Genomic DNA, 55,695 nt, shown 5'->3' with positions numbered 1-55,695 from the left:
GCTGCGGATGTTGTCCACGGCGGCGGCGCAGTTCAGCGGCACCTCCTTGGAATCGACCTTGCTCAGGCCCTTGGCCACGCCGTCCGCCAGCTCGCGCACCTGCTTGGGCAGCTTCTTCGTGCCGTCGGGATTGCGCTCTTCGCCAAACCGGCCCGAGCCTGCGCCCGAGCTGCCATTGGGCGAGACCTTGATCTGGCCGGCATCGGCCTGGTCGACGGGCAGCTGCGAACCGTAGTGCGTGCGCCCTTCGGCATCCACCCATTTGTAGACGGGCTGCGCTGCCGCCGTGCACGCCCATGCAAGACCCAGCGCGACCCAGGCCGCGCGGCTCCCTGTTGTTGTCATTCTTGAAACCCCTGCGGTATCCGGGGCCGCGGCATGCGGCCCGCCAGTCGGTAACCAAGTGTAGCGCCGACAGGCATCGCCGCACCCCGCAGGAATGTCAAGTGCGGCTCAGGGCAGGTCCTTGCTGGGGTCGGGCGTGGCCGCATCACGCGGGCCGATGGTGCCCAGGCGGCTCTTGAGCGACTGGGGCTGGCCCGTGATCAGCGCCGCGTAGTTGGTGGTGTTGGACAGCACCTTCTTCACATAGTCGCGCGTCTCGGTGAAGGGCACGTTCTCGGCCCAGATGGCGGCGTCGAGCACCGGGCCGTTGCGCCAGTTGCGCGGGCGGCCGGGGCCGGCGTTGTAGCCGGCCGCAGCCAGCGCCATGGAGCCGTCGAAATCGTCCAGCGCCAGCTTCAGATAGGCGGTGCCTATGGTGATATTCACATCGCGGTCATTGATCATGGACGGGGAAAAGTCCGTCATGCCGATCTTGCGCGCCGTCCACCGGGCCGTGGCCGGCATGACCTGCATCAGGCCCGAGGCGCCTACGCCCGAGCGCGCATCCATGATGAAGCGGCTTTCCTGGCGGATCAGTCCATAGACATAGGCAGGGTCCAGCCCGATGGAGCGCGAGCGCGCCAGCACCGTGTCGTGGAAGGGCATGGGAAAGCGCTGGCTCCAGTCGGCAAAGCTGCGCGTGCGCTCGCTGGTGTTGATGCAGCGGTCCCAGACCTGCTGCTGGCAGGCCAGGTCGGCGGCAGCCAGCAGTTCGCGGTCGTTCATGCCGCCGGCCTGGTGCAGGTTGGTGGCGTAGTTCCATTCACGCACGCCTTCGCTGCGCAGGCCGTTCTGGATGGCGTAGAGGCCGCGCACCAGACTGGGGTTGGCGCGGGCGGCGGCCTTCTCCTGTGCCGTGGGCGGCGCAGGCGGCGGTGGGGCCGTCACGCGCTGGCCGATGTCCTCCAGCGCCAGCTGTTCGTAGAAACTGCCGGGGCCGGCCATGTCCTCCAGCAGCTGGCGCGCCTCGGAGCGCTCCTGCTCGCTGGGGCGGCCCGACAGCAGGGCGCGCGCCTTCCAGTAGGTCCATGTGTGTTCGGTGCGCTCAGGCCCCATGGCGTCGATGGCGCGGCGCACCGTGCGCCAGTCGCCTGCACGCAACGCGGCACGCACCTTCCAACCCAGCAGTTCGTCGCTGAGATCACCGTCCTTGCGCACCTTGCCGAAATAGGCCGCAGCCTCGGGCTGCAGCTTGAGCGCGGCCTGCTTGCCGATCACGCCCCAGGCCCAGTTGTTCTCTTCGGCCGTCAGCCGGGCACCCCAGCCGCCTTCCAGCTGGGTGGCCGCCGCCGCCGGGTCGCTGGACGCCATGCGGATCAGCGCCAGCAGCGCCAGTTCCTTGGGCACGGCACCGCGCACGCGCGTCTGCCCGGCAAGGTATTTCGCCGGCGAGGCGAACACCTGCGCCACCTGGGGCAGGGCCTCGGGCGCGACGATGGCCACGGCATCGCGCGTGGCCTTCTGGCGATTGGCCTCGGCCGACTGGCGTGCCTTGCGCCAGACTTCGGGCTCGCTGATCTGCTTGGCTGCGTACAGCTCGCCGGCAGCATAGGTGCAGCCGTCGTCGGCGTCGCGCTGGGCCCACCACAGGTCGCGCACCTGCTGGCCAAGATTGGCGGCAGGCTGGCCCTTGAGGTTGTCGATCAGCAGGGCATAGCAGTTGACGGAACGGTCATCGCGCATGCGAAACGCCCCGTGCACCTGATCGAACATGCCCCAGTCGCGCCGCTGCCCCAGCAGCAGCAGCCAGTCATTGCGCAGCCGGTCTTCCTGGTAGGTGCCGGGCCAGCGCTTGAAAAACCCCAGAATCTCGTCGGCACTGGCTTCTTCCAGCCGGGCCTTGAGTTCCCAATAGGCGGCCCAAGGTTCGAGCACATGGCCACGCGCAGAAGGCAGCAGCTGCGTGAGCTTGGCCTTGTCGCCCTTGCGAAAGGCCTGCTGCATTTCCAGCAGGACGTCGTCGCCACGGTTTTGCGCCAGCGCAGGCGTGGCTGCGGTGGTCCAGAGGGAAGCCGCCAGAAGCGGTGTCAAAATCTTCAGCCAGTGCATGGAGGAAATTATCTGATGGACAAAGCAGCCCTGCGCCGCAGCTTGATAGACCAGCGCCTCAACCTTCCCGACCGATTGCAGCGCGCCGACGCGCTGCAGCAGGTCATGCGCTTTTGGCTGATACAGCGGCCCGACAGCATCATCGGCGCCTATTGGCCGATCAAGGGGGAGTTCGACCCGCTGCCAGCGCTTCACCGGTGGAAGGAAGATGGCGAGCTACAGGGTACCCCACAAAGACGCCGCATCGGATTGCCGGTGATCGACAAGCAGCGTAAGACACTCAGCTTTCACGCCTGGTACCCGGGCTGTCCCATGGAAGAGGACGCCTATGGCATCCCCAAGCCCAAGGACACCGAAACCCTCACCCCCACCCTGCTGTTCGTGCCCTGCGTGGGCTACGCGGCCGGTGGCTACCGCCTGGGCTATGGCGGCGGTTTCTACGACCGCACCCTGGCCGAGCTGCAGCCCAGGCCCTTCACCGTGGGCCTGGGCTACGGCTGCGGCTATGTGGACGAGTTCGAGCCCGAGCCGCATGACCTGCCGCTGGACGCCATCTTGAACGACCACGGAGTCGTCTGGCCGGTGTAGAACAAGCACCCCCTGAGGCGCTGCGCGCATTCCCCCTCTCTGCCCGCTTCGCGGGGGAGGGGGACGACACCCTCACTGCGGGGCGGCCCTTGCTCGGTGTCCCTCGCTTTTGGCCGCGCCGGTTTCTAGCGCTGTGCTTCTTTAGTTTGCTGTCTCGCGCTGCGCCTGCCATTGATGCCAGCCGCGGGCTCGCAGGTCGCAGGCGGGGCAGGTTCCGCAGCCGTAGCCCCAGTCGTGCAGCGTCTCGCGCGTGCCCTGGTAGCAGGTGTGGGTGTCGCGCTGGATGAGGTCCACCAGGGTGTCGCCCCCCAGGTCGTGGGCCATTTGCCAGGTCTGGGCCTTGTCTATCCACATGAGCGGGGTTTCGATGCGCAGGCGCCGCTCCAGGCCCAGGTTCAGGGCGAGCTGCATGGCCTTCATGGTGTCGTCACGGCAGTCGGGGTAGCCGGAGTAGTCGGTTTCGCAGACGCCGGTGACGATGACCGACAGGCCGCGACGGTAGGCCAGCGCGCCGGCCAGGGTCAGGAACAGCAGGTTGCGGCCGGGCACGAAGGTGTTGGGCAGGCCGTCGGCCTGCATGGCGAAGGCCACGTCCTCGGTCAGGGAGGAGCCGCCGATCTGCTGCAGCACGTCCAGCGAGAGGACATGGTCGTCACCCAGGCGCGGTGCCCATTCGGGAAAGTCCCTGGCCAGCCGCTCGCGCACCTGCTGGCGGACCTGCATTTCCACGCTGTGGCGCTGGCCGTAGTCGAAACCCAGGGTCTCGACGCGCTCGTACAGCGACAGTGCCTGCGCCAGGCAGGTGGTCGAATCCTGGCCGCCGGAAAACAGGACCAGCGCAGCCGTGTGGCGCCCCGCTGGCGCCTGGGGGGAAGAGCTATCGTTTTGCATGGCACGCATTAGAGCGCGCCCAGGCAGCGCCCGGCTCCTACATGGGTTTTCCTGCCATGCTTGCTAAGCTGTAGGGCCTATCGCGGAGGTTGCGGCCATGCTCACGCTCTATATCGGCAACAAGAATTACTCATCCTGGTCCATGCGCCCCTGGGTGCTGATGCGCCAGGCCGGCATTGCTTTCGAAGAAGTCATGCTGCGCTTTGACAGCTTCGACGAGCAGTCCGCCTTCAAGCAGCGCGCCCGCGCGCTGTCTCCCTCGGGCCGCGTGCCCGTGCTCATGGACGAAGGCATGGCCATCTGGGACAGCCTGGCCATCTGCGAGTACCTGGCCGAGAAATTCCCTGAAAAACACCTGTGGCCGACCCTGGCCCTGAACCGCGCCCGCGCGCGCAGCCTCTGTGCCGAGATGCACAGCGGCTTCGGCGCGCTGCGCTCGCTGTGCCCCATGAACATCGAGGCCCAGTTGCCCGAGGTCGGCGCGCGGCTGTGGGCCGAGCGCGCGGACCTGCGCGACGATGTCCAGCACCTGTCCGAGCTGTGGCAGCCGCTGCTGTCCACGGCCAGCGGCCCCATGCTGTATGACCAGTTCAGCATCGTCGATGCCTTTTTCGCGCCCGTGTGCATGCGCCTGACGACCTACGAGCTGCCGCTGGCCCCGGCCATCGACGCCTACGTGCGCCGCGTGCGCGCCTTGCCGGGCGTGCAGGACTGGGTGCAGGGCGCACTGGCCGAGCACGATTTCCGGCCGTTCGAGGAACCCTACCGCAGCGCGCCTGCGGCCGGCTGAGCGGCGCGCCAGCAAAAGTCGGAGCACTGCTGCGCTGGGGTGGGCGCGGCCTGCGCAATGCCGCGGTTGCGGAGGCAGTGCAGCGGCCATCCGGCTGGTGCTCCTTGAGTGTGTCTCCAGACAGAATCCGAAAGAAACCATGCGCTCGGCACTCCATCGGTGCGTGGAGGCAGCCCGCCATCATGTCACCGCCCAGGCCCTACCATTGCGGCATGAGCGAATTTCAGGTGTACATGGTGGGCGGCGCGGTGCGCGACCGTCTTTTGGGGCGGGCCGTGCATGACCGCGACTGGGTGGTGGTCGGCGCCACGCCCGAACAAATGTCCGCGCGCGGCTTTCTGCCTGTGGGGCGGGACTTCCCGGTCTTCCTCCATCCCGAGACGCACGAGGAATACGCGCTGGCGCGTACCGAGCGCAAGAGCGGCCTGGGGTACCGGGGTTTCGTCGTGCAGGCGGCGCCCGATGTCACGCTGGAGCAGGATCTGGCCCGGCGCGACCTGACCATCAACGCCATGGCCGCTCCTGCGGACTGGGATGGTGAAAGCGCCATCACCGATCCCTACCACGGCCAGGCCGATCTTCAGGCTCGGGTGCTGCGCCATGTGACCGGGGCCTTCCGCGAAGACCCGGTGCGCATCCTGCGCGTGGCGCGCTTCGCGGCACGTTTCCACGAATTCACGGTGGCGCCGGAAACCATGGCCCTGATGCGGGAGATGGTGGCCGCCGGCGAGGTGGATGCCCTGGTGCCCGAACGCGTCTGGCAGGAGATCAGCCGTGGCCTGATGGAGCGCCGTCCCTCGCGCATGTTCGAGCTGCTGCGCGAGTGCGGTGCGCTGTCCGTGCTGCTGCCCGAGCTGGAACGGCTGTGGGGCGTACCCCAGCGCGCCGAGTACCACCCCGAGGTCGATACCGGCGTGCACGCCATGATGGTGCTGGACATGGCCGCACAGCTCGACGCCCCCCTGCCCGTGCGATACGCCTGCCTGGTGCACGACCTGGGCAAGGGAACGACGCCGGCCGATGTGCTGCCGCGCCACATAGGCCATGAGCAGCGCAGCGCCCGGCTGGCCGAGAAAGTGGGCGAGCGTCTGCGCGTGCCCACGGACTGCCGCGAACTGGGCGACATGGTGGCGCGCGAGCACGGCAACATCCACCGCAGCGGCGAACTCAACGGCGCCGCCATCGTCCGCCTGCTGGAGCGCTGCGACGCCATCCGCAAGCCCGCGCGCTTCGAGCAGGCGCTCATGGCCTGTGAGTGCGATGCACGCGGAAGACTGGGTTTCGAAGACCGGCTCTATCCCCAGCGTGCCCGCCTGCGCGAAGCGCTGGCCGCAGCGCTGTCCGTCTCCACCTCTGACATCGCCGCCCAGGCCGCTGCGCGCGGCAAGCAGGGCAAGGCCATCGGCGAAGCCGTGCAGGCGGCGCGCGCACAGGCCGTGGCAGATTGGCTGGCGCAGGCGGCCTGAGCGCAAAGGCCGCTACACACGGGAATCAGGCTCGCGCCACGGGCAGGACCAGTCGCAGGCACACGGGCTGCTCGCCTCCTGCCGTCAACAAGGCCACGCTGCCGCCCAGCCGCTCGGCGATGCGCCGCACCAGGTACAGCCCCAGCCCGGCGCCGGGCCGGTGCTGGGCGTTGCGGCCACGGTAATACCTTTCGAACAACTGGTCCTGGTCCGCCTGGGCAATGGGCTCTGCCGGATTCGAGACCTGGATCTCCAGACCCTCGCCCTGCCTGGTCACGTCCAGGCGGACCGATTCGCCCTCGGGCGTGTGGCGGTCTGCATTGGCCAGCAGATTGCGCAGCGCGATGCGCAGCAGGCCGGCATCGGTGATCAATTGCTGCGTGCCCCCGCCCAGTTGGCAGACGATGCGGCCGGGCGCAAAGTCCAGGCACAAGCCATCCACCAGCGCATGCAGGTCGCAGGGCTGCAGGCGTGGCTCGGCATGGGGCTGGGGATCGGCCATGCGGTCGTCGGCCAGGCAGTCGTCCACCAGGGCCAGCAGGCGCTGGGCGGCTTCGCGGATGTTGCGGCTGCGTGCCAGCGTCTTGTCGGGCGGTGCCGCCAGGTTGCGCGCCAGTTGCTGCGCACTGGTCAGGATGATGGCCAGCGGCGTGCGCAGCTCGTGCGAGACCATGGCGACAAAGTCGCGCTGCTCCTGGCGCACCCTGCGCTCCAGCGCCAGCGCCTCGCTGAGTTCGCTTTCGCGCAACTGTCGCTGCCGCAGTTCCGCCTCCAGCCGGACCTGCTCGCGCTCTCGAATGCGGCGCCTGCGCTCGTATCCGCCGATGATCCAGCCACTGAGCAGCAGCATGTGCGCCATGGTGCCCAGCGCGGACGCATGCGTGGACACAAGCGCGGTCAGCGCGTTCATGGGCAGCCAGCCCAGGTTGCGCAGGAAAGAGATCAGCACGCCGGCATAGAAGATGCCGAACGCCAGCATGAAGAACCGTGCCGGGGCGTGGCCGCGCCGCCACAGCCAAAGGGCGAATGCGAGAAAGCCCACGGTCAGCGGCAGGGTCATGGCCTGCACCGGGACCATGCCCGCCGAGTAGTGCCCCGACACCACCAACAGCATGCAGCACAGGCTGAACAGCCACAGCAGCGGCACGATCTGGCGCACCAGCCGCGGATACAGCGATGCCAGCTCCAACTGCCTGCAGGCCAGTTGCATGGAGATCGCCAGGGCGCCGGCAATGCCGCATCCCAGCAGGCGGTCGCTCCAGAAACCCGGCAGGCCCGTCAACTGCTGCACCAGCCCCAGCGATACCACCTCATTGAGCACGCAGACGCTGAGATAGGCCAGAAACAGGCCGCTCACCGGAGCCCGCGTGCCCAGCCAGAACACCAGTTGCACGCCAATCAACAGCAGGTACAGCCCGAAGTACAGGCCGAACGAGAGGGCCTCGCGCCGCGTATGGTTGTCGAACGCCAGTCGCTGCCACAGATCGATACGGGTGACGAGCGCGTTGCGCGCACGCAGGCGCACCAGCAACTCGTATGACCCGGCGGCAGCAGGTTCGAACTGGAATGCGGGACTGCGGTAGTCCACCGGCCAGGCGTGACGCGAAATCTCTTCGCCACTGCGCCCCAGCAGCTGCCAGGGGTCGCCAGGCCGGCGCACATGGACCTCCACCTCATCGAGCAGGGCATTGCCCAGCAACAGCATCCAGCTGCCGGGCTGCTGCACCTGCAGCGGCATGCGCAACCAGACCGCCGCCTGCGTGAAGCTGGCGTTCAGGTGCCCTGGCATCGCCTTCCACCCGGGCGCCAGGTCGGCCTGCCGGACATCGAGCAGGCCCGAAGCGTCATCGAGCCGCTGCCACTGCCCTGCGGTCTCCTGCATGGGCACATCGGGGTCCAGCAAGAGGGTCCGGGCCTGGAGCAGCAGTGGGCACAGCAGCCAGGCCAGCACGATGAGGGTTGCACGGTAATATCGCATCTGAAGTCCACCACGGGGCCGCCAGCGTACACCAGCTGTCTGCGCTGTCACCCGCCTGCCCTCCTCCCAGTCCATGCTTGATGTGATCCTGCTCGAAGACGAGCCCGTGCTGCGCCATGAACTGGGCGACTTCCTCGAATCCCTGGGCTATGCACCGCAGTGCGTGGCCAGCCTGCAGGAGTTCGACCGCCATTTCGATGCGCGGCGCCACCGGCTGGCCATCATCGACATCGGCCTGCCCGACGGCAACGGCCTGGCGCTGATCCAGCGCCTGCGCCAGCAGGGCCAGCAACTGGGGATCATCGTCTTCAGCGCGCTCAACAGCAGCGCCAACCGCATCGACGGCCTGGAGATCGGCGCCGACCACTACCTGGGCAAAGGCTGCGATCTCGACGAGCTGGAAGCCACCCTGGCCGCCCTGGTGCGGCGCCTGGGCCTGCAGCAGCGCCAGGCGCCGTGGCTGCTGCAGCTTGGCCCCAGCCGCCTGCAGCCCCCCGCTTCGCCCCCTGTGGCGCTGTCACACCAGGACCTGCTGGTGCTGCACTGCCTGATGGGCAAGGCAGGGACCAGCGTCAGCCGCCGCCAGATCGTGCAGGCGCTGGGTGGAGACTATCTGGTCTACGACCAGCGCCGCCTGGACACCCAGATGCGCCGGCTGAGGCGCAAGGTGCAAGAGGCCAGCGGCCAGCAGCTGCCTGTCAAGACGCTGCGCAACAGCGGCTATTGCTTCTATCTGCCGGGTGAAGTGCAGGCCTGAGGAAGGGCCTGAAGGCGCCCGGTCCTTGTGGCCCGGCAACCATCAGACGACCGAGCGCACCCAGCGCACGATCTCGCCGGCAGGCAGCGCGCCGGAGACACGGGCGATCTCGCGTCCTTCCTTGAACACCACCATGGTCGGGATGCTGCGGATGTTCCAGGGCGCGGCAGCGTGGGGGTGCGCTTCGGTATCGAGCTTGGCCAGCTGCACGCCGGGCGCCAGCGCCTGAGCCGCCTGCTCGAAGGCAGGCGCCATCATGCGGCAGGGGCCGCACCAGGGGGCCCAGAAATCGACCACCACGGGCACCTGGCTGCGCCCCACATGCCTGGCGAAGCTCTGCGCATCCAGCGCCACGGGCTGGCCGGTGACCAGCGGTTGATGGCAGCTGCCGCAATCAGGCGCGCTGCCCAGCTGATCGACCGCAATGCGGTTGGTGGTGTGGCAATGGGGGCAGACGAAATGCAGCTTGTCGGACATGGGCGACCTCTTGTTGGCGAGTCATGGGGGCAATTGCATGCATATACGGGCGCTGCGCCCATGCTTCAAGCCATGCTCAGACCAGCTTGGCGATCAGGGCGGCAATCACGCTGAGCAACACGGTGCTGGCAATGGGCAGAAAAATCACGCGGCCGAACAGGCGAAAGCGGAAGTCGCCCGGCAGGCGGCCCAGGCCTATGCGTTCCAGCCAGGCGTGCAGGCCATTGAACAGCAGCAGGGCCAGGAAGATGACGAGGAGCCAGCGGATCATGGCGCCGAGTGTACGGCGGCGCGGGACCGGGCCATACAGAGTACACCGCGTCATGCACACGACATATGGACTGCCTACATTGCCGCTGTCCCCCCCCCCTCTTCATCGCCTCCAGGCCGACCACCACGAATTCGCCATGCAACGCAACCGCCGCCTTCTTCTTGCCGCAGCCCTGCCCGCCGCCTTGCTGATGACCGCCTGCGCCAGCGCACCTGCGCCGGCAGCCCGACCCGGCGCCATCGACAACAGCGCCCTGCAGCGCAGCGACTTCCGCGCGCACCAGGCCACCTATGGCCTGGTCTACCGCCTGCCTGCCGATGCCACGGCCATCCTGGACAGCCAGGTCGCACCCGTGGTGCACGAGCAGTTGCTGCGCCTGAAGCTGGTGGCCGAGGCCAACACCTTCAACCTGCCCCATGTCACCGTGGTGCATATCCACAGCGCCGATCCCTCCACGCCGCGCAAGATGCTGGCGGCCCTGCCGGCGCTGCCGCCCGTGCTGCAGGACGTTCACCTGAAGAATTTCTACACCACCGAGGCCGCCAAGGGGGCCGGCAAGCCCTGGTGGCTGGACCTGGGCATCGTCAAGTCCGGCCCGGCCTACGAGGCCATGATGGACTTCAACACCCGCGCCACCGCCGCCATGGCGCCGCTGCGCGACGGCCCGCTGCCGCGCGTGACGGGACCCGTCTATGCCCGCATGAACGACTCGGCCAAGGCCATGGTGCAAAGCGTGGGTGTCAGCGGCATCAACCAGGTGCAGGCCGGCAAGGAGGTGCGCAGCCACAACCCGCACAACACCCTGGTCTACAGCGAAGCCACCTTCACGCCCGAGATCGAGCGCGCCATGGGCGAGACGGCCGCGCGCCTGAACCGCATCCTGCCCGGCGGCCTCACGACCACGTTCGAGAACCTGTCCATCGTGGAGCTGGGCATCTCTGGCAACGTCACGCGCGAGATCTACCGCATCAACCTCAAGGACCAGACGGTCCACGACGTCAGCAACGGCCGCAGCGTCCAGCGCTGAGGCAGGCGGGTCCCGGCCCGCTACAGGCGGTGCGTGCGGTCGCCGCGCACAAAGCCCATGGCGTCCCAGGGCTCCACGCCCTTGGCCAGGCCGATGACCTTGAACAGCTCGCCCATCTCGTGCTCCATCATCAGCTTGGTGGCCATGACGCGCGGGCCCTGGGCCAGTGCGTCGAGCTTGGGGCCCAGGCCGCAGTTGATGAGGAAATGGGCCTGCGAGGTATAGCCCAGCACCTCGAAGCCGGCCTCCTGCGCGGCCACGGCCGTGCCCGTGAAGTTCACATGGGCCGTGATGTCCTTGAGGCCGACATCGGCCAGCGGATCGTCGTCCACCTTGTGCAGCCGGTGGCACACCAGGGTGCCCATGTGGCGCTGCGGGTGGAAATACTCGGATTCGCCAAAGCCGTAGTCGATGAAAAATGCCGCGCCGCGCGCCATGCGCTCGCCCAGCGTGCGAATGAAGGCCTCGCCCTGCGGGTGGATTTCGGTCAGGTAATCGTGCTCGCCCTCGATGTCCATCGGCGGGCGCAGTGGCGTGGGCCTGTCTTCCCAGCCCAGGCTGCCGTCCGGCTGCAGCACCACGCCGCGCTCGTGCCAGACACCTGCCTTGCGCACCAGCAGTTGCACGGGCATGGCATCCAGCACCTCGTTGCCGATGACCACGCCTTCGAGCCGCTCGGGCAGGGCATCGGCCCAGTGCACCAGTCCTTCGTACTTCACCAGCCTGAGCTGCTGGCGCGCACGCAGCGTGCCCGACAGATCGACGATGGTGTAGCGGTCCGGCCGCACGCCCAGGGCCGCCAGCTCGTCCAGCACCTGCAGCGCCAGCGCGCCCGTGCCGGCACCAAACTCCCAGACTTCGCGGGTGTGCGTGCGCTGCAGCGCCTCGGCCACCTGGGCGGCCAGCAGCTGGCCGAAGACAGGGGACATCTCGGGCGCGGTCACGAAATCGCTGCCCGACGATGGCATCAGCCCGAACTTGGCGGTGTCATTGGCGTAGTAGCCCAGGCCCGGCTCGTACAGCGCCAGGGCCATGAAACGGTCGAAAGCCAGCCATCCGCCCGAGGACGCAATCTCTTGCGCAATACGGGTTTGCAGGGCGGCCGTTAAAATTGAGGGTTCTGTCGTCACGATCCGTACATTGTCCTCGAATGTCCACACCTGCCCGAACACGCACAGTTTTGGTGACCGGCGCGGCCCGCCGCCTGGGGCGCGACATCGCGCTCGCGCTTGCCAGCGCCGGCTGGCAGGTGGCCGTGCACTACCGCGATTCCCACGACGAGGCGCTGGAGACGGCCGCCACCTGCGCTGAACTGGCCGGCGACAGCGCCGCCCTGGATGCCGATTTCTTCAACGAGGACTCGGTGCGCTCCCTGGTGCCGCGTGCCGTTGCGCACTTCGGCCACCTGGACGCCGTGGTCAACAACGCCTCTCTGTTCGAGCATGACGACGCCGGCAGCTTCAGCTACGTGGCCCTGGAAGCCCACCTGCGCAGCAACACCGGCGCGCCCATCCTGCTGGCCCAGGCGCTGCATGCCCATATCGAGGACCGCGTCGCGGCCGGCGAGGAGCATGCCAGCGGCGCCGTGATCAACATGCTGGACCAGAAGCTCTGGAACCAGAACCCCGATTTCCTCAGCTACACGCTGTCCAAGGCAGCGCTTGAGGCCGCAGGCACCATGCTGGCGCTGGCCCTGGCGCCGCGCGTGCGCGTGGTCGGCGTGGCCCCGGGCCTGACGCTGACCAGCCACATGCTGAGCCAGGAGCGCTTCGAGGCCCTGCACCGCCTCAGCCCGCTGGGCCGCTCGTCCAGCGCGGCCGACGTGGCCGCCACCGTGTGCTTTGCGTTGGACAACCAGTCCATCACGGGCACCACGCTGCTGGTCGATGGCGGCCAGCACCTGCAGCGCTTCGAGCGCGACTTTTCCATGATGTAGGCGCCTGCCCGCGCCCATCCCCACACTCCACGGCTTTTCCCCATGCACTCCGCCACCGGACAACAGATCCTGACGCTCACGGGTTTGCGTTTCGACGCCAACCTGGGCATCCTCGCCCACGAAAAACAGATGCCCCAGCCCATCCAGGTCGATGCAGAGCTGAGCCTGGGCACCCAACCGCTGGCTCCGCGCGACGACGACATCCTGCATGTGCTGGACTACCGCAAGGTGCGCCAGATCATCATCGATGAATGCACGGCCGAGCATGTGAACCTGCTGGAGAGCCTGATCGGCAAGCTGGCCCAGCGCCTGATGCAGCTGCCCGGCGTGATGGGCGTGCGCGTGAAGATCGCCAAGCTCGAAATTTTTGACGACTGCGAAGTGGCCATTCGCGTCGAGACAGGACAATGGTGAACCCCATGAACGCAGTGACCGACAACCCCTGGCTGGCCGAAGAAGCCGCCGCCGACGCCCCCGCAGACACCGCAGGCGGCAACCGCATCAAGATCGAGCGCGAGCAGATCAAGCTCGAAAAGCGCCTGTGCCGCGAGGTGGGCCGCGCCATCACCGACTTCAACATGATCGAGGAAGGCGACAAGATCATGGTCTGCATGTCGGGTGGCAAGGACAGCTACACGATGCTGGACGTGCTGCGCAAGCTGCAAAAGCGCGCGCCCGTCAAATTCGAGCTGGTGGCCGTGAACCTCGACCAGAAGCAGCCCGGCTTTCCCGACCATGTGCTGCCCGAGTACTTCAAGAGCATCGGCGTGGACTACCACATCGAAACGCAGGACACCTACAGCGTGGTCAAGCGCGTCGTGCCCGAGGGCAAGACCACCTGCGGCCTGTGCTCGCGCCTGCGCCGCGCCATCCTGTACAAGGTGGCCGACGAGCTGGGCTGCACCAAGGTGGCCCTGGGCCACCACCGCGACGACATCGTGCAGACGCTGATGCTCAACATGTTCTACGGCGGCCGCATGAAGGGCATGCCCCCGAAGCTGGTCTCGGACGACGGCAAGCATGTGGTGATCCGCCCGCTGTGCTACGTGCCCGAGAAGGACACCGTGCGCTGGGCCCAGTACCAGAACTTCCCCATCATCCCCTGCAACCTCTGCGGCAGCCAGGACGGCCTGCAGCGCGTGGCCGTGGGCGAGCTGCTGCGCGAGTGGGACAAGAAATTCCCGGGCCGCGTGGAAAGCATGTTCCGCGCCATGGGCCACATCGTGACCACGCACATGATGGATCCCGAGCTGCACGACTTCAAGAACGCCAAGGCCACCGGCATTGCCGACCCCAACGGCGACATGGCCTTCGACCATGAAGAGATGCCAGTGTCCGCATCGCTGCCCGGTCTGCAGGTGGTACAACTGTCGTCCTGACGGCTGAACCTATAACAATCGCCCCACTCCAACCAAGGCCCGTGCAAACGGGCCTTTTTTCGACCAAGGAGTACACCATGAAGCTGCGCTGCATCCATGTCCTGGCCATCGTGGCCACGGCCTTGCTTACGGGCTGCGCCAGCGTGCGCGAAGTCCAGAGCACCGTCCAGAGCTATTCCACGCTGGGCGCCCTGCCCGCGCCGCCCACCTACCGCCTGGAAGTGCTGCCCTCGCAACGCGAGGCGCAGACGCACTTCGCGGCCATCGAGTCCCAGGCCCAGCAGGCACTGGGCCGCGTGGGCCTGCAGCGCGACGACTCCCGGGCCAGCCTGATCGTGCAGATCGGCGCCGACGCACGCTATGCGCGCGACTACGCCGCCTGGCCCTACTACGACCGCTGGGGCGGCCCGCGCTGGGGTTGGGGCCTGGGCTACGGGCGCGGCTGGGGCATGGGCTTTGGCGGCAGCTTCATGTTCGACGGCCCGCCGCTGGAGTACTACCGCGCCGTCAGCATCGTGATGCGCAACGCCACCACGCAGCAGATCGTCTACGAGACCTCGGCCCAGCGCCAGGATGTGTGGACCGACGACCCGGCCATCTTCGGCATCCTGTTCGACGCCGCGCTCACCGGCTTCCCCAACCCGCCCAAGGGCTCGCGCGTGGTGCGCACCACCATCGGTCCGGTGCAGCAGGGTGGCGCGCCAGCGCAGCAGCCGGCCCAGGGGGCACCTGCGGCGCAGGCAGCACCGGCCACGCCACCAGCACCCGCCCGGTAAGCCATCGTGTCCTCAGAAGCAAAGGCCTGCATCCGCAGGCCTTTTTTGCATGGTGATGGCGCTTGAAGCAGTGCCTCAGTGCACATGCTCCATATCAGGCACGGCAGCCATCAGCGCGCGCGTGTATGCATGCTGCGGTGCATCGAGCACGGCGCCGGCCTCGCCGGTCTCGACCAAGCGGCCGCGCTGCATGACGCCGATGTCGTCGCACATGTGGCGGATCACGGCCAGGTTGTGGCTGATGAGCAGATAGGTCAGGCCGAACTCCTCCTGCAGGTCGCGCATGAGGTTGAGCACCTGGGCCTGGACCGAGACGTCCAGCGCCGAGGTGGGCTCGTCGCAGATGATGAATTCGGGCCGGCTGGCCAGGGCGCGCGCGATGGCGATGCGCTGGCGCTGCCCGCCCGAGAACTGGTGCGGGTACTTGCGCGCATCATCGGGCTTCATGCGCACGCGGCGCAGCGCCTCCTGCACGCGCTCGGCCGTCTCGTCCTTGCCGGCAGTCAGGGCCAGCACCTGCAGGGGCTCGGCAATCAGTTCCTGCACGGTCCAGCGCGGGTTCAGGCTGGCATACGGGTCCTGGAAGATCATCTGGAAGCGCCGGCGCATGGCCACGGTCTGGGCGGCCGGGCTCCACTTGTCCACGCCGTCGAACAGCACGGTGCCGCTGGTGGGCGGCGTCAGCCCGGCCACCATGCGCGCCACCGTGGATTTGCCCGAGCCGGACTCACCGACCAGGCCGAAGGTGGAGCCCCTGCGGATGGAGAAGCCGACGCCGTCCGCGGCCTTGAGGATCTTTTTGTCCTCGCGCGCCAGCAGCCGGGCCAGCCAGCCGCTGGACAGGTCGAACTCCTTGCACAGATCCCTGACCTCCAGCAGGGCAGCCGCGGGCTCCTGCGCACCGGCCCCGGGCTGCCAGGGCACGGCGGGCGCGGCAGGGCCGCCGCCCACCTCTGGCACGGGCAGGCGCTGCACGCGGTGGTGCACGCTGGGAATGGCGCCCATCAGCACCTGGGTGTAGGGCTGCTGCGGCGCGTCCAGCACCTGGCGCACGGGGCCGGTTTCCAGCACGCGGCCCTGGTACATGACCATGACGCGGTCGGCCGTCTCGGCGATGACGCCCATGTCGTGCGTGATCAGCATGGCGGCCGCGCCGCGCTCCTTGCACACGCGGCGCAGCAGGGCAATGATCTGCGCCTGCACGGACACGTCCAGCGCCGTGGTGGGCTCGTCGGCAATGATGAGTTCGGGCTCGGCGCACAGCGCCAAGGCAATGGCCACGCGCTGGCGCATGCCGCCCGAGAACTGGTGCGGATACTGGGCCATGCGCTCGCGCGCCTGCGGGATCTCCACCTCTTCGAGCAGGGCCAGCGCGCGTGCCTCGGCTTCCTTCTCGGAGACGGGCAGGTGCGTGCGGATGGTCTCCACCAGGTGCCGGCCCACGGTATAGACCGGGTTCAGGCTGGTCAGCGGGTCCTGGAAGATGGAGCCTATGCGCCGGCCGCGTATGCGCCGCAGGTCCTCGCCGCGCAGCGTGTCGATGCGCTCGCCGCGCAACTGCACCGTGCCGGCCGAGATGCGGCCCGGCGGCTCGATCAGGCCGATCACGGCGGCGCCCGTCATGGACTTGCCCGCGCCAGACTCGCCGACCACGCCCAGGATCTCGCCGGGCGCAATGTCGAAGGACACATCGTCCAGCACCTGCACGGGGCCCTTGTAGGTGTCGAAGGTGACGGACAGGCCGCGAACGCTCAGCACCGCAGGCTGTGCGGGGGGCTGCCCGGATTGTTGTGTCGTGCTCATTGCAGCTTGGGGTTCAGTGCGTCGCGCAGCCAGTCGCCGACGAGGTTGACGGACAGCGCCAGCGCCAGCAGCACCAGCGAGGGGAACAGCAATATCCACCACTCGCCCGAGAACAGGAAGCCCTGGCCGATGCGGATCAGCGTGCCCAGCGAAGGCTGGGTGGGCGGCAGGCCCACGCCCAGGTAGGACAGCGTGGACTCGGCCACGATGGCATGCGCGAAGCTGATGGTGGCGATGACCAGGATGGGCGCCAGCAGGTTGGGCAGGATGTGGCGCACCAGGATGGCCACGCGGCTGCGGCCTATGAGCTGGGCCGCCAGCACGTAGTCCTTGTGCTTTTCCACCATCACCGCGCCGCGCACGGTGCGCGCGTACTGCACCCAGTCGGACAGGCCGATGGCCACGATGATCACGAAGACCGCCATGTCGTCGCGGTAGCCCTCGGGCAGCAGGCCGCGTGCGATGCCGAAGACCAGCAGCGCCACCAGGATCACGGGAAAGGTCAGCTGTACATCGGCGATGCGCATCATCAGCGTGTCGAACCAGCCGCCCGCATAGCCGCAGACCAGGCCCAGCGGCACGCCGATCAGCAGGGACAGCCCCACGGCCGACACGCCCACCAGCACCGACATGCGCAGCCCGTAGAGGATGGCGCTCCACACATCGCGGCCCTGGTCGTCCGATCCCAGCGCGTACAGCGTGCCGCTGGTGCCCGCCTGGCCCGGCGGCGTGAAGGCATCCATCAGGTCCAGATTGGCCGGATCGAAGGGGTTCTGCCACGCCAGCCAGGGCGACAGCAGCGTGGCCGCCACGATCAGCGCCAGCACCAGCGCCGCCGCCTGCACCAGGCGCGAGCGTGCAAACGCGCGCTTGACCGGCGAGTCGCTGGCGCGCCAGCCCGTGGGAGGGATTGCTTGTTTGGCGGAATCGGTCATCGGTTTCTCAAGCGGGGGTCCACAATCACGTACAGGAAATCGACGAGCAGGTTGATGCCCACGTACAGCAGCGCGATGAACATCAGGTAGGCGGCGATCAGCGGCACGTCCACACCCTGGATGGAGGAGATGAACAGCAGGCCCACGCCGGGCCACTGGAACACGGTCTCGGTGACGATGGCAAAGGCGATCAGCGAGCCGATCTGCAGGCCCGCAATGGTGATCACGGGAATCAGGGTATTGCGCAGCGCATGGCCGAAGTACAGATCGCGCTCACGCAGCCCGCGCGCACGGCCGAAGCGCATGTAGTCGGCGCGCAGCACCTCCAGCATCTCGGCGCGCACCAGGCGCATGATCAGGGTCATGTTGTAGAAGCCCAGCGTGATGGCCGGCAGGATCAGCGCCGACCAGCCCGAAGCCGTCAGCAGCCCGGTCTCCCAGCCGCCCAGCTTCACCGTCTCGCCGCGCCCGAAGGACGGCAGCCAGCGCAGCTCCACGGCAAACAGGTAGATCAGGGCGATGCCGATCAGGAAGGTGGGCAGGGACACGCCCACCAGCGACACCGTCATGATCGAACGGCTCAGCCAACCCTCGCGCCGTATGGCCGTGTACACGCCCAGCGCCACGCCGATGACCAGGGCGAACAGCGCCGCCGTCATCGCCAGCTCCAGCGTGGCGGGCAGGCGCTCGGCAATGATCTCGGTCACGGGGCGCTTGAGCCGGTAGGAGATGCCCAGGTCTCCCTGCAGCACCTTGCCCACGTAAGCCAGGTACTGCAGCGGCACGGGCTTGTTGAAGCCCAGGCTTTCCGTCAGCGCCTCGCGCTCGGCAACCGTCGCGTCCTCGCCCAGCAGGCTGATCGTGGGATCGCCGATATGGCGGAACACCATGAACGAGACAAAGGAGACGGCCAGCAGGACCAGGGCGGACTGGCCCAGCCGGCGCAGCAGATGGACCAGCATCGGCGCTTACTTCTTCTCGAACTTGACGAACTTGAAGTGCAGCGCGTTGTCCGGGTGCACGGGCACATTGAGCCGGGGCACGGACGCGAAGTGGATCACCTGGTCATGCAGCGCAATGTAGAAGCGCTCCTTTTGCACGGTCTCCCAGATGCTCTTGATGGTGGCATCGCGCTTTGCCTTGTCGCTCTCCGAGGACAGGGACAGGATCTTGGCATCCACATCGGCATTGCTGTAGTGCGTGGCATTTTGCGCACCCCGGCTGTCCTTGCCGCGCGTATGCACCAGGAAGTCGAAGATGTAGGCCGAGTCGTAGGTGGGCACGCCCCAGCCGTACAGGTAGAAGTCGCTGTCCGCCTTGGTCAGCGAGACGCTGTGCATGGCGATCGGCCGGGCCGAGACTTCGGTCTTGATGCCGATGCGACCCAGGAAACCGGCCACCGCCGTGGCGATGGCCTCGTCGTTCACATAGCGGTCGTTGGGCGTGTTCAGCGTGATGGTGAAGCCGTTGGGGTAGCCCGCCTCGGCCAGCAGTTGCTTGGCCTTGGCGGCATCCGCCTTGGGATAGGCCGCGAAGGCCTTGTCGTAGCCATTGACGAACGACGGCGCGATCACGCCGGTGGGAATCGACAGGCCGCGCATCACCGAGCGCTTGATCGCATCGCGGTCGATGGCCAGCTCGATGGCCTGGCGCACCTTGGGATCGGCCAGCGGATTCTTGCCCTTGACGTTGCTGCTCTTGAGCTCGGCCGCACCCACGTTCAGGCCCAGGAAGATGGAGCGGTTCTCGGGGCCTTCATTGATGCGCAGGCGCTTGTCCTGCTTCAGGCGCGCCACGTCCTGCGCGGGAATGTCCTGGGCGAAGTCCACCTCGCCCGACAGCAGGGCCGCCACGCGCGTGGCCGGGGACTTGATGGGCAGGTAGACCAGCTCGGTCACCTGCAGCGGGAACTGGCCCTTGCCCCAGTAGTCGGGGTTGAGCTTCATCACCGTCCTCGAATCGACCTCGCGGCTGGCCAGCACATAGGCGCCCGTGCCGTTGGCCGCGCGCGTGGCGCCGTTCTCGGTCTTGCTGGCCGTGTCCTGCGTGGTCTCGGCGCCGTTGGCCTTGGACCACTTCTCGCTCATGATGAAGAGATTGGTCAGGTTGTCGGGGAAGATCAGGTTCGGGCCCTTGGTCTTCACCTGCACCGTGAGATCGTCCACGGCCTTGGCCTCCTCCATCGAGGACAGCAGGGACTTGACCTGGGCGTTCTCGCCCTTGGCGCGGTTCAGCGAGAAGACCACGTCGCGCGCCGTGAACGGCGTGCCGTCATGGAACTTGACGTTGGGACGCAGCTTGAACTCCCAGACCGACGGGTCGGAGGTCATCTTCCACGAGGTGGCCAGCGTGGGCACCAGCTTGCCGTCGGCCGAGCGGATGACCAGGGTTTCGTAGATCTGGTGCAGCAGCACGAAATTGGTGCCCACGTTGAAGGCATGCGGGTCCAGCGAAGTCGGATCGGAGCCGCGCGCCCAGCGCACGGTCTCGGCCTGGGCCAGCGCGGCCGAGGTCAACAGGCCTGCGGCCAGCAAAGAACTGCCCAGAATCTTCATGATCATTTGTCTGCTCCCCTGTGGATTGATTGGAAAGGCGGCGGCCATGCGACGCAGCAGCCCGGGCGCCGCAAGAAGCGGGCCATATAGGTGCGCCCCACTTTAAATAACTTTTTCAGCTTGTTGAATTGATTTTTATACTTAAAAGCCATTTCCAAATAACAAGACTGCCGCCGCGGCCCGCCAATGATGTGCGGCCATCATGGACAGGCCAACGGCTTTGACAGCTAGTGAAAACGCGAAAGACCGACACGGCCCGCTCTGGCAAAGGTTTGCAATCGGGCACAGGTCTGCGCCGCACGGCGTGCTAATTTCAGGCCCTGTATCGAGCCTGCGGGTTTCCGCGGAAAGGAAGCATCCATGAAGACATCCATTGCCAGCGCACTGCTGTGCGCCATGCTGGGCCTGGGCGCCCTGCCTGCCCAGGCGTCGGGCCTGGGCGACTCGCTGCGCCAGGCCTCGGGCCTTGGCGGTGACAAGGCCGCCGCCAGCAGCGAAGGCGCCGGCTCCGGCCTCGGCGGCATGCTGGGTGCGGGCGCAGGCGGTGCGGGCGCGCTGTCCGCCCTGGGCCTGAGCCCCTCGGCCACGGCCGGCAATGCGGCAGGCGTCATCTCCTACTGCATGAAGAACAACTACCTCAATGCCGACAAGGCGGCCCAGGTCAAGGACCAGTTGCTGGGCAAGCTGGGCATGCAAAAGCAGGAAGAGCCCAAGGACACGGGATTCCAGAACGGCCTGGGCGGCCTGGTCACCGGCTCCAACGGCAAGAGCTTCAGTATCGACAAGCTCAAGGGCGACCTCAAGGAGAAGGCCTGCGACTTCGTGCTGGACAACGCTAAATCGCTGATCTGACCCCCTGAGCGGCTGCGCCGCTTCCCCCTTCTCGCTTCGCGGAGGGGGACGACACCTTCGGCTGGGCGCCCCCGCCGCGAGGCGGCTCTTGCTCGGCGTCCCTGAGTGGGGCCGCGCCAGTTTCAACGGCGGCGCGCGATGCAGGCTTGCCTGGCTTGCGGGACAATGCCTGCTCCTTTTTGCAGCACTCCACGCCAGCCCCTCATGCAAGCCACGCGCATCATTGCCATCCGCCACGGAGAAACCGCCTGGAATGTGGACGCCCGCATCCAGGGCCATCTGGACATTCCTCTCAACGACCTGGGCCTGTGGCAGGCCGCCCAGGCCGGCAAGGCCCTGGCGGGCGAGCCGGTGGCCGCCATCTACAGCAGCGACCTTCTGCGTGCCTATGCCACGGCCGAGGCCGTGGCCGCGACCACGGGCGCATCGCTGACGGCCGACAAGGGCCTGCGCGAACGCTGCTTCGGCAGCTTCGAGGGCCAGACCTTCAACGATATCGAGGCGTCCCACCCGGAGGACGCGCTGCGCTGGCGCAAGCGCGATCCCGAGTTCGTGCCCGCTGGCGGCGGCGAGTCGCTGCTGATGCTGCGCGACCGCATCTCGGCCACGGTGAACCGGCTGGCCAGTGGCCATCCCGGCGAGCAGATCGTGATCGTGGCGCATGGCGGCGTGATGGATGTGCTCTACCGCCTGGCCACGCACCAGGAAGTGCAGGCACCCCGCACCTGGGCGCTGGGCAACGCGGCCATCAACCGCCTGCTGTGGACGCCCCAGGGCCTGGGCCTGGTCGGCTGGGGCGATGTGCAGCACCTGGAAGGCGGTGCGCGCGACGAGGTTTTCAGCTGAACGCCCGCACTGCAGCGCAGTCCCTCATTCCACCTGGATATTGGCGGACTTGACGATCTGCGTGTAGCTCGCCTTTTCCTTCTTCAGGAACTGGGCGAACGTGGCCGGCGTGCCCGAGCCGGGCGTGGCGCCGCTGTCCTGCAGGCGCTTGCGGACCTCGGGCAGCTTCAGCACCTCGGCCAGTTCGGCGGCCAGGCGGCTGACCACGGGTTCGGGCGTGCGGGCGGGGGCGAACAGGCCGGTCCAGGCTTCCAGCTCGAAGCCCTTCAAATCAGGAGCCTCCGCAAAGCTCATCACCTCGGGAATCACGTCGATGCGCTGTGCCGAGGTCACGCCCACGCCTTCCAGCTTTTTCTGCTGCACCAGCGGCGTGGCGCCGGTGGTCATCAGAATGCCCAGATCGACCTGGCCGCCCATGACCTCGCTGGTCACCTGGGCCACGCCGCGATAGGGCACATGGACCAGGCGGATGCGGGCGCGCTCCTGCAGCCGCTCCATGGCCAGGTGCAGCACCGTTCCCACGCCCGGGGTGGCATAGGTCAGCGCGCCGGGCCGGGCGCGGGCCATGCTGATCAGCTCGTTGAGGTTGTGCACGGGCAGGCCAGGGCGGGCCACGATCACCATGGGCGCCACCGAAGTCAGGCCCACGGGAGCCAGATCACGCTCGGCGTCATAGCGCACGGAGGAGTTCACCAGTTGCGCAATGCTCACCGGCCCGTCAAAGCCCAGCAGCAGCGTGTAGCCATCGGCATGCGAGCGCGCCACCTTGCTCACGCCCAGCACGCCGCCGGAGGCCGGCACGTTGTCCACCACCACCGACTGGCGCAGCCGCGCACCCAGCTTTTCGGCGATCAGCCGCGCCGTGGCGTCCACATCGCTGCCCGCGCCGAAGGGCACGATCAGCGTGATGGGCCCGCCTGCCGGCCAGGGCTTGCCCGCGCCCGGCGCGGCATGGGCGGCGGGTGCAGCAGCAAGGGCCGCAGCCACTGAGGCGGCAGCCGATAGCAGGGAGCGTCGGGACAGGTGCATGGAGCGTGGGCATGCGCGGCGCATGCCGGCGAAGGCGGTGCGGGCTGGCAATGGCCTGCAGGGCAGGGACGGCCAGCGCGTGGAAAGCGGGCGATTCTGCCATAGGGCGCAATTTTCCTGCCACACGCTTGCCACGAAGCCCTATTTATTGCAATCCGTTTCAACCCTTGTGATTCCGTGTCCTAGGGTTCTCGCCTAAGGCGCTGCCCCGCCGCCATGCCCAGAATCGGCTGACCATGCTCTCACCCAGCCAAGTCATTGTCTTCGCCACGCCTGCCTTTTTGCTGCTGATCGCGCTGGAATGGGGCGTGAGCCTGTGGCGCGGGCGCAATGCCTACCGGCTGGCCGACGCCATCAGCTCCATCAGCCTGGGCATGCTCAGCCAGACCAGCGCCGTCTTCACCACGCTGCTGCGCGTGGGCCTGTACACGCTGGCCTTCGAGCACCTGGCGCTGTGGCGCAACGATGCCTTCTGGACCAGCATTCCCGGCTGGCTGCTGGCCCTGCTGTTCTACGACTTCTGCTACTACTGGCTTCACCGCATGGGCCACGAGGTGGCCGTGCTGTGGGCAGCCCACGCCGTGCACCACCAGAGCCAGAACTACAACCTGTCGACGGCGCTGCGCCAGACCAGCTCGGGCGCGCTGCTGGGCTGGCTGTTCTACCTTCCCATGGCGCTGGCCGGCGTGCCGCCGCTGGTGTTTGCCATCGTGGGCCTGATCGATCTGCTCTACCAGTTCTGGGTCCATACCGAGCAGGTGCGGCGCCTGGGCTGGTTCGACCGCTGGTTCTGCGCGCCCAGCAACCACCGCGTGCACCACGCCGTCAATGACTGCTACCTGGACAGGAACTACGGCGGCATCCTCATCGTCTGGGACCGCCTGTTCGGCACCTTCAAGCCCGAGGACGACAGCGAGCCCTGCGTCTACGGCACGCGCGGCCTGCTGCAAAGCTGGGACCCGCTGTGGGCCAACGCCGTGGTGTACCGGCAACTCATCCATGACAGCTGGTATGCGCGGCGCTGGGGCGACAAGCTGCGCGTCTGGCTCAAGCCGCCCGGGTGGCGCCCTGCCGACGTGGCGCAGCGCTTTCCCAGGCCGGCCTTCGACCTGGACGCGCACCGCGTGCTCTACGCACCCGACATGCAGCGCAGCCTGCGCTGGTTTGCGGGCCTGCAGTTCGTGGCGCTGATCGCAGGGGTGTCGCTGTTCCTGTGGCATGCCGACCAGTCCTCGACGGCGCGCAATGCGCTGTGGTTTGGCGTGCTGCTGGCCTGCCAGTGGGCACTGGGCGCGGCCATGCAGGGGCGCATCAGCCTGTGGGTGGCCCTGGCCATCGAGGCCGGCGCGCTGGCCACCGCCACCAGCGTGCTGGACATGCTGCACTGGCACTGGCTGTTCAAGCCGCTGGCCATGGTCTTTGCGCTGATCGCTGTCATGCAGCTGTGGCGCGGCAGCGCGGCGTTCTCGGCGCTGGCGAAACCCGCGCGCGGCGCCTGCTGGCTGGCCGCGGCGTTGGCGGCCTCGATGGCGGGCGACGTGTTCCTGATGCTGCCCGATCTGTTCATCCCGGGCCTGGCCAGCTTTCTGCTCGCCCACCTGGCCTATATCGTGCTGCTGCGCCAGGATGCGCCCTGGTTTGCGCACCGGCCCTCGCTGGCCGCCACGCTGGCCCTGGGCGTTGCCATGTATGCCGTGCTCTGGCAGGGCGGGCTGCCCGCCGCGCTGCGCCTGCCCGTGGCCGCCTATGTGCTGGTCATTGCGCTGATGGCGGCGCAGGCCCTGGGCCGCGCCAGGCACCTGGGCGGCCAGCCCGCCTGGACCGTGGCCATCGGCGCCTGCTTCTTCATGGTCAGCGACTCGCTGCTGGCCATCAACCGCTTCGTGCAGCCTTTCGACGGGGCGCAAGCCGCCGTGCTGTCCACCTACTACGCGGCGCAGTTGCTGATCGTGCAGGGCTGGCTGGCCCGTGGCGCATCGACATCAGGGTTGACCCGAGGCAGCTCGCAAGGCACAATGGCGGGATCGCATTTTCAGGAGTCCTTCCGTGGACAGTGCCAGTTCAACCAGTGACAAACAGCGCGCCGCAATGGCTACGCTGCTGGCTGACTGACCGACTCCTGTGAAGGGAGCGGCCATGTCGGCCGGCTTCCTTCCATTGCTGCGTTTCCCCTTGGATCTTCGCGCCCGCCCGGCGATGCAGTGGCATCTGGCTTGCATCAGGCATGCCGCCCCTGCACCTGAGATTCCAGTTGCTGTGGTTCACTGACCGCGTGTCCGTGCCTGCCCCGTTGCAGCGCGCGGCCCACGCTGCTTGACGGCCCTGCCCGCGGCAGTCTTCCTGGTTCGCCAAGGAGAAAGCCATGTCCACACCGTTCGCTCGCCCCGCAATGCAACGCCTGCAGCCTGCCACTGCCGCGCCCTGCCCCGGCGCCACCGGCACGCGCGTGGCTGCCTCCCAGGCAGCAATGCAGGCCAAGGCACAGGCACAGATGCAAGCCCAGGCCCCATCGGCCATGGAGCACGCCATGCACCTGGACCTGCAGACCCACTGGCCCACGCACCGCATCCGCAGCTTTCTGAGCCTGCAGCCGCGCTGAGCGCGCGCCGCAGCCTTGTCCGCCCCATCGTCAGAAAGGAGTTCCCCCATGGACCCCGATCCGAGTCGATCTTGCCCTGACCCCTCCGATACGGTCCGGCCGCACATGCCTGCGGCCCTTCCGCCCCTTCCCAAGGCCCCGGCCGGGAGGCCCGCGCACGTCCATTGACGGATAGGTGCCGGGCTTCTTTCGGCCGCAACGAAAGAAGCCCGCCATGCAACACGTCATCACCGCGCTGCGGACCACGCCGGCAACCACGCCCGCCACAGCACCCGTCTCCACGCGCGCCAGCCGCACCTCCCACACCACCCGCGCCAGCACCTTGCAGCTGGCCCTGCAAGCCGCCATTGCGGCACGCCATACCGGGCAACTGCACACCCTGCTGCAGCAACACGGCCCCGATCTCTTCGCCCATTCCCTCGTGGCGCTCACGCAGCGCCAGCAGGCCGACGTCCTGTCCCTGCTGGCGGCGCAGGAGCGCGCCGAGGTCTACCGCCACCTGCCTGCCCATGCGCGGCGCCAATGGCTGCAGTCGGCCACCGTGGCCCGCCCGCCGCTGCGCCGCCGCCTGCTGTGCGCCTGCCAGCGCAACTGGCACTGGCTGCGCGCCACCCTTCGCTCGAGCCAGGCCTGAGCCACCGGGGAGGTCGCCATGAAAAACCTCAAGCACCTGTTCCAGGCCTTTTTGCGCAGCCGCCACGCCCTGGGGCTGTTCCGGCGCAATGCCCTGCCCTCGGGCACGGCCGTGCACCACTCGCGCTCGGTATCGCCGACCCTCACGCGCGAGCTGCTGCGCGCCTCGCGCGATGACATCGCCGCCGTGCTGGCGCGCACCAGCTCCAGCGAGGACGGCCTGACCCGCGAGCAGGCCCGCGCCGCGCTCACGCGTCTGGGCCCCAACGAGGCCGAGCACGAAAGGCCGCTGCCCGGCTGGCTGCACCTGTGGTACTGCTACCGCAATCCCTTCAACCTGCTGCTGACGCTGCTGGCCGTGGTCTCCTACGCCACCGAGGACATGAAGGCCACGGTCGTCATCGCCTCCATGGTGCTGCTGTCCACGCTGCTGCGCTTTGTGCAGGAAGGCCGCTCCAACCGCGCCGCCGCGCGGCTCAAGGCCATGGTCAGCAGCACGGCCACGGTGCTGCGCCGCAATGGCGGCCCCACGGCGCCGGCAGATGCCGACTCCGCAGACGCCCCGCACAGCGGCTTCGGACAGCAGGCGCGCCGCTACGAGGTGCCGCTGCGCGAGGTCGTGCCCGGCGATTTCGTGGTGCTGTCGGCCGGGGACATGATTCCTGCCGACTGCCGCGTGCTCAGCGCCAAGGACCTGTTCGTGAGCCAGTCCGCCATGACCGGCGAATCCCTGCCCGTGGAAAAGCGCGCCGACGCCAGTGCATCGAATGGCACCGGCGTGCTGGACGCCAGCAACCTGCTGTTCATGGGCACCAACGTGGTCTCGGGCACGGCGCTGGCCGTGGTGCTGGCCACGGGCAACCGCAGCTACTTCGGCACCATTGCCACGCGGGTGACCTCCAACGACCGCGCGCCCACGGCCTTCGAGACCGGGGTCAACAGCGTCAGCTGGCTGCTGATCCGCTTCGCAGCCGTGATGGTGCCCGTGGTGCTGTTCATCAACGGCTACACCAAGGGCGACTGGGCCGAGGCCTTCCTGTTCGCGCTGTCCGTGGCCGTGGGCCTGACGCCCGAGATGCTGCCCATGATCGTGACCTCCACCCTGGCCAAGGGCGCCGTGGTGCTCTCGCGGCGCAAGGTCGTGGTCAAGCGGCTGGACGCCATCCAGAACTTCGGCGCCATGGACGTGCTGTGCACCGACAAGACCGGCACGCTGACCCAGGACCGCATCGTGCTGGAGCGGCACACCGACGCCTTCGGCCAGCCCTGCGACGAGACGCTGCGCTTCGCCTACCTCAACAGCCACTACCAGACGGGCCTGAAGAACCTGCTCGACCATGCCGTGCTGGAACACGTGGAGCTGCACACCCAGATGCGCGTGGCCGAGGACTACCGCAAGGTCGATGAGATCCCCTTCGACTTCGAGCGCCGCCGCATGTCCGTGGTGGTGGCCGAGCGCGGCCACCACCACGAGCTGATCTGCAAGGGCGCGGTCGAGGAAATCCTGGGCGCCTGCACCCGGCTGCGCGAGGGCGATGGCACGCGCCCGCTGGACGAGGAGCAGCTGGCCCGCGTGCGCCGCGTGACGCGCGAACTCAACCGCGAGGGCCTGCGCGTGGTCGCCGTGGCCATGAAGGAAGTGCCGCCGCACAAGAGCGACTACGGCGTGGCCGACGAGTCGGAGCTGACCCTGATCGGCTACATCGCCTTCCTGGACCCACCGAAGGAAACCACGGCCGAGGCGCTGGCCGCCCTGGCCGCGCACGGCGTGGCCGTCAAGCTGCTGACCGGCGACAACGAACTGGTGGCCGCCAAGGTCTGCCGCGATGTGGGGCTGCCCGCAGACCACATCGTCCTGGGCACGCAGATCGAGCACATGAACGACGAGATGCTGCGCCAGACGGTGGAGCGGCACCAGCTGTTCGCCCGGCTCACGCCGCTGCACAAGGAGCGCATCGTGCATGCGCTGCGCGCCAACGGCCACATCACCGGCTTCATGGGCGACGGCATCAACGACGCCCCGGCCCTGCGCGCGGCCGACATCGGCATCAGCGTGGACAGCGCCGTGGACATCGCAAAGGAAGCGGCCGACATCATCCTGCTGGAAAAAAGCCTGATGGTGCTGGAGCAGGGCGTGATCGAGGGCCGGCGCACCTTCAGCAACATGCTGAAGTACATCCGCTTGACGGCCAGCTCCAACTTCGGCAACGTGTTCTCGGTGATGGTGGCCTCGGCCTTCATCCCCTTCCTGCCCATGCTGCCGCTGCACCTGCTGGTGCAGAACCTGCTGTACGACCTCTCGCAGATCGCCATCCCCTTCGACAACGTGGACGACGAACTGGTGCGCCAGCCGCTGCGCTGGAACCCGGCCGACCTGGGCCGCTTCATGGTGTTCTTCGGGCCCATCAGCTCGCTGTTCGACATCCTGACCTTCGCGCTGATGTGGTTCGTCTTCGCCGCCAACACGCCCGAGCAGCAGACGCTGTTCCAGTCGGGCTGGTTCGTCATCGGGCTGCTCACGCAGACGCTGATCGTGCACATGATCCGCACGCCCAAGATCCCCTTCCTGCAAAGCCGCCCGTCCTGGCCGCTGCTGCTGGCCACGGCGGCCGTGATGGCGGCCGGCATCTTCCTGCCGATGGGGTCGCTGGCCGGCTACTTCAAGCTGCAGGCGCTGCCGGCGGCCTACTTCCCGTGGATGATTGCCATATTGCTGGGCTACGCTTGCCTGGCTACGCTGCTCAAGCGCGTCTACATCCGCCGCTACGGCTGGCAGTGACGCACCCTTCAGCGCCTCTTTCAACGGCCCTTCAACCCACTCACCAGGAAAGCCCGGAACCCCATGCAGGCCCTGCAGAACCTCAACCCCGGCGCCATGCTGGACACCTTCGTCAGCCTGACCACGGCCTTCGTGTTCGGCGCCCTCATCGGCCTGGAGCGCCAGGTGCGCCAGCGCACGGCGGGGCTGCGCACCAACACCCTGGTCGCCGTGGGCGCGGCCGTCTTCGTGGACCTGGCCGTGCGCCTGGGCGGGGCCGAGGGCGCCACGCGCGTGGTGGCCTACGTGGTCTCGGGCGTGGGCTTCCTGGGTGCGGGCGCCATCATGAAGGAAGGGGCCAACATCACCGGGCTGAACACGGCGGCCACGCTGTGGGGCTCGGCCGCCGTGGGCGCCTGCGCGGGCGCCAGCCTGGTGGCCGAGGCCGGCCTGGCCACGCTCTTCGTGCTGGCCAGCAACACCTTGCTGCGCCCCGTGGTCAACCGCATCAACCGCCGCCCGGTGGATGACGAATCCACGGAATCGACCTACTACGTCTACGCCATCTGCCACCGCGGCGCCCAGGGCGATGTGCGCGAGCAGATGCTGGAGCTGCTGGAGAACGCCAGCTACCCCGTGCGCGGCGTGGAAACCCATGCCTTCGGCCCGCAGGACACGGAGATCGAGGCCATGCTCTACGCCACCTCGGTGGACTCCGACGAGCTGGACCGCGTGATCGCCGCCATCGAGGCCCTGCCCGGCGTGCTGCAGGCCTTCTGGAACGCCGGCACGGAAGAGTGAGCCTGCGTCAGCTGGCGTCGTCGCCCGGCACGGGAAGGCCCAGGTGGCGGTACGCCGCCTGGGTCGCCATGCGCCCGCGCGGCGTGCGCTGCAAAAAGCCCTGCTGGATCAGGTAGGGCTCGATCACATCCTCGATGGTGCCCGCCTCCTCGCCGATGCTGGCCGCGATGTTGTCCAGGCCCACGGGGCCGCCGTCGAAGCGGTGCACCACGGCCTCCAGCAGCTTGCGGTCCATGATGTCGAAGCCCTGGGGATCGACATCGAGCATGGCCAGCGCACGGTCGGCCAGCTCGCGCGTGATGCTGCCGTCGCCGCGCACATCGGCATAGTCGCGCACGCGGCGCAGCAGGCGGTTGGCAATGCGCGGCGTGCCGCGCGAGCGGCGCGCGATCTCGAAGGCGCCCTCGTCATCGATGGGCGCGTTCAACAGGCCTGCACTGCGCCGCACGATGCGCGCCAGCTCCTCGGCCGTATAGAACTCCAGCCGCGCCACGATGCCGAAGCGGTCGCGCAGCGGGTTGGTCAGCATGCCCGCGCGCGTGGTCGCGCCCACCAGCGTGAACGGCTGCAGGTCCAGCTTGATGGAGCGCGCCGCCGGCCCCTCGCCGATCATGATGTCGATCTGGTAGTCCTCCAGCGCCGGGTAGAGGATTTCCTCGACCACGGGCGACAGGCGGTGGATCTCGTCGATGAACAGCACATCGTTGGCTTCGAGGTTGGTCAGCAGCGCCGCCAGGTCCTTGGGCTTTTCCAGCACGGGGCCGCTGGTCTGGCGCAGGTTCACGCCCAGCTCGGCCGCGATGATGTGCGACAGCGTGGTCTTGCCCAGGCCCGGCGGGCCGAACAGCAGCACATGGTCCAGCGCCTCGCTGCGCTTTCGGGCCGCGCCGATGAAGATCTCCAGCTGCTCGCGCGCCTTGGCCTGGCCCACGTACTCCTGCAGCAGCTTGGGGCGCAGGGCGCGCTCCATGGCCTCTTCCCCGCGCGAGACCGGCGCTGCCGAAATCATGCGCGGCTTTTCCGGTGCCTTGTCGGGCGCGAAACCGCCCTGCGGAAAGCCGCCCTGCCCGAAATCGTCGGTATGGATGCTCATGCGCCGCTCACTTGGCCAGCGCCTTCAGCGCCAGCTTGATGCCTTCGGTCACGCCCACGTCGGGCGGCAGCTTCTTGAGCGCGGCGGCCGCATCCTTGTCGGAATAGCCCAGCGCCATCAGCGCCTGCACGATGTCGTTCTGGTCGTTGTTCACGAACAGCGACTGCGCGCCCGTATCGGCGCCGATCTTGCCCTTGAGCTCCAGCAGCAGGCGCTCGGCCGTCTTCTTGCCGATGCCCGGCACCTTGACCAGGCGGCCCACCTCCTGCAGCGTCACGGCCTGGGCCAGGTCCTCCACGCTCATGCCGCTGAGCACCGACAACGCCATGCGCGGGCCGATGCCGGTGATCTTGATCAGCTCGCGGAACGCCTGGCGCTCGCTGTGCGTGCCAAAGCCGTACAGAAGCTGCGCATCCTCGCGCACCACGAAGTGCGTCAGCAGGCTGACCCTGGCCCCGCTGGCCGGCAGGTTGTAGAAGGTGCTCATGGGCACCTGCACCTCGTAGCCCACGCCGCCGCAGTCCACCAGCACCTCGGGCGGGTTTTTTTCCAGCAGCGTTCCTGTCAATTTGCCTATCATTGGTGTCCTTTGCCGCCCCAGGGGCGGCTTTTCATGCCCGTCCGCAACCGAACGCCGGCCCATTCACAGGGTATGGCACCACGCCCTCGCGCTGGCCGCCGCCCGGAATCTCTGGAATTATCCGCGTGATCCTGCGCCACACATTCACACCCCACGACAACAACCGGTTGAGCCATCTGTGCGGCCCGGCCGACGCGCACCTGCGCACCATCGAGATCGCACTGGGCGTCAAGATCGCCCACCGCCACGAGCAATTCAAGATCGACGGCCCCAAGGCCAAGGCCAACGACGCACTGGAGCTGCTGCAGGCCCTCTACGAGATGGCCGACGACCCCATCCTGGACGATTCGCTGCAGCTCATGCTGGCCGGCGACACCGAACTCATCGAGCAGCCCCTGGACGCCATCCAGCTTTCCACGCGCCGCCCCGACCTGCGCGCGCGCACGGCCAACCAGTCGGCCTACCTGGAGAACATCGCCCGCCACGACATCACCTTCGGCATCGGCCCGGCCGGCACCGGCAAGACCTACCTGGCCGTGGCCTGCGCCGTGGACGCGCTGGAGCGCAGCGCCGTGCAGCGCATCGTGCTCACGCGCCCGGCCGTGGAAGCAGGCGAGCGCCTGGGCTTCCTGCCCGGCGACCTCACGCAGAAGGTCGACCCCTACCTGCGCCCGCTATACGACGCGCTCTACGACCTCATGGGCTACGAGAAGGTGCAAAAGGCCTTCGAGCGTAATGTGCTGGAGATCGCGCCGCTGGCCTTCATGCGCGGGCGCACGCTGAACAACGCCTTCGTCATCCTGGACGAGGCGCAGAACACCACGCCCGAGCAGATGAAGATGTTCCTCACGCGCATCGGCTTCGGCGCGCGTGCCGTGGTCACGGGCGACGTCAGCCAGATCGACCTGCCCAAGGGCGCCCTGAGCGGCCTGATCGATGCCGAGCGCGTCTTGAAGCGCGTCAAGGGCATCGCCATCAACCACTTCACCAGCGCCGACGTGGTGCGCCACCCGCTGGTGGCCCGCATCGTGGACGCCTACGACGCACGCGGCCAGGCCCCGGCACGCCGTGCCGCACCGCGCCTTGCGGCGCCTTGATCCCGACAGCCACAGCAGACGCCCGCCCACGGGCGCTCCAAAGCACAAGCTCACGCCCACGCACTTCCCCATGTCCCTGAACCAACTGCAACTGTCCCTGCAATTCGCGCGCTTTGCCGAGGCACCTGCCCACCGCGCCGTGCTGTCCCGCAGCAAGGTCACACGCTGGATACGCCATGCCCTGGCCGTCGATGCCGAAATCACCGTGCGCATCGTCGATGCCGAGGAAGGCCAGCAGCTCAACCGCGAGTACCGGCAAAAGGACTACGCCACCAACGTCCTGACCTTCGACTACCAGCAGGAGCCCACCGCCATGGCCGATCTGGTGCTGTGCGCCCCCGTGGTCGAGCGCGAGGCGCGCGAGCAGAACAAGACGCTGGAGGAGCACTACGCCCACCTGCTGGTGCACGGCACGCTGCATGCCCAGGGCTGGGACCATGAAACCAGCGAGCAGGACGCCGAGGAAATGGAAGCCTACGAGACCGAGATCATGGTCGAGCTGGGCTTTGCCGACCCCTACGCCAAGTAGGGCCCGCGCGGGCCTCAGCGCGCCGTATCGATGACGACCCGGCCGCGCACCTGGCCGGCCAGCAGCCGGGGCGCCAGCGCAACCGCATCGGCCAGGCCCGCCTCTTCGGTATTGCGCTCCAGCACCTCGCGCGGCAGTTCGGCGGCCAGCCGCGCCCAGGCCTGCTCGCGCCGCGCCTGCGGCGCATAGACGCTGTCGATGCCCAGCAGCGACACGCCGCGCAGAATGAACGGTGCCACGGAAGCCGGCAGGTCCAGCCCCTGGGCCAGTCCGCAGGCCGCCACGCAGCCGCCGTAGCGCAGGCTGGCGCACACATTGGCCAGCGTATGGCTGCCCACGCTGTCCACGGCCGCCGCCCAGACCTCCTTTTGCAGCGGCTTGCCGGGCGCATCCAGGCTGCTGCGCTCCACGATCCGCGCCGCGCCCAGCGCCTTCAGGTGCTCGGCCTGTTCGGGCCGCCCGGTGCCGGCGTGCACCTCGAAACCCAGGCGCGACAGCAGGGCCACGGCAATGCTGCCCACGCCGCCGTTGGCCCCCGTCACCAGCACCGGGCCGCTGGAGGGCGTGATGCCATGCGCCTGCAGCGCCATCACGCACAGCATGGCCGTATAGCCGGCCGTGCCTATGGCCATGGCATCCCGTGCGCTGAAGGCCTCGGGCCGGCGGATCAGCCAGTCGCCGTTCACCCGCGCCTGCTGGGCGAGCCCGCCCCAGTGGGTCTCGCCCACGCCCCAGCCGTTGAGCAGCACGGCATCGCCGGGCTGGAAACGCGCGTCCTCGCTGTCCAGCACCGTGCCGGCCAGGTCGATGCCAGGCACCATGGGGAACTGGCGCACCACGGGCGAGCGCCCCGTGATGGCCAGTGCATCCTTGTAGTTGAGCGTGGAATGCGAGACGGCCACGCGCACCGCGCCGGCGGGCAGGCTGGCTTCGTCCAGCTCCACACACTCGGCACGGGTTTCACGCGGTACGGGTTGGGTCAGCAGCAAGGCTTTGAACATGGGGTCTCCAGCAAGGCAGTGGCAAAGGAATCCAAAGGCAATCAGGACTGCGGCGCGCCCAGCACGCCGCTGCGGCACAGGCGGGCGATGGCCTCATCCGCCATCCCCAGCTCCCGCAGCAGCGCAAGGTTGCCATCGCCCAGGACGGGGGCCGGGGCACCCGGCAGGGGCTCGGCATCCATCCACCGGAACCCCAGTCCCGGAGTGTCCACCGCAGCGCCGCCGGCGCCATAGCTCACAGGTGACACGGTGCCGGCAGCGCGGGCCTCGCCCAGGAATTCACCCAGGCGCCGCACCCTGGCGGCAGGCACGCCCACGGCGTTGAGCCGGGCTTCCATGTCCCGTGCGCTGCGTGCGGCGAAGGCCTCGGCCAGACAGGCCTGCAGCCGCTGCAGCGCGGACGCATCGCGCGCGGCGACAAAGCCGCCCTCGGGCGCGTTGAAGGCATCGAGGTCGAGCAGCGTGGGGGCCTCGCACAGGACATCGAGCCCCAGCACGCTGGCGAGCCTGCGGAACTGCTGCGGCGTATTGGCGGCCGTGGACAGCCAGCCGTCGGCGCACCGGTAGGTGTCGGCCGCCGGGCTGCCCGTATAGCCCCGGTTGCCCACGCGCCGTGGCTCCACGCCATGGGTGAGATAGGTACAGGCATGCGGGTACATCAGCATCAGCGAGGCCTGCAGCATGGAGGCATCGATGTGCTGGCTGCGCCGCTCGCCAGGCGCCCAGGCGTTGCGCTGGTGCAGGGCCGCCGTGACCGACAGCGCCCCCAGCATGCCCACCGCCACGTCGATCACGGGAAAGCCCACCTTCACGGGCGGCGCTTCCTCGTCGCCCCCCGCCATCATCATCATCCCCGTGAGCGCCTGCACCACATGGTCATAGGCGCCCCGCCCGGCCCACTCGCCCTGCTGGCCAAAGCCCGAGATGGAGCAATACACCACGTCGGGACGCACCGCCCGGATGTCCTCGTAGCCCAGGCCGTGGCGCGCCACCACGCCGGGGCGGAAGTTCTCGATGAACACATCGGCCGAGCGCGCCAGGGCACGCACGATATCCGCGCCCTCGGGCTGGCGGATGTCCACCGCCAGCGAACGCTTTCCCGCATTGAGCGCCACGAAGCCCGAAGGCATGCCGCCCCCGGGCTCGCCGGGCGCCCGGCTGTTGCGCATGACCTCGCCACGCGTGGGCTCGACCTTGATGACCTCGGCCCCGAGCTGGGCCAGGTAGTGCGAGGCCAGCGGCCCTGCGATCACATGCGACATGTCGATGACGCGCACTCCTTGCAGCGGCTTGTCCATACCCGTCTTGCCTTTCCCTGGTTCAACTGTTGGCGGTGATGCCGGCCAGCTCGATGATGGCGGCCCACTTGCGGTTCTCGCTGCGCACGAAATCGGCGAAGGCCTGCGGCGAAGCGCTGGCCGTGGCCTCGTTGCCGACAGCCTCGAACGAGGCGCGCAGCGCTGGCTGGGCGGCGGCCTGGCGCACGGCGGCGTGCAGGCGCTCGACCACGGCAGGGGGCGTCCTGGCCGGAGCCCACAGCCCGAACCAGGACTCCTGCACCGCCAGCTCGCTGCCCAGCACCTCCTGCAGCGTGGGCACCTCGGGCAGCTGCGCCAGGCGCTTGCGGCTGGTCACCGCCAGGGCCCGCAGCTTGCCGCCCTGCACCTGGGGAATGCCGGTGCCCGCCACCGGAAACGCATACTGCGTATCGCCGCGGATCAGCGATGCCGCAATCTCCACCGATCCCTTGAGCGGTATGTGCGTGACCTGCAGGCCCGCCAGCGAGGCCAGCGTGGCGCCCGCCAGATGGGCCGAAGTGCCTATGCCGCCCGAGCCGTAATTGGCCTGCGCCGGCTGGGCCTTCAGCCCCGCGATCAGCTCCCGGGCCGTGCGCCAGGGCGCATCGGCACGCACCACCAGCACCGTGGGCGACGAGGCCAGGTTGCTGACGGGCGTGAAGTCGCCGATGGGGTCGAAGCGCAGGCCCGGTTGCAGCAGCTTCTGGATCAGGTGGGTGTTGGAGCCCATCAGGCAGGTGTAGCCATCGGCGGGCTGCTGCGCCACATACTGCGCGGCCAGCACGCCGGCCGCGCCCACCTTGTTCTCGATCACGATGGACTGCCCCAGGATCTCCCCCAGCACCGGGCCGGCCTGGCGCAACTGCACATCAGGCCCCCCGCCCGCCGCATACGGAGAAATCACCCGCACCGGCCGGCTCGGAAAATCGCTGGCCCGCACCAGCGGAAGCGCGGCAGCCGCCAGGCTGCCTGCCAGAAAGACGCGTCTGTCCATGGTCCTGTCTCCTTGTCGCTTGTCGTCGTGGGGTCACGATAGAACGGCAGGCCCATTTCCAATAGTGATATGTTTGGATGGATGGCAAACCTCCGGTAATCACTCCACCCCCGGGAACATGCACGACTTCGACCCGCAACGCTTGCTGTCGCGGCTGCGCTTCAAGCACCTGCAGCTCCTGCTGGCCCTGCACCAGGGAGGCAGCCTGCGTGCCGCCGCTGGCCTCATGCATTTGACCCAGCCCGCGCTGAGCAAGGCCCTGGGCGAGATCGAGGCGGCCTTCGGCGTGACGCTGTTCCTGCGCAATGCGCGCGGGCTCGAACCCACGGCCCAGGGCGAGATCGCCATCCGCGGCGCGGCCATGCTGCTGGCCGAGCTGCGCCATCTGGGCAGCGAGACCGCCCAGCAACCGGCCATCACCTTGCTGCGCATCGGCACCCCGCCTTTCGTGGCACAGGGCTACCTGCCCGGCGTACTGGCGGACCTGGCCGCACAGCAGCCCCATGTGCGGGTACAGCTCAAGGAAGAACGCGTGCCTTTGCTTGTGCAATGCCTGCTGGATGGCGAGCTCGATGCCCTCATCACCAGCTACCCCACCGAGCTGCCCGAGGCTGCAGGCCAGCCGCTGCGCTACGAAAAACTGTTCGACACCGGCTTCACCGTCATCGCCCCGCCGGACCACCCTGCAGGCCACGCGCGCAGCAACCGCTGGGAGGAGCTGGCGCGCCAGCGATGGATCCTGCCCGCGCGCAGCTCCATGCTGCGCCGCATGATGGAAGAGGTGTTCCGCCGCGAAGGCGTGATCGCGCCCACGCCCGTCATCGAATCCACCAGCCCCTTCACCAACCTGCAACTGGTCCGGGCCGGCCTGGGGCTCAGCGCCGTACCCGACTCCACGCTGCAGGCCTCGCCCCGGTCGCTGGGGGTGCGCAGGGTGCATGTCACACCCGCCATCTCCATGGGCCCCGTGGCGTTGATCTACCGCAGCGCCGTCGCCAACCCGCGCGTCGCCCTGCTGCGCGCCACGCTGGGCCTGCCCGGCCCGGTGGTGGCGCCGCCCTAGTCGCCTGGTGGCCACCACGCCGGCGCGATCCTGTCCTTTTGCGCAAAGCAGCCCTGACCCCGCCGCCATGCCGGTGCGACAGCCCGCCCGATGGTCCGGCACTAAGATCGGCCTCGACCTATAACACCGGCCTGGCCGCGCAAGGCCACGGCGGCCTGCCGATGCCCGGCCCCAGGAGGAGACAACACCCATGTGGGACATCGCCCTGCTCATGAGCGCCGCCTTCGTGGCCGGCGCGCTCAATGCCGTTGCCGGAGGCGGCAGCTTCCTCACCCTGCCCGCCCTGGTCTTCACCGGCGTGCCGCCCGTGGCCGCCAACGCCACCGGCACCGTCGCCCTGCTGCCCGGCTACATGGCCGGTGCCTGGGGCTTTCGCCAGGACATGGAGCCGCCGCCCGGCCTGGGCATGCGCGGCGTCATCGTGCTGTCGCTCATCGGCGGCTCGCTGGGCGCGGCCCTGCTGCTGGTCACGCCCGACCACCTGTTCCGCAAGGTCGTCCCCTGGCTGCTGCTGGCCGCCACCGCCATGTTCGCCTTCGCGCCCCAGCTCAGGCGCATGGCATCACGCGGCAGCGCCGAGCATGCCGCCCATGCATCGCCCCTGAAGGCCGGCGCCGGCATGCTGGCCGTGGCCATCTACGGCGGCTACTTCAACGGCGGCCTGGGCATCCTGCTGCTGGCCCTGTTCGGCCTGCTGGGCCAGACCAGGCTGCATGCCATGAACGGCATGAAGAACCTGGTCTCCGCCCTGCTCACGGCCATTGCCGTCGCCATCTATGCGGCCGGCGGCGTCGTGCAGTGGGAGCAGGCCCTGGTCATGATGATTGCCGCCACCGCAGGCGGCTACGGCGGCGCCCGCCTGGCGCGCCGCATCCCGCCCGAATGGCTGCGCGCGGGCATCGTGCTGACGGGGCTGGTGATGGCGGGGGTGTTTTTCTGGAGGCAGTGAGGCCAGAAAGCTACTTCTTCGGCGCCGCACTCCGCACTGTCTTCGATACGCGCTTGCCTGTGGATCTTTCCGGCGTCGCCGCATCCGTGTCTGGCTGAGGGCCGCTCTGTGGCAGGGCCAGGGCTTGCGCAAGCGATTGCAACCGCTCTTCGATACGCTTCACGGTTTCCAGCGTTTCGTCACCGACGCGGGTATCCAGATTCATTTGCAAACTACCGCTGTCCATGCCCGAAACGTGCGGCGCCGCAAAGGTCTGCTGTAGCCGAGCCACGACCTCGGCAGTCATTGAGCGCCGGTTCTCTTCGGAAGCGGCATCCAGCAGATCCTTCAGCTCCTGAGGGATACGCATGTAGATGGTTGGGTCGTCGCGTGCCATCCGCGCACTTTGCCATGGAACACACTTGCCATTTTCTATGCACAGTGCATAGAATATTGAGTGCATAGATCGTGCATAGAAAGCCCGAGTCATTGAAGCGACGACAAAGGAATCGATATGGCTGCGTCACGGCACTCAACGAACAAGCCCTGCACGATGGACACCGCTGCCTGGCCCACCATGCAGCAAATGATCGCCCTGTCCATTGCCCGCGCAGAGAGGGGGCTGGTTGCCCTGATCGAAACACGCTGTGCCGACATGGACTGGCATGACGCGGATGTAGAGGTGGATCTGGCTGCAGACCTGGCGCTGAACCACATCCGGCAAATCCGGCACAAGGTATTCGAGGACGCCAGTGAATTCGACAACGAGTGGTACCTCGCCCGCGCAGCCATCGCCCTGGCAGCCCAGGCCTTCAACCGGCCACAGAGCCTCTACGCCCGGCGCCTGAAACTGCTCTTGCAACTGTTTGATGAAGCACCGTCCTTTGTGGAATACGCGGAGCATGGCCCGGAAGGTTGAATGCAGAGGCTTCTCTGTCGCCTCCAAGTCAGCAGCCTTTCTGAGCTGCCTACGCAGCAGAGAACGGATCTTGGTTGCTGTCATGAGGCTTCCTTGGTTTCTGAGCTGCCTATGCGGCGGCGAACCCCAGGCATGCAGCGATGCCACCGAGGCCCTGTTTCTGAGCTGCCTATGCGGCAGCGAATCTCGGGCCAGGCGCTCCGCGTCGGAGGGTGTTTTTCTGAGCTGCCTATGCGGCAGCGAACGTGAGCGAGTCTCGCCTGACGTGCGTGTGACGTTTCTGAGCTGCCTATGCGGCAACGAACTCTCAATCTCATTGTGAAAGGTGCCATCTGATTTTCTGAGCTGCCTATGCGGCAGCGAACGCGGATCTGCCACCGCGAAATTGCCGCAGCTCTTTCTGAGCTGCCTATGCGGCAGCGAACCGGGCCTGCTGGTCACGACCAGAGGAGGGTATTTTCTGAGCTGCCTATGCGGCAGCGAACGCCCAGGCTCAAGCCAATGCAGATCTGCGCAATTTCTGAGCTGCCTATGCGGCAGCGAACCAACCGGATGCGGAAGAGGATGAGCTTGAAGATTTCTGAGCTGCCTATGCGGCAGCGAACGTGGAAAACGTGGGTGCGCCTGGCCTTTGTGCATTTCTGAGCTGCCTATGCGGCAGCGAACATCAGATAGTCCCGCAGCGTGCCGTCCTCGATTTTCTGAGCTGCCTATGCGGCAGCGAACATCATGGGCGGCGGCATCGTGCCGGCCCTGGATTTCTGAGCTGCCTATGCGGCAGCGAACAGATCCTTGATTTCCAGGAAGTGGCAGGCCCTTTTCTGAGCTGCCTATGCGGCAGCGAACCTTCCACGATCCGATAGGCTTTTCTGAGCTGCCTATGCGGCAGCGAACGGTTGCTTGAGGGGTGATCATCTGGACCTCCTTTTCTGAGCTGCCTATGCGGCAGCGAACTAGAGCATCGACGCAGCGCCGACCCAGCCAATTTTCTGAGCTGCCTATGCGGCAGCGAACCCACCAGTGGCAGCTGGCTTGTGGAACTTGTTTTTCTGAGCTGCCTATGCGGCAGCGAACAAGAGCAGGCAGCGGAATTGCTCAAGATCGCATTTCTGAGCTGCCTATGCGGCAGCGAACTGTGGGTGTATGTCGCGCCAGCACCGCCGCCTTTTCTGAGCTGCCTATGCGGCAGCGAACAGCCCAGCATTCAGGCTCGATGCTTGTGATGATTTCTGAGCTGCCTATGCGGCAGCGAACCAAAGCGGATCGGGAACGCGGGCGCCATGCTGTTTCTGAGCTGCCTATGCGGCAGCGAACGACAGCCCGAGCAAGTTCGTGCGGGCCTTCGATTTCTGAGCTGCCTATGCGGCAGCGAACGAGATAGGTGCTGTAGGCGCACGTAGCCTGGAGTTTCTGAGCTGCCTATGCGGCAGCGAACGAGCTGCTGTTTTCGAGCGAGGCCGAGTGCGCTTTCTGAGCTGCCTATGCGGCAGCGAACCTTGCGCGGCACGGACCTTGCCAATGCTCTTTTTTCTGAGCTGCCTATGCGGCAGCGAACAACGGCCTTGCTCGGCGGCCTCGCATCCTGGTTTTCTGAGCTGCCTATGCGGCAGCGAACATCGAGGCATGGGAACGGAAGCAGCGCGCCCATTTCTGAGCTGCCTATGCGGCAGCGAACGACGCGCTTTGACTGTACCGAGGAGTTCATCATTTCTGAGCTGCCTATGCGGCAGCGAACCCAGGGCACTCGATGTCCGTGAGCATCACATATTTCTGAGCTGCCTATGCGGCAGCGAACCCGCATCGACGCCCGCACGCAGCGTGTAGCCCATTTCTGAGCTGCCTATGCGGCAGCGAACAACCCCAGCCCCGCTAGTCGGGGCTTTTTCATTTTCTGAGCTGCCTATGCGGCAGCGAACACCATGGAACTCAACAGAGCCCAGCGCCGCGCTTTCTGAGCTGCCTATGCGGCAGCGAACGGCGAGCGTATGCTTGCAGGTCCACTATCCATTTTCTGAGCTGCCTATGCGGCAGCGAACCTCAGACGTGACGATCTGGGACCAGCCCTCAATTTCTGAGCTGCCTATGCGGCAGCGAACGGGCTTCCATTGCTGGAATGCCATCTCGCGCTTTTCTGAGCTGCCTATGCGGCAGCGAACTGCAACTCCTTGTACATCTTGGCCTTCTGGTATTTCTGAGCTGCCTATGCGGCAGCGAACGCAGGAGGCCAAGGCCAAGCGCGTGGGGTTGTTTTCTGAGCTGCCTATGCGGCAGCGAACTCGGCATGGCGCAGCACCTGTTGGCATTCGTGTTTCTGAGCTGCCTATGCGGCAGCGAACCCCTGCGCGAGCGCTTGACAGGCGCCTGCTTCTTTCTGAGCTGCCTATGCGGCAGCGAACATCCTCAAGCGCGCAGAGACGGATGAGCTGGATTTCTGAGCTGCCTATGCGGCAGCGAACGCGCGGACTTTGGACTCGACCTCCTGGGCGATTTTCTGAGCTGCCTATGCGGCAGCGAACCTGACCTGCCGACCTGGGGCAGCTTCGGCAAATTTCTGAGCTGCCTATGCGGCAGCGAACTAGACAAAAATCCTCCCAATTCATTGATTTTTAAAGAACTTTCCCCCCTAACCCGAAAACACCCCAAAATTCCGAGGCGTCGCCAAGTTGTTGATTTGAAAGGCGACCCCACAGGCCGCCAGAAAAAGGGTCAGAACCAGGGAACAGCAGTTCCCAGGCTCAGCCCGTAGGTGTTGAAGCCTTCCTGGCCCGCCGTGCCCTGCACCGCTTTCTGCTCCACGAACAGGCAAAACGGCTGGCCGGTGCTGGCGCTGCGCAGTTGAACGTAGGGCAGGTCCGGGGTGCGCTCCACGCTGTCGGGGATGGCGGCCGCGGCCTGTTCGGCGGTTTCTCCCTTGCGCCGCATGCGGCGGCGGCGCAGGCGGTCGGGGCTGGTCTTGAATTGCCGGCGTTGCACCAGGCAGGGCACGGCGCCCTCTGGCACCAAAGCTGGCGGCGTGCAGTGCACGTGATCGCGCATGCCCTGCAGCCAGGGCTGTTCCATCAGGCCGCGCAGCGCGGCTTCACTGCCATGCAGGCGCAGGATGGTGCCCAGAGTGCGTGGACGCAGGCTGTAGCCGGGAAAGCTGATGCCTATGTCCGCGCTGCCCAGTTGCACGAGCGCGCGGTGCAGCTTGGCGACCAGCGCGCCCAGCAGGTGGGCGTGGCTGAATTCCGGGTCAGGCAGCAGCGTGATGTCGATGTAGTGCGAGGTCATGGCCATCAGCTCGCATCGCCGAAGACGCCGCCACGGATCAGCACGGCCATCACGAAGTGCTGCTGCTCGACGGGAGGCACCTTGTCCTTGAGCAGCCAGTCGTCCAGCAGGGTGTAGAAGTCCTGCTTTTGCTTGGGCTGGCGCCAGGCCTTGCCCTGGGTGGTGACGGAGCCGTAGGGCTCGACCGCGATGGGGCCCAGGTCCTGCGCGCCGTCGTACCAGGTGTCGATGGTGCGCAGGGCGTTGCCGATTTTCTGGGAGTGGATGGCGGCGACCTCCTGGCCTTTTTCCCCGATCTGGTAGAGCGTCTTGCTCTTTTTGGTGCTGCCCTTGTCGAGGATCAGTTCCTGCGAGGGGAAGACTTCCTGGCCCGCGCCCAGGCGCACAAAGGCGGTGATCTGCAGCAGCACATGGGCCTTGCCCTCAAGCCCCTGCGCGATCACGCTGCCCAACGCAGCCACTTTCTCATCAGGGTGCTCCAGCGTGCGCAGGTTGTGGGCCAGCGCATCGAACGACCATGCCTGCCCGGCCTTGCCATCCTTGAGCTGCACCACCTGCACCTGCACGCTTTCCGCGCCCACGCGGTTGCGCCACAGAAAGCGCCCGTTCGCCAGGTTGGCCGCATAGCGGTTGGCCAGTTCGGCAAAGCCCTGGGCCGAGGCATAGGCCTGGACGGTCTGCGCGAGCCTGGCCTGGTATTCGGCGCTGTTGCAGGCAGACGGGGTGCCTGCGCCAGACAGCACGCGCAGCGTGAACTGCACCTTGAGCGTGTCGGCATCGGCGGGCAGGGCTGCCACGTCCACGGTCTGCAGGTTGGGGTTTTCGATGGCGGCGTCGAGCTTGGCCGGGTCCTGGTCCTTGGTCTTGAGGCGGTTGGAGATGGTGCCGCGCACGGATTTCTCGCGCAGCTTGACGGAGGGCCAGGAGGCGGAGGCCGCCCGGTCATCCCAGTTGCCTGCGTGGAAGACGGCGTCGGAGGGGTCGAGCTTGCGTTCGAAGGCGAGGACGGATGCGGTCTTGAGGGTGCTGGACATGGTGTTCAATCCTTTGGCAATACGGTGTGAAAGGCGGCGGTGCAAGGACGCTGGTCAGGTGTATGCATAGCTGTCGTCGTCTTCGCGCTCCTGGGCTGCGGCGTCGTCAGGGTCGGCCCCGGCTGCGGGGTCTGGCACGTAGCCGCTGCGGCAGCGGTAAAGGCCCCGCTCCTCATCGGTTTGCGCATGCCAAAGCAGTTGCTCCAGATGGGTGAGGCGGTGCGGGCTGATCCATTCGCCCAGCGAGTAGACCGACTCCACGAAGCGCAGCGGCGTGGTGGCATCGCGGGCGTTGAGCACTTCGCCTGCGGCATGCGATGGCGAGAGCGCCGCATAGCCCACGGGCACAGGCACGATCCACCCGCTGCCCGGGCTGCGCCAGGGGTCTGCCCATTGCTGCTTGCCATCGGCAGGCGGGGGCTGGCCTTCGGCCGCTGCCACGGGCTCGTGGTTGAAGCGCGATGCATGCAGCCAGGCGTCGAGCAGCGTGGTGTGCGCCGCTTTGTCGCGCAGCCTGTGCAGGCGGTCGGCCAGCAGGTCGTCACGCCCCACCAGGGCGAAGCCCGGCAGCCACTGGCGCCGCCATTCGCGGAACTGGCGGCTGCGCTCGGTGGAGTCTTCTGCCAGCACGGCCAGCCTGGGGCGCACACGCCTGCCGGGCGCGGCGCGCGATGGCAGCAGGCTGCCGCCGGCCACCCGCATTTGCGACAGGATTTGCCCGGCTTCATCGGCCCATTGCTGCATCGGCTCGGCAGCGCTTTGCACCAAGGTCGGGGCCGAGTTGGAGCCAGGGACGCGTTTTTCCGAGACGGTGAAGACCAGGGAGATGTCGAGGTGGATGCGCCCTTCCTCCACGATGGCGGCGGTGCTGCCGTCCTTGTCCACCGGGTTGCGCGTGAGGTTGAAGCTGCGCACATAGCCCTGCGTCACCTGCTCCTGATGGTGGTGGCAGACCACGCCCACCGCGTGCAGGCGCAAGGGGATGCCGGCCTGCGCCAGCTTGCGCTCCAGCGCCCACATCAGGCCGGTGAAGGCGGTGATGGAGGGGAAGCCGTGCGTAAGCGGGCTGGAGATGGCGTTGGCGTTTTGCACGCGCAGATGGGGAAAAACGAGAAGCGCTTGTGGAGACTGGCTCATTGCGCGTCCTCCCTGTCTTCAATCCGTTTGCGCAGTTCACGCAACTGCTGCACAAAACCATCCTCATCGGTCAGCAGCTCTTTCTTCCACACACGCGCCTCGGCGTCGCCCACGGGCAACTGGCCGAACAGCTGGCTGTTGAGCCAGTTGGCAAAGCGTTTGCCTACCTCGGCAGGCCAGTCCATCCAAAGCCATTCGCGGGCGAAATCTGCTTCATCGCGCAGTTCGGCCCGCAATGGGTCCAGCCACAATTGCTCTTCACGCACCAGCTTGCCGAAGCGTTCCGCATCGCGGCTCCAGCCAGCGGGCAGGGCCTGCTGCACTTCGCCGGCGAGCGAGACCATTTCATCGATCAGCGCATCGACGAAGGCTTCGCGGCGCTCGCGCGTTTGCAGGTTGGGCTCCGGGTCGGTCGCAAGGAAGGCACGCAGCTTGCGCACCGTGCTGCGCACCTCGGGACGGCCGATGAACAGCTTGTCGAACACGGAGCTGGCATGCACCGGCAGCCGTACATCGCTGCTGCGCCAGACCGGTGGCAGCGAAGCCAGCAGGTAGTTGACCCCGCCACGCTCGCTGTTGAGCTGGGAAATATTCTGTGGCTTTGTCCCTCCCATCTTCTGGACGGCCAGCCCCGGGTAGTCATGGAAGACGCCGTCATGCGCCTTGCGCTCGCGCCGCGCCTGCCGGGCCGCCTTGTTGCTTTCCCCAAAGCGGTCTTCCTGCACCTGCGCATGCACGGCATGCGCCAGCGAGGTGGCAAACAACGGCGCCAGCAATTCATAGCCTTCATCGGCACAGGCATCGCTGCCCTTCAGCCAGTACAACTGCTTGGCCCGCGTGTGCGAACTGGGTATGCCCGCGCGCGGCTGGGTCAGGCCGACGAAGGCATCTCGCAAGGCCATGGCCTGCTGCGGGTCCTCATGCAGGGCCTGGAGCGCGCCCGGGTCTTGCGCCAGCAGCGCGGCCAGCAGGCTGGTGCCCTCCACCTCGACCTTGAGGAACTTGTAGACGTCAAGCGCCGCCGCATTGCCCACCACATCGCCGGCGAAGGACTGCCCCAGCGCATGGCTTCCCAGTTCCTGCAGCGCTGGCAGGCCGGCCGGCTCCACATAGAGATTGGTGCCGCGCGCATCGGGATGTATGGGCTTGAGGGAGTGGGTGACGGCCTGGATTTGATCGACGCGCTTGGCAGCACTGGCCACCCAGGTATCACGCAGGAATGATGCGACGAGTTCGTCGCGCTGAGGATCGTCAGGCTTGAGCTTTTCGAGCTTGGATTGCAATCGTTCTTGCAGGAACTGGTCGATTGCCGCACGAAAACCTGCCTTGCGCCCTGTTGCCGGGGCGTTGGACATAGGGATCACCTTTCGTGAGAAATGAAAGATAATTCCTCGGTCAACGAACTGACCGAGGAACTTGATGTTGCGACTGGAAAGCCGTCATAACGCTCTTCTGAGCGCGTGATTGCTAGCCACTGTGACCTCTCTTTCTGGGTTAGCGCCTTGAGAGCACGTTGTTGACACAGTCACCACCTGTTGTTAGCGCAGCAGGTGGTGGCATTCTATAATTCCAACCAGTCAACTCTTTACGATAAACCGCAGGTTTACGAAACCAACTTGGCAGCTGGATCGTAGCCGCTACGTGGTATCTTCGCAACCGCTTTCGAACAGGAAGCTCAGAAAAGTCACCTCTTCAAGATGACCGCCACATTTCTGCTGAACAAGCAGCGCCTTTGCCACTGAAGTGCTTCAACAGGCTGCCAAGTGGCAACCTTGCCAACCCAAAGATCAAGCGGCACTGCCAATCCGTGCAACACAGATAGCCGAAATCGACTCTCCTTCATGGAGTTGGAGTTTGGATGATCAAAGCAGAGATGCGCCCCATACACCCAGGTGAAGTCCTGCGCGAGGACTACCTGAAGCCCATGGACATGAGCGCCAACGCGCTGGCCAGGCACCTGCACGTTCCCGCCTCGCGCGTGAACGACATCGTGCTGGAGCGGCGCGGCATCACGGCCGACACGGCGCTGCGGCTGAGCCGCTTCTTTGGGGGCGACGCTCAGTCCTGGCTGAACCTTCAGACCGCCTACGACCTGCGCACGGCAGAGCTGAACGCGGAGTTGCAGGCGTCCGTGAGGCAAGTTCATCCGATGCAGCTGCATACCGCCTGATCCTCAGGCACGGCCCACAAAGCCCAGCACGCCATGCCAGCGCCAGCCCTGTGTCTTGTCGGGCAGGCTGGCCGTGGCGTACTTGCTTGCACAGGCATCCAGCGCCAGCCCCTTGCCCTGCGCCAGGGCAAGCAGTTCATGCATCAGGTCGGCCTGCCCCCATGCAGTGACAGACCCCTTCCGTGGGTCCAATGGCTCCCGGTGCAGCAGGCTGTCCTGCACCAGCACATACAACCTGTCACCCCGCCGCTGGCCATCGACCACGCGGTGCAGTTGCAGGCCCTCTTCCTCCTCGTCCGGCAGAAACACCACATCCACGCGCGGCAACGGGTCGTAGCGAAAGCGCTGGAACTGCGGCAGCAGGCCCGTGAGCCAGAAGCAGGCTGGGCTGGCCCAGTGCAGGCTGGCGGCGCGCAGCACCGGCGTGGCATCCGGGCTGTCTGCGGGGCGCGGCAGCATGGTGTCGTGCAGGCGGGCGTGTTCCAGGTCCACGAGGTTCCTGGCCGGGTGGAACTGCTCCCTGGCCACTTCGATTCGTGCGCGGGCATCCACGGGCCAGAGGTGCTCACCCTTGGTGTGCTTGGCCAGCAGCGATTGCAGGTCATGCGAGCGCAGGTGGAAGTACCGCGCCGTGTCCGCCTTGTCATCCACCGGCTCCATCTCGAAACCCGGCTTGCAGAATGCCGCCCGGCCTGGATGCTCGAAAGCGCGCAGGTTGCTGTCCAGCACCCGCATGTTGGCCTCCTGCACCGTACCCGGCCGGTGGCGCCGCACGCGTCCGGCCAGCTGGATCAGCGAGCGCATGGACGAGGGCTCGACCACGGCCCAGTCATAGTCATGGTCGCGGCCCACTTCGGTGACGGGGGAGCCGAGCACGATGAAGAGGTGATCGGCCTCATCGTTGGCATCAAGCAATGCGCGGATGGCCGGCCTCTGGAAGATGGGGTCTGCGCCGTCGGGGGTGCGGCGGTCCAGCACGGTGTCCAGGTGCCGCTCGATGCTGGAACGCGCCAGCAGCGGAAACTGCGAGTGGTAGACGCACAGGTGCACCCGCACGCCCGGTGCAGGAGCGCCCTGGCCATACATGGCCACGGCCACGTCGAACAGCGGTTCGATGTTGGCCATGCGGATGAGGCCGAAGCTCACACGCTTGCCGCTGGCGGGGTCGGTGCAATGGTTGCCCGGCTGCTGGTGCAGCTGCCATGCATGCTCCAGCGCGATGCGCGCAAAATCCCGGCGCCGCGCGGCCGGGTCCAGCCCCTGCCAGCCGGCAGGCAGGGGAGCGATGGCAGCCAGGCGCCGCACCTCGGCCCGGGCGAGCTGGGCCACGCGCTTTTGCACAAAGCTTTCATGGCCTGCACGAAACCCTGCGCCATCGGCGCAGTCCAGTGCCTGCTGGTGGAATTCGTCCACCCACAGGCAGCAGATGGCAACGGGCTCGCCGGGCCGCTCGCCGCGATGGCGCTGGAAGATCTCGCGCCCGGCGCGGTAGGCCAGGTAGAGCCCCTCCACCAGCGCTGGCGGCAAGGTGGCCGAGGACAGCAGCACGCGTGAGCCCAGCAGGCCCGCCCAGTGCACGAGTCGCGTGAGCGCGGGCAGGTCGGCCATGTCGAAATCATCGGGCTCGTCCAGTACGAGGTCGCCCGTCATGAGGCGCAGCATGGGCGCGATCTGGCGGCCGCCGCGCAGGCTTTCGGTGGCGGGCGTGAGGTGGTCCACGGTGCAGGCCAGCACGGGCGCGGCGATCAGCGAGCGCACCTGCGCATCGTCGGTCAGGCGCTGCAGCAGCGGGTGCTGGTCATTGCCGTCGAACAGGACTTGCCCGCCTTCGTCGAGCAGCGCCTGGCGCGAGGCCGAACCCGTGGCCTCGGCCTGCGCTTCCCAGTACTCGAACAGCGCGCGGCTGGCCGCGCCGCCGACCTTGATGGCGAGCTGGTCGTCGCCCAGTCCCAGGTCGTTCTGGAACACCCGCCCCGTCTGCAGCGTGAGCGTGCGCAGGCCGATGGCGAAGGCACAGCGCATGCCCACGCCCGGGTCGGCCAGCGCGTTCATGATGCGGGCATTGCCCAGCGTCTTGCCGCAGCCGGTGGAAGCCATGTTGACGATGAAGCCGCCCTGGCTGGCGGCCCGGTGGCGCACGCTGGCAGCCAGGTCGGCAGCCTTGTCCTGCCACTGGAAGCGCGCGTTGCTGCTGCGCTTTTTGAGGCCGCGATGGCTGCGCAGTGCCGGCAGGCTGCGCGCCAGCGTGGGCAGCGAGCGCGCCACCAGCGTGGCATGGGCCTGCACGCCAAGCAGGTGCTCGTCCAGCGTCTGGTTGAAAGCGGACGCGGCGCCTGGAGCTGCACTCTTGCGCCGGGTGTTGGCGTACAGCGGATAGCCCGCGTTGCGGAAAGGCTGGCGGCGCGCTTCGTCCTCGATGCTGGAGTAGTGGTGGTCGGCCAGCATCAGGCACAGGCGCGAGAGGTGCAGCGTGAACGGATCGCCCAGGCTTGCAGCGTCAAGCGACCGGCCCGCCAACTCCTGCAGCTTGAGCGCATAGCGCGCCGCCTGCTTGCGCCAGGCGGCCGTGGCCACCGGAAGGCCCTGCGGGAAGTCCCAATGGGAGCGCACTTTCGCCGGGTCGGCTTTCTCGCGCGGCTCGTTCCAGTCGGCGCTGATGCACTGCAGCAGCTGCTCGATCTCATTGCTGTTGACGAAGCGCGGGCGCGCGCCGAAGCGGCACCATTGGCGGCGGTCGGGCTCCAGCTCGTCGTCGGACTCCTGCCGGCCTGCAGCGACCGGCATGCAGGGCAGCCGATGGTGTGTCAGAACCAGCCAGGCCACGGCGGTGGCCAGCGGCGGCAGCGCCTTGAACGGCAGAAGCTGGCTGGCCTGCGGCTCGTCCAGGCCATCGCGCAGAAGGCGGCCGCTGCGGTGATCCAGCCATTGCGCCTCAAAGGCCCGGGCGTCGGCAGCCTCATCCACACAGGCTGCCAGCCTTTGCAGCCATGCCGCGTCGCTGTCGCCGCCCACGAACGCCTGGAACAGCCGCACCGACACCCATTCATGGCGGTAGTGGTTGCGCTCGCGCAGGCCCGGATTCTTCAGCCGGTCCTGGAATGCCTGGGTGGCCTTGCCCAAGTCATGCACCAGGGCCGCCAAAGCGGCCAGCGCCGTGATCAGTGGCAGGTGGTGCCAGTGGCTTTCATCGTCGGCGCGCAGCACGTTGCTGGCCGTGGTGTTGGTGGGCACGGCGCCTTCGGCGTTGAACTGGCGCCCGTCGCCTACGATCCACAGCAGTTCACTGTGGTCACGCCCGCGTATCCAGTGGCAGGCCACGGCGGTGTTCTTGCGCGCGCTCTGGCGCAGCAGCTTGCGCACGGTGTCGAGCCCGGCCGCCGTGATGGGCGTCTGCCAGGTGCGGTCGCCGCGCCGCTCGGCAAACTGGTCGAGGATGCGGCGCGTTTCGGTGAGGGCGCGCTTGCTGCACTGGGAGACGAAGAGCACGTTCATGTGCCGCCCTCCTGCGCAGCGCCGGGCGTTGTGGGCGTGGCGGGCGCGCCGGCCATGCGCGCCGTGTCGACGGCAATGCGCTTGAGCGTGTCGATGATGAAGTCCAGCGATTCGCTGCGCGTGAGCGCCTCTATGCATTGGCGGCGAAATTGCGGCTCGTCGTCGCCGCGCATGGCCGACAGGAAGGCCTGGGGCAGGATGGCGGCATCCTTGACCAGGTCGGCCGCATCGAACACCAGGCCGCCGCGCCGCGTCTTGCCATGCAGAACGGCCAGACCGTGGGGCAGGCCCAGCACCCAGGTGGCCGTGGCGCCCAGTCCGTAGGCCAGGTAGTTGCCATGGTCCAGATAGCGGTTGGCTGCATCGGTGCCGGTGCCGCGCTTGGCGCGCGTGAATTCGCCATATCCCACGGCGTCCACGGCGAGCTTGAACAAGGCCTTGGTCAGCCGTGCCTCATCGGTCAGCAGTGTCATGACATCGGGCGCATTGGCCATCAGCGCCGCAAATTGCTGCACCAGCGCCTTCAGGCGCTCCATGTCCACGGAAAACCCTGCTTCGCGCAAGGCTCGTGCGCCCCATTCCTGCTGCATCCGCTGCAATCGCAAAGCCTGCAATTGCTTGGCGGCATGCAGGCGCAGTTCATCGTCAAACCAGAATTGGACCCAGGCCTGCAGGTATTCAGTGGGGCGGTACTCGCTTTGCGGAGTGAGCCAGGCGACTTCAACGTCAACTTCATTGGCGCTGAACAAGGGCGTGCCGCCGCCACCACAAAAGCCCACCAGCACCCCAGCCTTGGCCAGCTCCCGCATGGCCGCCTGGGTGATGGAGGTGCCGGTGCCCAGCAGGATGCTGGTGGTGTTGGCAATGGGAATATTCCAATACAGGCTGCGCTTGCCGGCATCGGTCACATATTCCACCCGCCCGCCATTGACAAGGACACGGCAGTGCTCAAGGTAATAGATGTTGGCGCGTTTGGAATGGAGAATGGTCTTGAGATCCTGGCCCTTGATATCCTGCATTGCAGCCTCCCGCAGGCAGTTGTATCAAATTGCCAATCCCCTTCAATGGCCTGCCCCAGGAATAAAAAGGCGCCTTGCTTCCACAAGGCGCCCTTCTTTACATCCCAGTGAATGATCACTGCATCTGCTTCAGATTCCCGATGCGCACCAGCATTTCCGTGAACATCTGCATGTCGGCGCGCAGGTCGGGCAGTTCCTTGTATTCGAGCGCGTTGTGCGCCGTGTACTTCTTGCCGGGCATGGCGGGGCCGAAGTTGATGGCGTTGGGCATGAGCTTGGCCGTGGTGCTGCCGGCCGTGGGCACGGGCTTGGCGTCCAGGCCCGTGGTGTCGCCGAAGATGTTGAGCAGGGTGGACAGCCAGGCGCCCTTGGGATCGCGCGCCATCCAGTTGCCCTGGGTGTACTGCAGGGTGAGGGGAACCTTGGCGGCCTCGCTCCAGCGGATGATGCGCTGCTCGACTTCGGCGCGCAGTTGCTCTGGCGTCTTGCCGCGCGGCATGCGCACGTTGGTGGTGACTTCGAGCTTGCCGTCTGCCGCCTTGATGAGGTTGGGCGACAGGGTCAGCGGGCCCATGAAGTCGTCGGCATAGGCAACGCCCAGCTGCTTGCCGAAGTAGTCGAGGCCGAAGGCGCCGTTGATGTAGCGCAGGGCGTTGCTGTAGGCATTGGGCTGGACCAGGGCCACGCCATCGGTGGGCATGAGCACCTGCTGCAGGAACAGCGTCAGGCGCGGCACGGGGTTGATGCCTTCCTCGGGGCGGGAGCCGTGGGCCGAGGTGCCCGTGACCTTGACGGTGGCCGTCGCGCCGCTGTGCTGTATGTCGATGGTGAACGGCCCGCCCTGCCCGGCATAACTGGTGGTGAAGTCACCCTTGGCCGCCTGCAGGCGCGCGGCGATGGCGGCAATGGCGGCTTCGTCGCTGGCCGTGATGGTGGCGGTGGCGGTCTGGGCAATGGCGTTGGCCGAGGCGGCGCCGGCCATGGCGGTGATGGCCGGGCGGGCGGGGTCGGTCTTCACGTCGTCGAACACGGCCTTGAGCGCGCCCGAGCCTTTTTCCGCGACGACGGCGGGGTACTTGCTGTCCAGCACGATGTTGTAGGCGGGCAGCGTGGTCTTGCCCTGGTAGTACTTCATGGCATCGCCGCCGGTTTCCTCGGTGGTCTCGATCATGAGGCGTATGCCGCGCGACAGGGGCAGGCCGCTGTCCTTGACGGCCTTCATGGCGAACAGCACGGTGGCGATGGAGCCCTTGTCGTCGATGGTGCCGCGCCCGTAGATCCGATCAGGCATGGGTGGGACAAGCACCGGGGGATGGCTCATCAGGGTGATCCCGCTGTTGCCGGGCACAAAGGTAACCTCGAATGGGTTGATTTGCTTGCCGTCCAGCACCCATTCGGCGGCCACGGCAGGTACGACGTCGGCATGGGTGAGGATGCCGAATTCATCGGTGCCCGCGTTCGCTGCGTTCGCAGGCAGGGTGACCTCGAAGATGCGGTTGTCCACGTTGCGGTACTGCAGGCCGAAGTCCTTGGCCATCTGCTGCACCAGTTCGCCGAAAGCCAGGATGGTCGGGCTTTCGTGCGGCGGCACCTTGGGGTCGCGCACCGTGGGCAGGGCGACCATGCGCTCGATGCTGGCCAGCACGGCCCGCTCCTGCGTGAGACGCGAGTACAGGCCCAGCAGGCGGGCGATGTGGTTGAGTTCATCCCCCGTGAGCGCGGCGCCTGCGGCATGGCGCTGCACGGCCTGGGCGATGGCAGGCTGCGCGGCCGCGGCCTGCTTCAGGAAGCTGGCGAAGTCGGTAGGTGCCGGCTGCGCCTGGGCCAGCGCGTCCAGCGCGGGCTTCTTGAGGGTGTCGGCGCCGGCCGCGCCGCTCCACGCCAGGGCCATGCTCATGGCAAGGGCCAGGGTGGAGGCTTTGAACGGATGGTTCTTCATGGTCGTCGGTCTGTCGATGAATGCTGAGGCCGCAAGAATACGGTCTTTGCAGCCCTTTTCCGGCCAGGCCGCGCTCGCAGATCGCGCCAGAATCCGCCCCAGAACAGCAGGTCTGCGGCGCGCTATGCCGCGGTGGCCGGAGCTATCGACAGCGGGATGGTCACGGGCCCGTCGTTGAGCAGGTGCACCTGCATGTCGGCCCCGAAGCGGCCCGTGGCCACGTCGGGATGCAGGGCGCGCGCCCGCTGGACGATGTAGTCGTACAGGCGCTCGCCCTCGGCCGGTGGCGCGGCGCGCGTGAAGCTGGGGCGGTTGCCGCCGCCGGTGTCGGCCGCCAGCGTGAACTGACTGACGATGAGCAGGCCGCCGCAGGCGCCCTGCCCGTCCAGGTCCTGCACGCTGCGGTTCATCTTGCCCGCGTCGTCGGCAAAGATGCGCAGCTTGAGCATCTTGGCCAGCAGCTTGTCGGCCTCGGCTTCGGTGTCGCCGCGCTCTGCGCAGACCAGGGCCAGCAGGCCAGGGCCTATGCTGCCGGCGACCTGGCCATCGATTTCCACGCGGGCCTGTTGCACGCGCTGCAGGATGCTGATCATGGTTCGGGGTTCGGGTTCTTGTCGGTGGATGGGGAAGAAGTGTCTGTCTGGCCTGCCGCCTCGATGGCGGCTTCCATGGCGGTCTGCATGCCCAGCGGCAGCAGCTCTATGCGCGCGTACAGGCCGGGCACGGCCTGCAGCAGTTCGGCCTCTATCTCGGTGCGCAGCCGGGCGGCGCGGGCCACGCTCCAGTCGCCGGGCACATGCATGTGCAGGTCGGCAAAGCTGCGCTCGCCGGCGCGCCGGCTGGAGATGTTGTCAAAGACCACGCCATGCGCGCGGTGCGCATGGCGGTCCAGAACGGCGTCGATGCGCAGGCGCTCGGGCGCGTCCAGGGCCTGGTCCATCAGGCCCTGGGAAGACTGCCAGACCAGTTGCGCGCCCTGCACGCAGATGTTGATCGCAACCCCTATGGCCACGGCCGCGTCCAGCCACAGCCAGCCTGTGAGCGCTGCGCCCATCAGGCCGATGACCACGCCGGCCGAGGTCCAGACATCGGTGAGCAGATGGCGGGCATCGCCCTCCAGCGCCATGGAGCGGTGCTGGCGCGCCGAACGCAGCATGGCCACTGCCAGCAGGCCGTTGAGGGCAGAGCTGGCCACGGACAGCGCCAGGCCCCAGCCCAGCTGCTCCAGCGGCTGCGGGTTCCACAGCCGCGCCAGCGCCGCCCAGCCAATGGCCAGGCTGGCTCCGATGACCAGGATGCCCTCGAAGCCCGCAGAGAAGTACTCGGCCTTGTGGTGCCCATAGGGATGGTCGGTGTCCGCCGGCCGCTTGGCGATGGTGACCATGGTCAGCGCGAACACGGCGCCCGCCAGGTTGACGAAGGATTCGAGCGCATCCGACAGCAGGCCCACCGATCCCGTGAGCCACCAGGCCAGGGTCTTGAGCACGATGGTCAGCAGGGCCACGGCCACCGAGATGCGCAGCAGGCTGTGCGGCGCCATCCAGCCGGCCGCGGAAGCGGGGGCGGGAGCGTTGGCAGTAGGGGGAGTGGGTTCGGCCATGCTGCGCTGCGGTACGTGGGGGGGGTGCTCCGGATTAGACCACCGCGTGCCCACCGCGTGTGCGAGCCGCATGACAGAATCCGCGCCATGAATGGATGGCAGCGAGCAGCGGGGTGGGTGCTGGCCTGGGCCCTGGCCGCAGGCTGTGGCGCGGCGTGGCTGGCGCACAAGCGCCTGCAGTCGCTGCGCGAGGTCTTCGACACCGATGCCCGCATTGCCCACCGGCTGCTGAGCCAGCGCATGGTGCAGCACGACGCCGTTCTGGGCACGCTGGCCCTGCTGCAGCCGCGCCAACCCGCATCCGGCCAGGCGCCATGGAGGCAGCTGCAGCGCCTGTATCCCCAGGTGCTGGATGTGGCGCGCCGCGCGGCCACCGCAGGCGAGCCCTGGCCCGAGACCTGGCCGCCCGGCATGGCCGAGGCCGAGCGCCGCTCCCAGGCCAGCGGCCAGGCCGAACTGGCCCTGGCCGACCTGGTCCGGGGCCGCCTGTACCTGGTGCAGGCCGGGCTGCCGGCCAGCTACGCGCTGCTGCTGGACCTGCGCGCCACGATTCCCGCCGACGAGTGGCCGCTGCCGCCCGCCACCAGCCCGGTGCGCGCATGGCTGGCCCTGGGCGGGCAGGAATTCGTGATCCAGCCGGGCCGGGCCGCCGCGCACGGCTGGAACACATGGTCGTGGGAGGTGAGCAAGACCCTGGCCTCGCCCAGCCAGCCTCTGGTGCTGTACCTGCGCCAGCCGCTGGACGCCTCGGTACTGCCCTGGACGGCCATGCTGGGCTGGGCCCTGGGCTGCGCGCTGGCGGTGGGCGCGCTGCGCACCCTGCTGCGCCAGCGCGTGGCCCGCCGCCGCGCCGAGCAATTGCTGCAGCTGGGCCAGGTGGCACGGCTCAATACGCTGGGCGAGCTGGCCGCAGGCATGGCGCATGAGCTGAACCAGCCGCTGACGGCCG

At 67.4% G+C, this 55,695-nt stretch carries 50 protein-coding genes and 1 CRISPR repeat array (2 of these 51 only partly in view); of the genes, 23 read left to right on the top strand and 27 right to left on the bottom strand.

Annotated features, from left to right (window positions below):
- Both GRX31_RS05055 and GRX31_RS05050 read right to left on the bottom strand, forming a co-directional pair.
- Positions 1-345: the 5' portion of a DUF4124 domain-containing protein gene (locus GRX31_RS05055; protein WP_047217751.1), read on the bottom strand. Its footprint begins 219 nt before the window's first position; 345 of the gene's 564 nt are visible here — the first part of the coding sequence; it begins with the start codon at positions 343-345; its stop codon lies off the left edge, out of view.
- A gap of 108 nt (positions 346-453) precedes the next feature.
- The gene (locus GRX31_RS05050) at positions 454-2,433 is read right to left on the bottom strand and encodes a lytic transglycosylase domain-containing protein (protein WP_016446505.1); all 1,980 of its coding nucleotides are present in this window, start codon (positions 2,431-2,433) and stop codon (positions 454-456) included.
- Between the two features lie 15 nt (positions 2,434-2,448).
- Here GRX31_RS05050 and GRX31_RS05045 point away from each other — a divergent pair, with 15 nt between their 5' ends.
- Positions 2,449-3,021, top strand: a complete 573-nt coding sequence (locus GRX31_RS05045) for a 5-formyltetrahydrofolate cyclo-ligase (RefSeq protein WP_016446506.1) — start codon at positions 2,449-2,451, stop codon at positions 3,019-3,021.
- Positions 3,022-3,162: 141 nt separating this feature from the next.
- On the opposite strand, the gene queC is transcribed toward GRX31_RS05045, so the two are convergent.
- The gene (gene queC, locus GRX31_RS05040; RefSeq protein WP_017406441.1) at positions 3,163-3,921 is read right to left on the bottom strand and encodes a 7-cyano-7-deazaguanine synthase QueC; all 759 of its coding nucleotides are present in this window, start codon (positions 3,919-3,921) and stop codon (positions 3,163-3,165) included.
- Positions 3,922-4,009: 88 nt separating this feature from the next.
- On the opposite strand from queC, the gene GRX31_RS05035 reads away from it, so the two are divergent.
- Together GRX31_RS05035 and GRX31_RS05030 are read left to right on the top strand one after the other, a co-directional pair.
- Entirely contained in the window at positions 4,010-4,702 is a 693-nt protein-coding gene (locus tag GRX31_RS05035) for a glutathione S-transferase family protein (protein WP_016446508.1), read from the top strand.
- 212 nt (positions 4,703-4,914) lie between these two features.
- Positions 4,915-6,168, top strand: coding sequence for a multifunctional CCA addition/repair protein (locus GRX31_RS05030; RefSeq protein ID WP_160851743.1), 1,254 nt, complete (start codon positions 4,915-4,917; stop codon positions 6,166-6,168).
- 25 nt (positions 6,169-6,193) lie between these two features.
- Here GRX31_RS05030 and GRX31_RS05025 read toward each other — a convergent pair whose 3' ends face one another.
- Entirely contained in the window at positions 6,194-8,146 is a 1,953-nt protein-coding gene (locus GRX31_RS05025) for a sensor histidine kinase (RefSeq protein ID WP_160851741.1), read from the bottom strand.
- A 73-nt stretch (positions 8,147-8,219) separates the two neighbouring features.
- On the opposite strand from GRX31_RS05025, the gene GRX31_RS05020 reads away from it, so the two are divergent.
- A complete protein-coding gene (locus tag GRX31_RS05020; RefSeq protein WP_047471726.1) occupies positions 8,220-8,903 on the top strand; it encodes a response regulator transcription factor in 684 nt (227 codons plus the stop codon).
- Between the two features lie 42 nt (positions 8,904-8,945).
- On the opposite strand, the gene trxC is transcribed toward GRX31_RS05020, so the two are convergent.
- Together trxC and GRX31_RS05010 are read right to left on the bottom strand one after the other, a co-directional pair.
- Positions 8,946-9,380 (bottom strand): thioredoxin TrxC, encoded by a 435-nt coding sequence (gene trxC, locus GRX31_RS05015; protein WP_016451857.1) that lies wholly within the window; start codon positions 9,378-9,380, stop codon positions 8,946-8,948.
- 76 nt (positions 9,381-9,456) lie between these two features.
- The gene (locus GRX31_RS05010; protein ID WP_012203183.1) at positions 9,457-9,651 is read right to left on the bottom strand and encodes a DUF2905 domain-containing protein; all 195 of its coding nucleotides are present in this window, start codon (positions 9,649-9,651) and stop codon (positions 9,457-9,459) included.
- A gap of 136 nt (positions 9,652-9,787) precedes the next feature.
- Here GRX31_RS05010 and GRX31_RS05005 point away from each other — a divergent pair, with 136 nt between their 5' ends.
- Entirely contained in the window at positions 9,788-10,678 is an 891-nt protein-coding gene (locus GRX31_RS05005) for a hypothetical protein (RefSeq protein ID WP_160851739.1), read from the top strand.
- Positions 10,679-10,698: 20 nt separating this feature from the next.
- Here the strand turns inward: GRX31_RS05005 and GRX31_RS05000 are convergent, their stop codons facing one another.
- Positions 10,699-11,712, bottom strand: a complete 1,014-nt coding sequence (locus tag GRX31_RS05000) for a class I SAM-dependent methyltransferase (protein ID WP_160851759.1) — start codon at positions 11,710-11,712, stop codon at positions 10,699-10,701.
- Between the two features lie 116 nt (positions 11,713-11,828).
- Between GRX31_RS05000 and GRX31_RS04995 the strand changes: the two genes are divergently transcribed.
- From GRX31_RS04995 to GRX31_RS04980, 4 genes are all read left to right on the top strand, one after another.
- Complete coding sequence (locus tag GRX31_RS04995) at positions 11,829-12,614, top strand: SDR family oxidoreductase (RefSeq protein ID WP_026062653.1); 786 nt, start codon at positions 11,829-11,831, stop codon at positions 12,612-12,614.
- A gap of 42 nt (positions 12,615-12,656) precedes the next feature.
- Complete coding sequence (locus GRX31_RS04990; protein WP_160851737.1) at positions 12,657-13,028, top strand: dihydroneopterin aldolase; 372 nt, start codon at positions 12,657-12,659, stop codon at positions 13,026-13,028.
- Positions 13,022-13,993 (top strand): tRNA 2-thiocytidine(32) synthetase TtcA, encoded by a 972-nt coding sequence (gene ttcA / locus GRX31_RS04985; protein WP_016446517.1) that lies wholly within the window; start codon positions 13,022-13,024, stop codon positions 13,991-13,993. Before GRX31_RS04990 ends, ttcA begins: the two co-directional genes overlap by 7 nt.
- Before the next feature lie 77 nt (positions 13,994-14,070).
- Complete coding sequence (locus tag GRX31_RS04980; protein ID WP_016451861.1) at positions 14,071-14,769, top strand: DUF4136 domain-containing protein; 699 nt, start codon at positions 14,071-14,073, stop codon at positions 14,767-14,769.
- A 75-nt stretch (positions 14,770-14,844) separates the two neighbouring features.
- Here GRX31_RS04980 and GRX31_RS04975 read toward each other — a convergent pair whose 3' ends face one another.
- The 4 genes from GRX31_RS04975 to GRX31_RS04960 are packed head-to-tail and all read right to left on the bottom strand — an operon-like array spanning position 14,845 to position 20,068.
- Positions 14,845-16,572, bottom strand: a complete 1,728-nt coding sequence (locus GRX31_RS04975; RefSeq protein WP_160851736.1) for a dipeptide ABC transporter ATP-binding protein — start codon at positions 16,570-16,572, stop codon at positions 14,845-14,847.
- Positions 16,569-17,507 carry an ABC transporter permease gene (locus GRX31_RS04970; protein ID WP_012203172.1) on the bottom strand — a complete coding sequence of 313 codons (939 nt, stop codon included), beginning with the start codon at positions 17,505-17,507 and terminating at the stop codon, positions 16,569-16,571. The genes GRX31_RS04975 and GRX31_RS04970 overlap by 4 nt, the downstream gene beginning before the upstream one ends.
- Positions 17,504-18,469, bottom strand: coding sequence for an ABC transporter permease (locus GRX31_RS04965; RefSeq protein WP_016446522.1), 966 nt, complete (start codon positions 18,467-18,469; stop codon positions 17,504-17,506). The genes GRX31_RS04970 and GRX31_RS04965 overlap by 4 nt, the downstream gene beginning before the upstream one ends.
- Positions 18,470-18,475: 6 nt before the next feature.
- Positions 18,476-20,068, bottom strand: coding sequence for an ABC transporter substrate-binding protein (locus tag GRX31_RS04960; RefSeq protein ID WP_151019531.1), 1,593 nt, complete (start codon positions 20,066-20,068; stop codon positions 18,476-18,478).
- A 354-nt stretch (positions 20,069-20,422) separates the two neighbouring features.
- Between GRX31_RS04960 and GRX31_RS04955 the strand changes: the two genes are divergently transcribed.
- Both GRX31_RS04955 and GRX31_RS04950 read left to right on the top strand, forming a co-directional pair.
- Positions 20,423-20,914, top strand: a complete 492-nt coding sequence (locus GRX31_RS04955) for a DUF2501 domain-containing protein (RefSeq protein WP_016446524.1) — start codon at positions 20,423-20,425, stop codon at positions 20,912-20,914.
- Positions 20,915-21,118: 204 nt separating this feature from the next.
- Positions 21,119-21,760, top strand: a complete 642-nt coding sequence (locus GRX31_RS04950) for a histidine phosphatase family protein (protein WP_034367346.1) — start codon at positions 21,119-21,121, stop codon at positions 21,758-21,760.
- A gap of 24 nt (positions 21,761-21,784) precedes the next feature.
- On the opposite strand, the gene GRX31_RS04945 is transcribed toward GRX31_RS04950, so the two are convergent.
- Entirely contained in the window at positions 21,785-22,789 is a 1,005-nt protein-coding gene (locus GRX31_RS04945) for a Bug family tripartite tricarboxylate transporter substrate binding protein (protein WP_043789951.1), read from the bottom strand.
- A 236-nt stretch (positions 22,790-23,025) separates the two neighbouring features.
- Between GRX31_RS04945 and GRX31_RS04940 the strand changes: the two genes are divergently transcribed.
- The 5 genes from GRX31_RS04940 (at position 23,026) to GRX31_RS04920 (ending at position 29,580) form a co-directional block, all read left to right on the top strand.
- Entirely contained in the window at positions 23,026-24,861 is a 1,836-nt protein-coding gene (locus GRX31_RS04940; RefSeq protein ID WP_160851734.1) for a lysoplasmalogenase family protein, read from the top strand.
- Between the two features lie 290 nt (positions 24,862-25,151).
- Positions 25,152-25,388 carry a hypothetical protein gene (locus GRX31_RS04935; protein ID WP_016446528.1) on the top strand — a complete coding sequence of 79 codons (237 nt, stop codon included), beginning with the start codon at positions 25,152-25,154 and terminating at the stop codon, positions 25,386-25,388.
- A 214-nt stretch (positions 25,389-25,602) separates the two neighbouring features.
- Positions 25,603-26,022 (top strand): hypothetical protein, encoded by a 420-nt coding sequence (locus GRX31_RS04930; protein ID WP_160851732.1) that lies wholly within the window; start codon positions 25,603-25,605, stop codon positions 26,020-26,022.
- An 18-nt stretch (positions 26,023-26,040) separates the two neighbouring features.
- A complete protein-coding gene (mgtA, locus tag GRX31_RS04925) occupies positions 26,041-28,800 on the top strand; it encodes a magnesium-translocating P-type ATPase (RefSeq protein ID WP_160851730.1) in 2,760 nt (919 codons plus the stop codon).
- Positions 28,801-28,863: 63 nt separating this feature from the next.
- Complete coding sequence (locus GRX31_RS04920) at positions 28,864-29,580, top strand: MgtC/SapB family protein (protein WP_012203158.1); 717 nt, start codon at positions 28,864-28,866, stop codon at positions 29,578-29,580.
- A 7-nt stretch (positions 29,581-29,587) separates the two neighbouring features.
- On the opposite strand, the gene ruvB is transcribed toward GRX31_RS04920, so the two are convergent.
- Positions 29,588-30,673: a Holliday junction branch migration DNA helicase RuvB gene (ruvB, locus tag GRX31_RS04915; protein WP_016451874.1), complete on the bottom strand. Its 1,086-nt coding sequence runs from the start codon at positions 30,671-30,673 to the stop codon at positions 29,588-29,590.
- 7 nt (positions 30,674-30,680) lie between these two features.
- Positions 30,681-31,253: a Holliday junction branch migration protein RuvA gene (gene ruvA, locus GRX31_RS04910; RefSeq protein ID WP_016446532.1), complete on the bottom strand. Its 573-nt coding sequence runs from the start codon at positions 31,251-31,253 to the stop codon at positions 30,681-30,683.
- 125 nt (positions 31,254-31,378) lie between these two features.
- Between ruvA and GRX31_RS04905 the strand changes: the two genes are divergently transcribed.
- Together GRX31_RS04905 and ybeY are read left to right on the top strand one after the other, a co-directional pair.
- Positions 31,379-32,350, top strand: a complete 972-nt coding sequence (locus GRX31_RS04905; protein WP_016446533.1) for a PhoH family protein — start codon at positions 31,379-31,381, stop codon at positions 32,348-32,350.
- A gap of 70 nt (positions 32,351-32,420) precedes the next feature.
- Positions 32,421-32,879 (top strand): rRNA maturation RNase YbeY, encoded by a 459-nt coding sequence (gene ybeY / locus GRX31_RS04900; protein WP_016446534.1) that lies wholly within the window; start codon positions 32,421-32,423, stop codon positions 32,877-32,879.
- A 14-nt stretch (positions 32,880-32,893) separates the two neighbouring features.
- On the opposite strand, the gene acuI is transcribed toward ybeY, so the two are convergent.
- The 3 genes from acuI to GRX31_RS04885 are packed head-to-tail and all read right to left on the bottom strand — an operon-like array spanning position 32,894 to position 36,172.
- Positions 32,894-33,880 (bottom strand): acrylyl-CoA reductase (NADPH), encoded by a 987-nt coding sequence (gene acuI / locus GRX31_RS04895; protein WP_012203153.1) that lies wholly within the window; start codon positions 33,878-33,880, stop codon positions 32,894-32,896.
- 41 nt (positions 33,881-33,921) lie between these two features.
- Entirely contained in the window at positions 33,922-35,178 is a 1,257-nt protein-coding gene (locus GRX31_RS04890; RefSeq protein WP_160851728.1) for a CaiB/BaiF CoA transferase family protein, read from the bottom strand.
- A 22-nt stretch (positions 35,179-35,200) separates the two neighbouring features.
- A complete protein-coding gene (locus GRX31_RS04885) occupies positions 35,201-36,172 on the bottom strand; it encodes a tripartite tricarboxylate transporter substrate binding protein (protein ID WP_013804299.1) in 972 nt (323 codons plus the stop codon).
- 118 nt (positions 36,173-36,290) lie between these two features.
- Here GRX31_RS04885 and GRX31_RS04880 point away from each other — a divergent pair, with 118 nt between their 5' ends.
- Positions 36,291-37,235, top strand: a complete 945-nt coding sequence (locus GRX31_RS04880; RefSeq protein ID WP_160851727.1) for a LysR family transcriptional regulator — start codon at positions 36,291-36,293, stop codon at positions 37,233-37,235.
- 190 nt (positions 37,236-37,425) lie between these two features.
- On the top strand, positions 37,426-38,184 hold the full coding sequence (locus GRX31_RS04875) for a sulfite exporter TauE/SafE family protein (RefSeq protein WP_012203149.1): 759 nt from the start codon (positions 37,426-37,428) through the stop codon (positions 38,182-38,184).
- A 10-nt stretch (positions 38,185-38,194) separates the two neighbouring features.
- On the opposite strand, the gene GRX31_RS04870 is transcribed toward GRX31_RS04875, so the two are convergent.
- Positions 38,195-38,560 carry an Arc family DNA-binding protein gene (locus GRX31_RS04870; protein WP_017406421.1) on the bottom strand — a complete coding sequence of 122 codons (366 nt, stop codon included), beginning with the start codon at positions 38,558-38,560 and terminating at the stop codon, positions 38,195-38,197.
- 156 nt (positions 38,561-38,716) lie between these two features.
- On the opposite strand from GRX31_RS04870, the gene GRX31_RS04865 reads away from it, so the two are divergent.
- On the top strand, positions 38,717-39,082 hold the full coding sequence (locus GRX31_RS04865) for a hypothetical protein (RefSeq protein ID WP_017406420.1): 366 nt from the start codon (positions 38,717-38,719) through the stop codon (positions 39,080-39,082).
- A gap of 37 nt (positions 39,083-39,119) precedes the next feature.
- Positions 39,120-41,658: direct repeats of the CRISPR family, unit length 28 nt; unit sequence TTTCTGAGCTGCCTATGCGGCAGCGAAC.
- A gap of 130 nt (positions 41,659-41,788) precedes the next feature.
- On the opposite strand, the gene cas6f is transcribed toward GRX31_RS04865, so the two are convergent.
- The 4 genes from cas6f to csy1 are packed head-to-tail and all read right to left on the bottom strand — an operon-like array spanning position 41,789 to position 45,881.
- Entirely contained in the window at positions 41,789-42,355 is a 567-nt protein-coding gene (gene cas6f / locus GRX31_RS04860) for a type I-F CRISPR-associated endoribonuclease Cas6/Csy4 (RefSeq protein ID WP_043789355.1), read from the bottom strand.
- Between the two features lie 5 nt (positions 42,356-42,360).
- Positions 42,361-43,389 (bottom strand): type I-F CRISPR-associated protein Csy3, encoded by a 1,029-nt coding sequence (gene csy3, locus GRX31_RS04855; RefSeq protein ID WP_160851725.1) that lies wholly within the window; start codon positions 43,387-43,389, stop codon positions 42,361-42,363.
- Positions 43,390-43,443: 54 nt separating this feature from the next.
- Positions 43,444-44,526: a type I-F CRISPR-associated protein Csy2 gene (gene csy2 / locus GRX31_RS04850; protein ID WP_160851723.1), complete on the bottom strand. Its 1,083-nt coding sequence runs from the start codon at positions 44,524-44,526 to the stop codon at positions 43,444-43,446.
- Positions 44,523-45,881: a type I-F CRISPR-associated protein Csy1 gene (csy1, locus tag GRX31_RS04845; protein WP_160851722.1), complete on the bottom strand. Its 1,359-nt coding sequence runs from the start codon at positions 45,879-45,881 to the stop codon at positions 44,523-44,525. The genes csy2 and csy1 overlap by 4 nt, the downstream gene beginning before the upstream one ends.
- Positions 45,882-46,384: 503 nt before the next feature.
- Between csy1 and GRX31_RS04840 the strand changes: the two genes are divergently transcribed.
- Complete coding sequence (locus GRX31_RS04840; RefSeq protein ID WP_016451884.1) at positions 46,385-46,696, top strand: HigA family addiction module antitoxin; 312 nt, start codon at positions 46,385-46,387, stop codon at positions 46,694-46,696.
- A gap of 3 nt (positions 46,697-46,699) precedes the next feature.
- On the opposite strand, the gene cas3f is transcribed toward GRX31_RS04840, so the two are convergent.
- From cas3f to GRX31_RS04815, 5 genes are all read right to left on the bottom strand, one after another.
- Positions 46,700-50,188 (bottom strand): type I-F CRISPR-associated helicase Cas3f, encoded by a 3,489-nt coding sequence (cas3f, locus tag GRX31_RS04835; RefSeq protein ID WP_160851720.1) that lies wholly within the window; start codon positions 50,186-50,188, stop codon positions 46,700-46,702.
- Positions 50,185-51,207: a type I-F CRISPR-associated endonuclease Cas1f gene (cas1f, locus tag GRX31_RS04830; protein ID WP_160851718.1), complete on the bottom strand. Its 1,023-nt coding sequence runs from the start codon at positions 51,205-51,207 to the stop codon at positions 50,185-50,187. Before cas1f ends, cas3f begins: the two co-directional genes overlap by 4 nt.
- Before the next feature lie 115 nt (positions 51,208-51,322).
- A complete protein-coding gene (locus GRX31_RS04825) occupies positions 51,323-53,146 on the bottom strand; it encodes a dipeptidase (RefSeq protein ID WP_160851716.1) in 1,824 nt (607 codons plus the stop codon).
- Positions 53,147-53,268: 122 nt separating this feature from the next.
- Positions 53,269-53,739 carry a D-aminoacyl-tRNA deacylase gene (gene dtd / locus GRX31_RS04820; RefSeq protein WP_034366821.1) on the bottom strand — a complete coding sequence of 157 codons (471 nt, stop codon included), beginning with the start codon at positions 53,737-53,739 and terminating at the stop codon, positions 53,269-53,271.
- Positions 53,736-54,746, bottom strand: a complete 1,011-nt coding sequence (locus tag GRX31_RS04815) for a cation diffusion facilitator family transporter (protein WP_074920606.1) — start codon at positions 54,744-54,746, stop codon at positions 53,736-53,738. The genes dtd and GRX31_RS04815 overlap by 4 nt, the downstream gene beginning before the upstream one ends.
- Before the next feature lie 87 nt (positions 54,747-54,833).
- Between GRX31_RS04815 and GRX31_RS04810 the strand changes: the two genes are divergently transcribed.
- Positions 54,834-55,695 carry the 5' portion of a sensor histidine kinase gene (locus GRX31_RS04810; protein ID WP_160851714.1) on the top strand. 677 nt of this gene lie beyond the right edge of the window, so 862 of the gene's 1,539 nt are visible here — the first part of the coding sequence; its start codon is at positions 54,834-54,836; its stop codon lies beyond the right edge, outside the window.

Source organism: Delftia sp. CH05, from assembly GCF_009827015.1.
Classification (GTDB): Bacteria; Pseudomonadota; Gammaproteobacteria; order Burkholderiales; family Burkholderiaceae_C; genus Comamonas; species Comamonas tsuruhatensis.
This window is presented reverse-complemented; position numbering and strand designations above follow the sequence as displayed.

Excerpts from the sequence above, each read along its gene's own strand:
- csy3 (WP_160851725.1), bottom strand. The coding sequence starts at position 43,389 with ATGTCCAGCACCCTCAAGACCGCATCCGTCCTCGCCTTCGAACGCAAG.
- GRX31_RS04950 (WP_034367346.1), top strand. The coding sequence starts at position 21,119 with ATGCAAGCCACGCGCATCATTGCCATCCGCCACGGAGAAACCGCCTGG.
- GRX31_RS04990 (WP_160851737.1), top strand. The coding sequence starts at position 12,657 with ATGCACTCCGCCACCGGACAACAGATCCTGACGCTCACGGGTTTGCGT.
- GRX31_RS05000 (WP_160851759.1), bottom strand. The coding sequence starts at position 11,712 with ATGGCCCTGGCGCTGTACGAGCCGGGCCTGGGCTACTACGCCAATGAC.
- dtd (WP_034366821.1), bottom strand. The coding sequence starts at position 53,739 with ATGATCAGCATCCTGCAGCGCGTGCAACAGGCCCGCGTGGAAATCGAT.
- trxC (WP_016451857.1), bottom strand. The coding sequence starts at position 9,380 with ATGTCCGACAAGCTGCATTTCGTCTGCCCCCATTGCCACACCACCAAC.
- cas1f (WP_160851718.1), bottom strand. The coding sequence starts at position 51,207 with ATGCAGGATATCAAGGGCCAGGATCTCAAGACCATTCTCCATTCCAAA.
- GRX31_RS04865 (WP_017406420.1), top strand. The coding sequence starts at position 38,717 with ATGGACACCGCTGCCTGGCCCACCATGCAGCAAATGATCGCCCTGTCC.
- GRX31_RS05005 (WP_160851739.1), top strand. The coding sequence starts at position 9,788 with ATGCAACGCAACCGCCGCCTTCTTCTTGCCGCAGCCCTGCCCGCCGCC.
- GRX31_RS04920 (WP_012203158.1), top strand. The coding sequence starts at position 28,864 with ATGCAGGCCCTGCAGAACCTCAACCCCGGCGCCATGCTGGACACCTTC.
- GRX31_RS04940 (WP_160851734.1), top strand. The coding sequence starts at position 23,026 with ATGCTCTCACCCAGCCAAGTCATTGTCTTCGCCACGCCTGCCTTTTTG.
- GRX31_RS04885 (WP_013804299.1), bottom strand. The coding sequence starts at position 36,172 with ATGGACAGACGCGTCTTTCTGGCAGGCAGCCTGGCGGCTGCCGCGCTT.
- GRX31_RS04955 (WP_016446524.1), top strand. The coding sequence starts at position 20,423 with ATGAAGACATCCATTGCCAGCGCACTGCTGTGCGCCATGCTGGGCCTG.
- GRX31_RS05035 (WP_016446508.1), top strand. The coding sequence starts at position 4,010 with ATGCTCACGCTCTATATCGGCAACAAGAATTACTCATCCTGGTCCATG.
- GRX31_RS04815 (WP_074920606.1), bottom strand. The coding sequence starts at position 54,746 with ATGGCCGAACCCACTCCCCCTACTGCCAACGCTCCCGCCCCCGCTTCC.
- GRX31_RS05050 (WP_016446505.1), bottom strand. The coding sequence starts at position 2,433 with ATGCACTGGCTGAAGATTTTGACACCGCTTCTGGCGGCTTCCCTCTGG.
- GRX31_RS04890 (WP_160851728.1), bottom strand. The coding sequence starts at position 35,178 with ATGGACAAGCCGCTGCAAGGAGTGCGCGTCATCGACATGTCGCATGTG.
- GRX31_RS05020 (WP_047471726.1), top strand. The coding sequence starts at position 8,220 with ATGCTTGATGTGATCCTGCTCGAAGACGAGCCCGTGCTGCGCCATGAA.
- GRX31_RS04995 (WP_026062653.1), top strand. The coding sequence starts at position 11,829 with ATGTCCACACCTGCCCGAACACGCACAGTTTTGGTGACCGGCGCGGCC.
- GRX31_RS04965 (WP_016446522.1), bottom strand. The coding sequence starts at position 18,469 with ATGCTGGTCCATCTGCTGCGCCGGCTGGGCCAGTCCGCCCTGGTCCTG.
- GRX31_RS04870 (WP_017406421.1), bottom strand. The coding sequence starts at position 38,560 with ATGGCACGCGACGACCCAACCATCTACATGCGTATCCCTCAGGAGCTG.
- GRX31_RS04945 (WP_043789951.1), bottom strand. The coding sequence starts at position 22,789 with ATGCACCTGTCCCGACGCTCCCTGCTATCGGCTGCCGCCTCAGTGGCT.
- GRX31_RS05025 (WP_160851741.1), bottom strand. The coding sequence starts at position 8,146 with ATGCGATATTACCGTGCAACCCTCATCGTGCTGGCCTGGCTGCTGTGC.
- cas3f (WP_160851720.1), bottom strand. The coding sequence starts at position 50,188 with ATGAACGTGCTCTTCGTCTCCCAGTGCAGCAAGCGCGCCCTCACCGAA.
- GRX31_RS04980 (WP_016451861.1), top strand. The coding sequence starts at position 14,071 with ATGAAGCTGCGCTGCATCCATGTCCTGGCCATCGTGGCCACGGCCTTG.
- GRX31_RS05010 (WP_012203183.1), bottom strand. The coding sequence starts at position 9,651 with ATGATCCGCTGGCTCCTCGTCATCTTCCTGGCCCTGCTGCTGTTCAAT.
- csy1 (WP_160851722.1), bottom strand. The coding sequence starts at position 45,881 with ATGTCCAACGCCCCGGCAACAGGGCGCAAGGCAGGTTTTCGTGCGGCA.
- ruvA (WP_016446532.1), bottom strand. The coding sequence starts at position 31,253 with ATGATAGGCAAATTGACAGGAACGCTGCTGGAAAAAAACCCGCCCGAG.
- acuI (WP_012203153.1), bottom strand. The coding sequence starts at position 33,880 with ATGTTCAAAGCCTTGCTGCTGACCCAACCCGTACCGCGTGAAACCCGT.
- mgtA (WP_160851730.1), top strand. The coding sequence starts at position 26,041 with ATGAAAAACCTCAAGCACCTGTTCCAGGCCTTTTTGCGCAGCCGCCAC.
- csy2 (WP_160851723.1), bottom strand. The coding sequence starts at position 44,526 with ATGAGCCAGTCTCCACAAGCGCTTCTCGTTTTTCCCCATCTGCGCGTG.
- GRX31_RS05030 (WP_160851743.1), top strand. The coding sequence starts at position 4,915 with ATGAGCGAATTTCAGGTGTACATGGTGGGCGGCGCGGTGCGCGACCGT.
- GRX31_RS04935 (WP_016446528.1), top strand. The coding sequence starts at position 25,152 with ATGTCCACACCGTTCGCTCGCCCCGCAATGCAACGCCTGCAGCCTGCC.
- GRX31_RS05045 (WP_016446506.1), top strand. The coding sequence starts at position 2,449 with ATGGACAAAGCAGCCCTGCGCCGCAGCTTGATAGACCAGCGCCTCAAC.
- GRX31_RS04930 (WP_160851732.1), top strand. The coding sequence starts at position 25,603 with ATGCAACACGTCATCACCGCGCTGCGGACCACGCCGGCAACCACGCCC.
- GRX31_RS04825 (WP_160851716.1), bottom strand. The coding sequence starts at position 53,146 with ATGAAGAACCATCCGTTCAAAGCCTCCACCCTGGCCCTTGCCATGAGC.
- GRX31_RS04840 (WP_016451884.1), top strand. The coding sequence starts at position 46,385 with ATGATCAAAGCAGAGATGCGCCCCATACACCCAGGTGAAGTCCTGCGC.
- GRX31_RS04960 (WP_151019531.1), bottom strand. The coding sequence starts at position 20,068 with ATGATCATGAAGATTCTGGGCAGTTCTTTGCTGGCCGCAGGCCTGTTG.
- GRX31_RS04975 (WP_160851736.1), bottom strand. The coding sequence starts at position 16,572 with ATGAGCACGACACAACAATCCGGGCAGCCCCCCGCACAGCCTGCGGTG.
- GRX31_RS04875 (WP_012203149.1), top strand. The coding sequence starts at position 37,426 with ATGTGGGACATCGCCCTGCTCATGAGCGCCGCCTTCGTGGCCGGCGCG.
- GRX31_RS04880 (WP_160851727.1), top strand. The coding sequence starts at position 36,291 with ATGCACGACTTCGACCCGCAACGCTTGCTGTCGCGGCTGCGCTTCAAG.
- ruvB (WP_016451874.1), bottom strand. The coding sequence starts at position 30,673 with ATGAGCATCCATACCGACGATTTCGGGCAGGGCGGCTTTCCGCAGGGC.
- ybeY (WP_016446534.1), top strand. The coding sequence starts at position 32,421 with ATGTCCCTGAACCAACTGCAACTGTCCCTGCAATTCGCGCGCTTTGCC.
- GRX31_RS04970 (WP_012203172.1), bottom strand. The coding sequence starts at position 17,507 with ATGACCGATTCCGCCAAACAAGCAATCCCTCCCACGGGCTGGCGCGCC.
- ttcA (WP_016446517.1), top strand. The coding sequence starts at position 13,022 with ATGGTGAACCCCATGAACGCAGTGACCGACAACCCCTGGCTGGCCGAA.
- cas6f (WP_043789355.1), bottom strand. The coding sequence starts at position 42,355 with ATGACCTCGCACTACATCGACATCACGCTGCTGCCTGACCCGGAATTC.
- queC (WP_017406441.1), bottom strand. The coding sequence starts at position 3,921 with ATGCGTGCCATGCAAAACGATAGCTCTTCCCCCCAGGCGCCAGCGGGG.